The sequence below is a fragment of the Amycolatopsis sp. NPDC004079 genome (assembly GCF_040610415.1).
Lineage (GTDB): Bacteria > Actinomycetota > Actinomycetes > Mycobacteriales > Pseudonocardiaceae > Amycolatopsis > Amycolatopsis halotolerans.
The window spans coordinates 450,120-495,004 of record NZ_JBEXMH010000001.1 but is presented as its reverse complement, the minus strand read 5'-3'; the positions used below and the strand labels follow the sequence as shown (position 1 = coordinate 495,004).

Below are 44,885 nucleotides of genomic sequence, written 5' to 3'. Positions count from 1 at the left end.
CCCTGAAGGAATCAGAGTCCCTCAGGGTTCCCCTCACGGACCTTCGCGGCAACGCAAGCCACGTCCCGCACTACTGAGAAAACCCCACTGTGGCCGGGGAGCGCGGGCCTGGTCTTCACCCGGTGCGGGCGGGTTGTGCTTGCCCGCGTGCGTTTTTTGTCGGTGGTCCCTGCGACCATGTCCTTGACCGACCGAGGAGGGCACGATGACGGACCTTTTGACAGAACTGACTTGGCTGGAGACCTACGGCCCGCTGAACGACATCTTCTGCGTTTCCTTCCTGCGCGGGCTAGATCCGCCAGAGGTGTTACGACGCTTCGGAGCCGCCTCCGGCGAGCGGCTGGCTTTCGCCGACCTGAACAGCCTGGTGTCGGAATACGTGGAACAAACCCAAGGCGGCAGCGGCGGCGGGTATGTCGGCGTGGCGCCGTCCGGGGAGTGGAGCGTGGCGATCGAGCCATGGGGCTGGCAGGGGAATCTGCCGGAAGTGATTGGCGGACTGTCGAAGGGAAGCGAGGTCGTGGCGATCAACCGGCACGACTACGCCGAGGCCCACTTCGTACACGCGGTGGACGGCACGGTGCTCGGAGGCTTCCTCCCACGCCTGCCGAGCGAGCGGTACGGCAGCGACCCGGAGCGATTGACGCCATGGATGCGCGAGGCCGGACTGGATCCGGAACAGGACGAACGCCCGCCGAACCCGATCGCGGCGGCGTTCGCGGTGGCGGCCAGGATGACCGGGGTGACGTTCACCCCGGAGTTCCTTGAGCGGCCGTTGCTGGTGGGGGACATTCGGACCTAGCCGATGCGGCTCGGCGCAGTGGCCGGATGGCAGCCGGGAGCTGAGTCGGCGGCCGAGGCCGGGTGACGGCGACGATTGCGGTGGAAGGCCTTGCTTGTGTTTGCTCGAGCGCCGCTCTCAGAGGGTGAACTCGGCTCCGTCCAGCGGCAATTCCGCGCCAGCCCCCACCACCGCGACGTGCTCCGGGCCAGTCGGGTCGACGACGGGGTTCGTGTTGTTGAGATGGGTGTAAGCCCACCGCGTGGCGCCCGGTCGGTTGGTGATCATCGGCAGCGTAGCGGTGATCGGCACGTGGCCCATCGCCTGCTGGGCGGCTGGGTTGGCACCTTCCACAGCGGCCGTGAACTCGCTGCCGCTGTGGAAAGTGCCGTCCAGCAGGACGAGGCTCGCGCCGTCGGTGAACGCGTCGAAGCCCGGCGGCCAGGTGCGCAGGCACGGCGCGTAGACGAGCGTGCCGCCGGTGGTTGGGTCGTGGATGCGGTAAGCCACGACCCACGGGCCGGGGTGGGTGGAAGTGCGGGCGTATTTCGGTTGTTTGTCGCTGATGGGGAGGGAGGTGATCACCAAGCCGTCGAGGGTGGTTTCCGTGACAGGGTGCCAGTTCCAGGCGTGGTACTCGCTGATGATGGTGCGGGCCGGGAAGTGGTCGGTCAGCGCGTGCAAGGCCGCGGCGGGGGCGTGGACGGTGAGAGCTCCAGCCTCGCGGAGCATGAGCAGGCCGAGGGTGTGGTCCAGTTCGGCGTCGGTGAGCAGGACCGTGCGCAGCGGCGTCTCGCGCGGGCCCGGTCCGGCGCGCAGGGCTGGGGTCGCCAGGATCTGGGCGCGGATGTCGGGCGAGGCGTTGAGGAGGTGCCATGCGCGGCCGTCCGCGCTGAAGGCGACGCTGTCCTGCGTACGCGGGGGAGAATCGGAGGTGCAGTAAGAGCAGGCGCAGTTCCATTGTGGACACCCGCCGCCAGCAGCGGTGCCCAGGAGGATGACCTTCATCGGGCCGGGCCACGCATAATCAGGTCCGGAGTGGACGGTGCGGCGAGGATCAGGTCGACGGTGCCGCGGTTCGGCGAGCGGGAGCAGACGGGGTCGGTGTTGGCTGCGTCGCCGGTGAGGTGGAACGCTTGACAGCGGCAACCGCCGAAGTCGGTGGTGCGGCGGTCGCAGGTGCGGCACGGCTCGCTCATCCATTCTTCGCCGCGGTAGGCGTTGAAGGACTCCGAGCGGTACCAGATGTCGGCAAGGGCGGTGTCGCGGACGTTGTCGAGGGCGAGCGTGGTGATCGCGCTCGCGGCGGGGCAGGGGAGCACGGTGCCGTCGGGGGCGATCGTCAACTGCCGCGCGCCCCAGCCGTGCATGCACGGTTTCGGGAACGGCTCGTAGTAGTCGGCGACGACGTAGATGATTTCCATCGTGCCGCGCAGGCGCTCCACCGCTGAGCGGACTACGGGTTCGGCGGCGGCGAGTTGCGCGCGCGTGGGCATCAGAGCGTCGCGGTTGCGCAGCGCCCAGCCGTAGTACTGGGTGTTCGCCAGTTCGAGGCGGTCCGCGCCCAGTGACTCGGCCAGGGCGATGATTTCCGCCAGCTGGTCGTGGTTTTGCCGGTGCAGCACCACGTTGACGGTCAACGGCAGGCCCGACGCTTTCACCAGCTCGGCCGCGGCCAGCTTGAGGTGGAAGGCCTTCGCTCCGGCGAGCAGGTTCGCACGGTCGGGAGTGGCGGCTTGCGCGGAAAGCTGTACGTGCGCCAAGCCCCGTTCGACGAGGTCGTTCAGCCGTGGCTCGGTCAGGCCGAGGCCGGACGTAACCAGGTTGACGTAGCAGCCGAGACCGCTCGCATGCGTGACCAGCTGGGGAAGATCCGGGCGCGCCAGCGGTTCCCCGCCGGACAGATGAACCTGCAGCACGCCCAGCTCCCGGGCCTGCGACAGCGCGTCCGTCCAGTCCGCGGTGGACATTTCCGCGGCTCGGCTCACGAGCTCCAGGGGATTCGAACAGTAGGAGCAGTGCAGGGGACACCGGTGCGTCAGCTCCGCGAGCAACCCCAGCGGTGCGGTCACGTCCATTCGATCACCCGCCGTTGTCCGAACCGGGTCAGCACCGCGAGGACGTCACTCTCCTGGACGCCTTGGTAGCGGCTGTTCAAGAGACCGATGATGCCGGAGACCGGCGTGGCGCCGTCGCAGAGTTCGAGGACCGCGGTGGCGGTGGAGTTCGGCACGAGCACGCCTTCCGGGAACAACAGCACGTGCACCCCGCGCACGTGATCGAACGTCAGGCGCACGCCGACGCGCAGCTTCGGCACCGACGCGGCGGTGATGGTGTCCATCGGCTCACTCCTTGGCCGCGGCGCGTTCGATGGCGTCGAGCATCGACCACAGGACGTCGCACTTGAACGACAGCGCGGCCACGGCCTTCTCCTGCTGCTCGCGGGTGACGCAGTGGCGCACGACAATGTCCAAAGTGTCCTTGCCCTCGCCGGAAACCTTGTCGATCCGGTTCGTGAAATACGCCAGGTCCGCGCGGGAGATCCACGAGTAGTTCGCCAGGACGTCGGCCACCCGTTGCTGCATCAGGTGCCCGGCGAACATCTCGGTCAGGCCGGAGGCGACGGCTTCGACCCACGGTTTGGTGCGCGCGAAGGTCACGTAGGCGTCGACCGCGAACCGGACACCGGGGGAGACGTGCCGTTCGTCGAGAACCTCGGCGCGGTCGAGACCGACGGCGGCGCACAGCCGCAGCCAGCGTTCGGCTCCGCCCTCGCCTTCGACCGCGCCGTCGTGGTAAATGATCCGGTCGAGCCAGACGCGGCGGATTTCCGGGAGCGGGCAGTTGCTGATGATCGCGGCGTCTTTTCGCGGCAGCTGGCATTGGTAATACCAGCGATTCGCGGCCCACAGTTTCAGTTCGTGCTCGGCCAGTTCGCCGGCGTGCATCCGCTGGTGGAACGGGTGGCTGCCCCAGTACCGGTGGGCGAGCCCGCGCAGGGCTCCGGTGAATTCCGCCGGGCTCATCGGGTGCACAGTGGACATTCGCATACTCCGGGATTCACTGAGCGGTACGGTTTTCCGGACGGACGGGACCGCGAGCGAACCGGCCCCGTCCGGCGGGTCACTCCTCCCGGCGGGCCGCGTAGGCGGTGACCTCCATCGGCGTTTCGTACTCGACGAAGTCGGGCGCGGTCCACATTTCGGCGGTTTCGGGCATGAGGAAACTCGCTTTCCTTCGGTGGTGCACCGGTGAGCGGGGCAGGCGTCCCGCCGCGAACGCCGTCACCCTAAAAGCGCAAGGCGGCCGGTCGCCAGAGGCGCGGGCCGATTTCCGGCCGACTTTGTAAATATTCCTTCCGATGGCGCAGCGGCGGTCACTCTCGGGCGTCGGCGCCCCTTGTCCGCCCGACAGATTCCCCGCAGGCGCGCGACAACCTCCTGATGCCGCTTGACATCGGACCCGCGGGCAACCGAATAATAGGGTTCAAGCGCGGTTGACAACGTTGTCAGTGAGAGGCTTCGGGAGCGACGTGACCCAGGTGAATCGCAGGCGTTTCCTGTCCGGCGGAATGGCTGTCGCCGGCGGCGGTGTGCTCGGCGCGTTCGGACTGTCCGGTACCGCCGGCGCAGCTCCGGACGCCCGGTCGTCCCAAGCGAGCGGCGGTGAAATCGGCTCCGGATGGACCTTCGCCGCGGCGGACGGCACTGCCGCGGGCAGCGCGCTGTCCAGCGCCCAGAACATCGCCGGTCTGAAGCCAGCCGTAGTCCCCGGAACGCCGCTCACGAGCATGATCGCCAACGGCGAGTATCCCGACCCGCTGTACGGCCACATCGTGACCGACACTGTCCCGGACACCCTCAAGGACACCGCCTACTGGTACCGGGTCGCGTTCCGCGTGCCGAAACTCGTTCCCGGCCAGCGGTTCTGGCTGCAGTTCGAGGGAATCAACTACCTGGGAACGGTCTGGCTCAACGGCGTCAAGCTGGGCACGGTCGAAGGCGCGTTCAAGCGCGCAGTCTTCGAAGCCACCGACATCATCGCGAAGGCGACCGGGACGGCCTGGCTGGCGGTGCTGGTCGGAAAACTCGACTACACCGACCCGCCCGCGTTGCCGAGCTACACCAGCGGAGTGACACGAGGCGGCCGCAACGGCGGCCCGACCGGAATCACGCTGAAGAACGGCCCGACTTTCTTCTGCACCGCTGGCTGGGACTGGCTGCCCACCATCCCCGACCGAGACCTGGGAATCTGGCAACCGGTCACCTGGCGCACCACCGGCCCCGTCCGGCTGGCCGACGTACAAGTCACCTCCACGCTGTCGCAGGACTTGCACACGGCAGACGTCGCAGTCGAACTAGCCCTGGACAGCGCCGGCGCGAAGTCCGCAGTGGTGAAGGGATCGCTAGCCGGAAGAGAGTTCCGGCGAACGGTCAACGTTCCCGCAGGCGCGTCGTCGATCACGCTGACGTCGAAAGACCTCGCCTGCCTGCGGTTGAACCAACCGAAACTATGGTGGCCCAACGGCTACGGCGACCCGTACCGCTACCGGCTGGCCGTCAGCATCGAGTCCGGCGGCCAGGTCCACGACGAACGAACGGTGGACTTCGGAATCCGGCGGATCGAGTACACGACCCCCATGCGCTCGCCGTCCGGCGCGGTGGCCAACTGCCTGGCGATCACCGTGAACAACCAGCCGATCCTGGTGATGGGCGGAAACTGGGGACTGGACGAAGCACTCAAGCGAATCCCGCGGGAGCGGCTGCGGGCACAGGTGCGCCTGCACCGCGATGCCAACCTCAACCTGATCCGAAACTGGAACGGCCAGAGCAGCACCGAAGACTTCTTCGCCGCCTGTGACGAGTACGGCATCCTGGTCTGGCAGGACTTCTTCTGCTCGACCGAAGGCCCGCCCGCGGAAAATACGGCTCGCGACCTGGCGAACATCCGCGACTGCATCGTGCGGTTCCGCAACCACCCGTCAATCCTCCTCTGGTGCGGCGGCAACGAGGGCCCGCCCCCGCAACCGCTGATCGACGGCCTGGACGCGCTGGTCGCCGAACTGGACCCGCAACGCGTCGCGCTGACCAGCTCCGCGGGAGACACCGGCGCGAACCCGATCGACGGCTACCGATCCGGCGGCCCCTACCACTGGGTCCCGCCCGCCAAGCACTTTTCCCTCAACGACGGCACCCAATGGCCGCCGTTCCACAACGAGGTCGGCTCGTACTCGATCCCGACCCTGGAGTTCCTGCGGAAGATGCTGCCGGAGTCGTCGTGGGAGCACCCCGACGACTTCTGGGCAGACCGCGACGTGAACGGCAACGGGGGCAACGGCGGCGGCGCGGGCTATCTCCGCTTGACGGCCGAACGGTACGGAGAAGTGCGGAACCTGCCGGACTTGGCCCGCAAGTCGCAGCTGATGAACTACGAATGCATCAAGGCGATTTACGAGGCCCCCGTGGCGAATATGCGCAGCGCCGGACCTTACCCGCGCACCGGAGTCATCATGTGGATGACCAATCCCGCGCAACCGAGCTTCGTCTGGCAAATGTACAGCCACGATTTGGAGGCACATTCGTCGTATTACGCAGTCCAGCACGCCTGTCGGCGGATCAACGTGGTCCTGGACGCGAAATCTTTCGACGTCGTGGTAGCGAACCACGGCCGATCGGCGGTCCGGGGCCGGGCTGAGGTCACGCTCTACGGGCTGGACGGTGTGGAGGTCAGCCGCGACTCATTCGAAGCGGACGCAGGGACTTCTGATCGGACTGTGGTCGGGAGCATCGCGGCGCGGTTGAAGGATGTTCCGTCGGAGATTGTCTTTGTTCGGATGGTGCTCAAGGACTCTCGAGGCTCGGAGATTGTCCGAAACTTCTATTGGGCGGAGAACCCCGCGAGGGCGGCAGGATTCGCCGGACTGGACGAGATGCCCGCGGCGGCTGTCTCGGTGATCGCCGGGGTTTCAAGGGGACCGGACGGCGCCGAAGTGGCTGTCGATGTGCGCAACGTCGGGGAATCCATGGCGTTGATGGTGCATTTGCAGGTGTACGACGTTCGGACCGGCGAACGGGTTTTGCCGGCTACGTTCAGCGATAACTATCTGAATCTGGTCGCCGGAGAAGCGACAACCGTGAGAGTTGCGCTGGACAGTGAGCAGGCTCGGCAGCATCCGAAGCTCGGAGTGCGGATCGACGGATGGAAGATCGACCAGCGAGCGTCCCGATTGCGAGGACGCGGCGCGGCGGTGACGTTCAACAACCAGGCGTTGGACACCCATCCCGCAGTACCCACGTTCGGACGCTGAGCCGAAGCTTCACCCGCGCTCAGGAGCAGCAAGAATCGCCTCCAGCAACCCGGGAAACCGCCCCTCCACCTCGTCCGTGCGAACATGCACGATCCGCCGCCGCCCCTCGGTGACAGTCCGGGTCAACCCGGCCTCCCGAAGAACCCGGTAATGATGCGAGATCGTCGGATTGCTCAACCCCAGCCCGGCCTTCTCCACCAGCGTCGCACAGTCGACCGGCCCCCCGGCCTGATACATCGCCCGCAAAATGGTCCGCCTCCCGGGATCGGCGAGAGCACCGAGGATCACCGTCAAGTCGAACGACTCGACCACCGGCTCAGGCAACGTCCTCGACACGGGCGGGTCTCCTCCCACACTTTGACCGTCATCGAATCATAGTCTACGGTCCGTCAATGTGACGATTCGACAAGCATCGAACGGTGTGCGCCTGGTGATCCTGGCAGTGGGCACGTTCGTCCTGGGGGCAGACGGATTCGTACTCCCCGGCCTGCTCGCGGACATCTCCCGGGACCTGTCGGTGAGCGTGGCGACAGCAGGCCAGCTCACCACAGTCTTCGCGGTCTCCTACGCCATCGGCTCCCCAGTGATCGCGACGCTCGCGGGCCGAGCAGACCGCAGGCTGGTCATCGGAGCGGGAATGGCGGCGTTCCTCGTCGGCATGGTCCTGCAAGCAGCAGGCCCAACCTTCAGCACTGTCCTGGCAGGCCGAGTAATCGCAGCACTGGGAGCAGCCGCATTCCAAGCCAACGCCTTCGCGGTAGCAGGCGTGCTGGCCCCACCGGAACGACGAGCGAGAGCATTCGCAGTGATCGGCGCGGGCTCCAGCCTCGCCGCGGTCCTAGGAGTTCCGCTGGGCCTCCTGATCGGCCAGACCTGGGGCTGGCGCGGCACGCTCTGGACGATCGCGGCGCTGGCCGCGGTCGCGGCGGCACTGGCCGCACTATTCGTCCCCTCGATGACCCTGCCCGCCACAACGATGCGCGACCGGCTGGCGGTACTGGTCAATCCCCGAATCCTCACCCTGCTGGCAGTGAGCGCCCTGATCCTGGCCCCGTCCTTCCTGCTGCTGGCATACGCCTCCGCGGTAATAGGCATCAGCTCCCCGGGCAACGCGACCGCGATCCTGCTCGCCCTCCTGGCCAACGGAGCAGGCTTCTTCCTGGGCAACAGACTCGTCGGCCGGATCATCGATCGATTCGCTCCATTGCGAGTGATCGCGACAGGTCTGGGAGTCGCAGCAGCCGCCGCGGCATCGCTGTCGATAGTCGAGCGATGGTTCGCCCCAACCCTCGCCGTACTGTTCCTGCTCGGAATCCTGGGCTCGATCCTGTTCATCCCGCAGCAGACCCGGGTCTACGCGGCAGGCGGAGACGCGGCAGCAGTAGCACTGAGCCTCAACGGCTCCATGAACTACGCAGGAACCGCGATCGGCGCGGGGCTCGGCGGGCTGGTGCTGGCGAACGCCGGAGCAAGTTGGCTAGGTCCCGCAGCAGCACTCCTGGCCGCCCTGGTACTAGCGGTCACCCTGGCTACCGCCCCCGAGCGACAGGAGTCGAAGCTGACCGGCGCGGCACCGTGAACGTCCAGTGTGGACAGACCGAAGAACGGCGGGTTGCCGTGTCCGCGGTACTGGCGGATGATGGGCGGCCAGTCCCCGTCCCGCTCCACCGCAGCCCCGGAGGCACGCGATCGCCGGCAACGCCGCCGAACCCGGGCGCACGGTCCTCAGCCGCGCGTTCGCGGTGCTGGATTCCTTCCTGTCCGGCCGACCCGAGCAGACTCACGGCGAGATCACCCGGGCGACCGGGCTCGCGCCCGCCACGGTGCACCGCCTGCTGGCCGAGCTGACCGGCTGGGGTGCGCTGGAGCGCACCGGCCGAGGCCGGTACCGGATCGGGCTTCGGCTGTGGCAGCTCGGGGCGCAGGCTCCGGGCGGGCGCGAGCTGCGGGACGTCGCGCTGCCGTTCCTGCAGGACCTGCTCCAGGTGACCCACGAGGTCGTCCACCTGGTGGTCCTCGACGGGGACCGCGCGCTGTATCTGGAAAAGCTCGAGGCGCATCCGGACGTCGTCGTCACCTCGCGGGTCGGGTTGCGGCTGCCGTTGCACGCGGCGGGTCCGGGCAAGGTGCTGCTCGCGCACGCGCCGCCGGAATGCCTCGAAGGCGTGCTGACCACGGGGCTGGAGCGGCGGGCCAGCGGGACGATCACGGATCCGGCGCGGCTGCGCCAGGTGCTCGCGGAGGTGCGGCTGCAGGGATTCTGCATCTCCCGCAACGAAATGACCGAGGGCGCGTCGTCGGTCGCGGCTCCGGTGCGCGGGCCGGGCGACCAGGTCGTGGCGGCGATTTCCGTGGTGGTGCCGAGTTGCACGCCGAATCTGTCACCGCTCGTGCCGGTGGTCCGGATGGCGGCGCTGGGGGTCACGCGGGCATTGCAAGGCTGAGGAACTTTTCCGCTGAGTGGAAGAGGGGCTGGGCGTCCCGGAACCGAGCCGGGAGACTCCGGACCCACCCGCTCGCACTGCCCGAGGAGAAGTCCGTGAGCCCTGCCCCGACCGTTCGCGACGCCGCGTTCGACGTGCTGCGCCGGTTCGGCGCCACGACGGTGTTCGCCAATCCCGGGTCGACCGAGATCGCGCTGCTCACCGACCTGCCCGACGACCTCGAGTTCGTGCTGGCGCTGCACGAGGGTTCGGTGGTGGGGATGGCGACCGGCTGGGCGCTCGCGAACGACCGGCCCGCGGTCGCGATCCTGCATACCACCGCGGGGCTCGGGAACGCCGTCGGCGCGCTCGCGACGGCCCGGGTCAACCGCGCGCCGCTGGTCGTGCTTGTCGGGCAGCAGGATCGTCGGCACCTCGCGCTGGAGCCGTTCCTCACCGGCCACCGGCTCGACGACCTGGCCCGCCCCGCGCCGGTGTGGATCGCGGAACCGCCGCGCGCGCAGGACGTTCCGGGCGCGCTGGCCCGCGCCTGGCACGAGGCGCGCGAGCACCGCGGCCCGGCGCTGGTGATCGTGCCGATGGACGACTGGTCGGAGCCGGCGGCCGCGGACGAGCCGCTGCCCGCCCCGGCCAAGCTGATCCGCGCGAACGCCGCCGAGCCCGCCGTGCTGGCCGAGCTGGCGGAATTCCTCGGTACTGCAAGCAATCCGGTGCTCGTGGCGGGTGCCGGTGCGGACGACGCCGAGTCGTGGCGCGGGCTGACCGCGCTCGCCGAGAAGCTCGCCTGCCCGGTGTGGCAGGAGGCGTTCGGCGCCCGTGCCGGATTCCCGCAGGACCACCCGCAGTTCGCCGGGCATCTGCCGCCGGGCCGGGAAGAACTGCGGAAAGCGTTGTCCGGCCACGACGCGGTGCTCTCGGTCGGCGCGCCGGTTTTCCGGCAGTACCCCAGGGAACCGGGACAGCTGACCGAGCCGGACACGCGCATCGCGGTGGTCACCGACGATCCGAACGAAGCACACCGCAGCCCGGTCGACCTTGCCGTGCTGGCGCGGCCGTCGGCGGTGTGCGGGCCGTTGGCGGAGCTGATCCCGGTGCGGGAAGCGGGCACGGAAAAGATCGGCCGGACGGTCGAATTGCCTGGTGCGCCGGAGGACGGCGCGCCGCTGGCACCGGAGCACGTGTTCGGGCTGCTCGCGCGCCAGTTGCCCAAGGACACGGTGCTGGTCGAGGAATCTCCGTCGAGCCGCCCGTTGCTGCACGCGTACGTCCCGGCACGCGAACCGCTCGGATTCCTCAGCGCGGCGATGGGCGGCCTCGGATTCGGCATCCCGGCGGCGATCGGACTGCGGATGGGCGGGCTGAAGCGCCCGGTGGTGGCGGTGATCGGGGACGGCTCGTCGCTGTACTCGATCCAGGCGCTGTGGAGCGCCGCGCATTACGGCGCCGGGGTTCTCGTGATCGTGCTGTCCAACGGCGGTTACGCGATCATGGACAAACTCGCCGTGCGGCACGGAGAACGGACGGCCGGGGGCGGCAAGGCGCCGTGGCCCGGGTTCGACGAGGTCAGCGTGAGCGGGCTCGCGAAGTCGCTCGGCTGCCCGGCGCGGCGCGCGGAAACCTACGAGGAACTGGAGTCAGTGGTGAACGAGGTGCTGCCGACCCTGGCCGCGCGCACGGAGCCGCTGGTGCTGGAAGTGGCGGTGAAGGCATGACATTGCTCGGCAACGACTGGCAGGGCCGGATCTTCTCCGGCGGCTGGATCCCCGGCGCCGGCGGCGAATACGACGCGGTCGAGCCAGCTACCGGGGCGACGCTGGCCCGGGTCGGCGCGGCGGCTCCGGAGGACGTCGCCAAGGCAGCGGCGACCGCGAAGGAAGCACAGCGGGAGTGGGCCGCTCGGCCGTACGACCAGCGGGCGCGCGTGTTGCGCCGGGCGGCGCGGCTCTTCGAGGACCACGGCGACGAGATCGACGAATGGCTCATCCGGGAATCCGGTGCTACGCGAGGGTTCGCGCAGTTCCAGACCCGCGCGGTCGCGGCGGAGGAGTGCCACGAAGCCGCCGCGCTGGCCGCCCATCCGTACGGGGAACTCTTGCGTTCCAGCCAGCCTCGGCTGTCGATGGCGCGCCGCGTTCCGGCCGGCGTGGTCGGCGTGATCTCGCCGTTCAACGCGCCGATCATCCTGTCCGTCCGCGCGATCGCGCCCGCTTTGGCGCTCGGCAACGCGGTGCTGGCGAAGCCCGACCCGCGCACCGCGGTGTGCGGCGGCGTCGTGCTGGCCCGGATCTTCGAGGAAGCCGGTCTGCCGGAAGGTCTGTTCCACCTGCTGCCCGGCGGCGCGGACGTCGGTGCGGCGCTGGTCGAGGACCCGCTGGTGCGCGTGATCGCGTTCACCGGTTCGACGAACGCGGGCCGCCGGATCGCCGCCGCGGCGGGGGAGCGGCTCAAGCGCGTGCACCTCGAACTCGGCGGCAACTCGGCGCTGGTCGTGCTCGCGGACGCGGACGTCGAGCAGGCCGCGTCGGTCGGCGCGTTCGGTTCGTTCAACCACTCCGGGCAGATCTGCATGGCGACCGGACGGCACCTGGTCGCCGCGGAAATCGCCGACGACTACGCGGCCGCGCTCGCGGAGCACGCGGCCAAGCTGACCGTCGGAAACCCGGCGAACGGCGACGTCGCGCTCGGTCCGCTCATCGACGCGGGGCAGCGCGACCGCGTGCACTCGGTGGTCACCGGCAGCGCCGAGGCCGGGGCGAAGATCGCTACCGGCGGCACCTACGAGGACCTCTTCTACCGCCCGACTGTCCTCACCGACGTCCCGCTCGGCGCGCCCGCCTACGCCCAGGAGGTGTTCGGCCCGGTCGCCCCGGTCGTGCCGTTCTCCACAGTGGACGAAGCGGTCCGCCTGGCCGGCGGTACCGAATACGGGCTGTCGCTGGGCATCCTGACCCGGGACGCCGCGCGGGGGCTGGCGCTGGCCGAGCGGATCCCGTCCGGTCTGGTGCACATCAACGACCAGACGGTCAACGACGAGGCCCTCGCGCCGTTCGGCGGGGTGGGGGATTCGGGAACCGGCTCCCGGCACGGCGGCGCGCAGGCAAACCTGGAGGCGTTCACCGAAACCCAGTGGGTCACCGTGCGCGGCGACCTTCCGCAGTACCCGTTCTGATCGCAATATCCGCCCAGGTCCCCTCCGACGACGCAGGTGATGACATGACGGTCTCGACTGATCCCCGGGCGCGCCACGCCCGCTGGGTGGCCCCGCTGTGCTGGACGGCGGTGGCGCTCGAAGGGTTCGACCTGGTGGTGCTGGGCGTCGTGCTGCCCGCGCTGCTCAAGGACAAAGCGTGGGGGCTCGACCCCAACACGGCGTCGCTGATCTCCGCGGTCGGGCTGCTCGGCGTGGCGGTCGGCGCGTTTTCGATCGGCCCGCTCAGCGACCTGTTCGGCCGGCGCGGGATGATGCTGCTGACCGTGATCAGCTTCTCGGTCTTTACGCTGCTCTGCGCGTTCGCGAACGGGCCGTGGCTGTTCGGCGTGCTGCGGTTCCTGGCCGGGCTCGGGCTCGGCGGCGTGCTGCCGACCGCGCTGGCGCTGATCACCGAGTACGCGCGGATCGGCCGCGGCGGCAGCGCGACCACCGTGCTGATGACCGGCTACCACGTCGGCGCGGTGCTCACCGCGCTGCTGGGAATCCTGGTGCTGCAACGGTTCGGCTGGCAGTGGATGTTCGTCATCGGAGCCGCGCCCGCGCTGATCCTGGTGCCGCTCATGGTGAAGTTCCTGCCCGAGTCGAAGGCGCTGGAACGGGCGAAGGAGGCCCGGCGGAACCGCAACCCGCTCGGCGTCCTGTTCCGGCACGGCTACGGGCGCGCGACGATCGCGTTCTGGGTGACGTCGTTCATGGGGCTCCTGCTGGTGTACGGCCTGAACACGTGGCTGCCGCAGATCATGCGCGCGGCGGGCTACGAACTCGGCGCGGCGCTGGCGCTGCTGCTGGTGCTGAACGTCGGCGCGGTCCTCGGCCTGCTGGTCGGCGGCCGCGTGGCGGACAAGATCGGCTACCGCCGTTCCGCGATCGTCTGGTTCGCCGCGGCCGCGGTGTTCCTGGCGCTGCTGAGCATCAAACTGCCCGGGGCGAGCGTGTACGTCGGGGTGCTGCTGGCAGGGATCTTCACCTTCAGTTCGCAGGTGCTGGTCTACGTCTACATCGCCCGCGTGTACCCCGCCGAAGCCCGCGGCACCGGCCTCGGCGCGGCGAGCGGGATCGGCCGGTTCGGCGCGATGTCCGGGCCGCTGGTGACCGGGCTGCTGCTGTCGGCGGGGCTGGCGTATCCGTGGGGCTTCTACCTGTTCGCGGTGGTGGCGGTGATCGGCGCGCTCGCGATCGCGCTGGTGAACCGGGATCCGGCACCGGACGCTCCGGCGGACAGCCCGGTGCCGGACGCGGTTCCGGCCCCGGAGAGCTGAGTCATTCGGCGGTCGTCTGGGCGATCCGGTCGCTGTCGGTGTCGTAGTCGAACAGTTCCGCGTACCGGCCCCAGTCGATCGCCGTGTCCAGCTGGTGCCGGGCGTCGGCGGCGGAGAAGCCGCGGCGGAGGAGATCGAGGAAGAACTCCGCGCGCAGCGTGCCGTCCGAACTCGCGGTGAGCGCGTTGACGATCGTGCGCACCAGCGGTGCCCGGTCGCGGACCTGACCGGCGAAGATCTTCTTGCTGGTCTGGATGTCCGCGGTGGTGAAGGCGGTGCCGACCGGCGTCAGGTGCAGGTCTCCGCCCGCCACGAAGAGGAGGTCGAGCAGGGCGGCGGCGTCCACGAGCGGCAGCAGGTCGTCGACCTCGAAGCTCAGTTCGGCGGCGAGATCCGGCAGATCGGCGTGTCCGCCGCGGGCGTGCACGAGTTCGACCAGACCGGCGAGGCCGCCGACCGACGCCCGCGGCAACGGTCGTGCGGTGGGCGTCGCCTGCGCGGGTTCGACGGCTGCCGGGTCGCGGCCGGTGAGCAAGTCGTAGAGCCGGTCGACCAGCGCGGCGAACGCGGGGGATTTGCGGTCGCGCGGCCGGGCCAGGTCGACCTCCACTTCCGCGCGCAGGTTCCCGGGGTTCGAGCCGAGGACGAGCACGCGGTCGGCGAGCAGGACCGCCTCCTCGATGTTGTGCGTGACGATGCAGACCGCCTTGGTCGGGAAATCGTCGCGCTGCCACAGGCTCATCAGCTCGGTGCGCAGGTTCTCCGCGGTCAGTACGTCGAGCGCGGAGAACGGTTCGTCCATCAGCAGCACGTCCGGTTCGAGCACGAGCGCGCGGGCGAAGCCGACGCGCTGGCGCATTCCGCCGGAAAGTTCCTTGGGATAAGCGGATTCGAAACCGTCGAGGCCGATCAGGTCGATCGCCCGCAGCGCGCGGTCGCGGCGGGCTCTCGGCGGGATCCCGCGCGCGGCGAGGCCGAGTTCGACGTTGTCCTGCACAGTCAGCCACGGCATCAGCGCGAAGGTCTGGAACACCATCGCGGTGCCCGGATTGGCTCCGTCAAGCTCGTCGCCGCGATAGCGCACGGTGCCCCGGGTCGGGCCGATCAGCCCGGCGATCGTGCGCAGCAGCGTCGATTTCCCGGAGCCGGACCGGCCGAGCAGCGCGACGATCTCGCCCGCGCGCAGGTCGAGGGTGATGTCGTCGAGGACGCGCAGTTCGTCGCCCGCCGAACCGGGGAAGCTTTTGCTGACCTGCTCGACGGACACGAGGACTTCGGACATGAGGATGCCTTTCAGGAAAGGGAGAACCGACGCTCGGCGAGGCGGTACAGCCGCCGCCAGAAGAGCCGGTTGAGGCCGACGACGTACAGGCTCATCACCGCGACGCCGAGCAGGATCCGCCCGGAGTCGCCGGAGCCGGTCGCGTCGGCGATGTACGCGCCGAGACCGGTCGCGGTGAGCGTCACCCCGTTGTAGGACACGATTTCCGCGACGATGGAGGCGTTCCACGCGCCGCCCGCCGCGGTGATCCCGCCGGTGACATAGCTGGGGAAAATCGCGGGCAGCACGAGCCGGCGCCACCACAGCGCGCGCGGCAGCCGCAGGTTCGCGGCGGCCTCGCGCAGGTCGTGCGGGATGGCCGAGGCGCCCGCGATGACGTTGAAGAGGATGTACCACTGCGCGCCGAGGCTCATCAGCAGGATGCCGCCCCAGTCCAGGGAAATCCCGGTCGCCACGAGCACCGCGGTGATCAGCGGGAACAGGAAGTTCGCCGGGAACGACGCGAGCACCTGCACCACCGGCTGGGCGAGCCGCGACACGCGCGGGTTCATCCCGATCCACACGCCGATCGGCACCCACACGAGCGTCCCGACGACCACCAGGGTCACCACCCGCGCGAACGTGATCAGGCCGAGCAGGAGCACGTGGCCGATCTCGCCGTACCCGGTGGTCTCGCCGATGAACAGCACCGCGCGCACCGTGCCGTAGATGATCAGTCCGAAGACCACGACGCTGAACACGATGTCCGCGGCGCGTCGGCGAGCGGGGGAGAACCGCAGCGGGTACTCGGCGAGCCCGAAGACCGCCAGCGCGCGGTCCAGCGGGAACACCAGCTTGCCGAGCACCCGGCCGAGCAGCGTCGGGATCCGGGATCGGCGCAGCAGGTCGAGCACCAGGCTGCGGGGTGCTTCGGCGGCTTCGGAGTTCTCGATGCGGAACCGTTCCGACCACGCGGTGAGCGGTCGCCAGAACAGCACGTTCACGCCGACGACCAGGACCACCATCACGCCGACGGCCAGCAGCACCTTGCTGAGATCGCCCTCTGCGGAGGCGGTCGCGACGTACGCGCCGATGCCGGGCAGCGCGAACTTCTGGTTGTTCACGCTGAGCGCCTCGGACGCGGTGAGGAAGAACCAGCCGCCGCCGAAGCTCATCATCCCGTTCCAGACCAGCGGGATCATGCCGCTCGGCACGTCGACGCGCCAGAATCGTTGCCAGCGCGACAGCCGCAGCAGCCGCGACGCCTCGTCGAGGTCGCGCGGCTGCGACACCAGCGAGTGGTGGAACGCGAACGTCATGTTCCACGCCTGCGCGGTGAAGATCGCGAAAATCGACGCGCATTCCAGGCCGAGCTGCGAGCCGGGGAACAGCGCGATGAACCCGGTGATCGTCACCGACAGGAACCCGAGCACCGGCACCGACTGCAGGATGTCGAGCGCGGGCAGCAGGATCTTTTCGGTGCGCCGCAGCCGGGCCGCGGCAGTCGCGTAGACGAAGGTGAACCCGACCGACAACACGAGCGCGACGAACATCCGCAGCAGCGAACGTCCGGCGTAGTAAGGGAGTTCGGCCGGATCAGTGGACACTGTGGACGGTGCGGTCGCCGGAGTCCACGCAGTGGCGGCGCCGTGCGCGAGCCGCACGATCAGCCACAGCGCGGCGGCGGCGCCGAGGAACACCGCCACGTCGGCGATCGTGCGGCGGGGCCGGACGAGTGCGCCGCGGGTGGGGAAGGTACGCAGCATGGTCTAGTTCTCGCTGTCTTCCTCGGTGTAGGAGAGTTCGGCTTGCCAGCGCACGCTGGTCACCGACGGCTCCATGGACAGCCGGCTGACCGCCGACTCCATCTGCTTGTCGTCGCGTTGATCGGCGGACAGTTCGGCGCGCACCTGCACCTGCCCGGCGGTGTCGGTATTGGTGCTGGTGACCGATTGCAGCGCGAAATCCGTGCGTGCCAGCGCCTGCACGAGCAGCGCGCGCACGTGCGCTTCGGCATCGTCCTTGGTCACCGCCAGGAAGGTGTACGACGTCGGGGTTTCGCGGCCGGTCGCCGGACGGCGGTCGACCACCCGGCCGAGCGGGCGCAGCGCGATGTTCACCGCCATCACCACCGCGGTGCCCGCGCCCGCCGCCGTGTACAGCCCGGCTCCGGCCAGCGAGCCCACCGCGGCGGAACACCACAGCGTCGCCGCCGTGTTGAGCCCGCGCACGGTCAGTCCTTCGCGCAGAATCACGCCCGCGCCGAGAAAACCGATTCCGGAAACGATTTGCGCGGCGACCCGGGTGGGGTCGGCACTCGCTCCGCTGAATCCGTGCGCGGACAGCAGCACGAACAGCGTCGACCCGGCCGCGACCAGGGCGTTCGTCCGCAGCCCCGCCATCCGGGCGCGGTATTGGCGTTCAAATCCGATTACTGTGCCGAGGCCCACGCCGGCGCCAAGGCGCAGCAGCATCTCCGCAGTCGTCATCTGCGCTCCCACTGTTCGTTGCGAAAAGTTCAGAAAAGGGTTGGAAAGACTCCGAAAAGGACGGTTACCACCACGTACGTTGGCGTGCGTAGCCGCGTTTCGCTACTTGAGCGGCCAGCGCGTACCCGGCCAGGACGAGTACCAGCCACAGCAGGTAGCCGGCGGGCAGCGCCTGCATCCGCAGCGGTCCGGCGAGCGGCGACAGCGGCACCAGCAGGCCGACGAGCGCGGCGGCGGCCGTGGCCAGCACGACCGGGCGGCTGGCGCGCAGGGGAGTGCCGCGACCGCGCAGGACGAGCACGACCAGCAACTGCGACAGCAGGCCCTCGACGAACCAGCCGGTCTGGAACAGCAACGGGTCCGCTCCCGCGCCGAAGACGTTCCACAGCACCGCGAACGTCGCGAGGTCGAACAGTGACGACAACGGGCCGAAGACCAGCATGAAACCGGTCAGCCCGCGGGCGTCCCAGCGGCGCGGCTTGCTGAGATAGTCGTCGTCCACCCGGTCCCACGCGAGTGCGAGCTGAGCCAGGTCGTAGAGCAGGTTCGACACCACGAGCTGGATCGGCAGGATGGGCAGGAACGGCAGGAAGGCGCTGGCCGCGAGCACCGACAGCACGTTGCCGAAGTTCGACGCGGCGGTGATGTTGACGTACTTCAGCGTGTTGCCGAGCGTCCTCCGTCCTTCGGCCACGCCGCGGGCGAGCACGCCGAGGTCGCGTTCCAGCAGCACCAAGTCGGCGGCGTCCTTGGCCGCGTCGGTGGCGGTGTCCGGTGCGATCCCGACGTCGGCGGTGCGCAGCGCGGCGACGTCGTTGACGCCGTCGCCGACAAAGCCGACCGCGCGGCCGTTCTCCCGCAACGCGGTGACGACGCGGGCTTTGTGCGCAGGCGTGAGCTTCGCGAAAACAGCGGTGTCCTTGACGATCTCGCGCAATTCAGCGTCGTCTGCCGCTTCGACTTGGCGGCCGAGCACGACCTCGCCCACCGGGATGCCCGCCGAATCCGCGACGCGCGCGGCGACATGGCGGTTGTCCCCGGTCAGCACTTTCAGCGCGACGCCTTGCTCGCCAAGGGTTTTCACCGCGTTCACGACCCCGTCGCGGACCGGGTCGACGAATCCCACGAAACCGACGAGGATCATTTCGTTCTCGTCAGTTTCGTCGAACCCGTCGAGCCGGGCGTCGACTTCCCTTGCCGCGACCGCGAGCACCCGCATGCCGTGTTCGGCGTACGCGCGCACCAATTCGTCCGCGCCGATCCGGGCGGCGTCGTCGAATTCGGTGACCACCCCGTCGCGGCGTGCGTAGCCGCAGCGCGGAAGGATCTCGTCCGGGTCGCCCTTGCTGATCAGCAGGTGCTCGCTGCCGCGCCGGACCACGACGCTGGCCCGGCGGCGCGCGTGGTCGAAACCGATCTCGGCGACGCCGGTGAACAGCGCGTCGGTGACCAGGTCGTCCTCGCCGTCGAACAGGGTCTCGATCGCCTCGTCCAGCCGGTCGTGCCGGTCGGTCTGGAACCGCACCGCCAGCCCGGCGTACTCGGCCGCTTCGCCGTCCGGGCTGCCGGAGTAGTCGACGCTGTGCGCGTACGCGATCCGGTCCTCGGTGAGCGTGCCGGTCTTGTCGACGCACAACACGTCCATCGCGGCGAGGTCCTGAATAGCGTTGAGCCGCTTGACAATCACCTGCCGCCGGGACAGCGCCGCCGCGCCTCGGGCGAGGTTCGTCGTGACGATGACCGGCAGCATCTCCGGGGTGAGACCGACCGCGACGGCGACCGCGAACATCCCGGCCTGCGCCCAGTCGCCGGTGACCGTGCCGTTGACCACCAGCACGATCGGCACCATCACGAGCATGAACCGCACGAGCGTCCAGCCGACGCGGCGCACCCCGGCGTCGAAGCTGGATTCCGCGCGCGGTTCGGCGGATTGCCGGGCCAGCGCGCCGAAGTAGGTGTCGCTGCCGGTCGCCGCTACGACCGCGGTGGCCGTTCCGCCGACCACCGACGTACCGGCGAACCCAAGCGCGGGAGTCTCGACGAGTTCGTGCTCCTCGTGCTTGCCCGGCTGGGGTGCCCGCTTCGCGACCGGCAATGCCTCGCCAGACAGCGCCGACTGGTCGACCACAAAGTCCTTAGCAGCAACAATGCGGACGTCCGCCGGGATCACGTCACCAGGCCCGAGCAGCACGACGTCGCCAGGCACGAGGTCTGCCGTGGGCACCTCGCGCTCGCTGCCAGGGAATTCCGCCGCCGCACGCCGACGCACGGTGACGGTGGTGGTGATCTGGTCGCGAACCGCGCTGATCGCGCGCTCGGACCGCGCGTGCTGCCAGTAGCGGAGACCGATGCTGAGCACGACCATCACGCTGACGGTCACCGCGCCGCGAATGTCGCCGACACCGGCGAACACCAGACCCAGCGCGGTCAGCAACGCGACGAACGGGCTGCGCGCGGCGGCCCAGACGCGGACGGGCGCCCGGATCGTGCCGTCGATGCGATTGTCGCCGAAGCGCCGCAACCGCTCGGCTGCTTCGTTCTCGGTGAGGCCTTTCGGCGAGCTGTCGAGATTCCGGAAAAGAGTGAGCACCGGCGCGTCGCCGTGGGCGCGCAGGGCGGGAAAGCGGGTCATGGTCGTCCCCCTCGAGGTCAGCTGGACGTCAGCGGACCGCGCGGGTTCTTCCGGACCTAGCTGGCTGCCGGGGTTCCCGCACGGTCGTGCCGACTACTTCCTTCGCCGGTCACCCGGCTCACCTCCTCCGCAAGACTCATCGACCGGCGCCAGCGCGCCGACCGGGGACCAGTAGAGCGCAGATCACGAAAACAGTCAAACACTTGTGCAACTGATGGGGGCTAAGTCACGCTGAGGGCCCGCCCGAGAGGATGTCCGTCGTGTCCACCCCATCCCAGCCCCCGCTAGAACCTCTCCCCGCCGACCTGCTGCAAGACGCGGCCGCGACGTTCGGCCTGCTGTCCGCGACCGTGCGGCTGCACCTGCTCTGGCTGCTGTCGCACGGGGAACGCGACGTCGGCACCCTCGCCGAGGAGACCGGCCAGACCGTGCCGACCGCCAGCCACCACCTGGGCAAACTGAAGCTCGCCGGCCTGGTCCGCGCCCGCCGCGAGGGGAAACGGCAGGTGTACGTGCTCGACGACCCGCACGTGCGGCACATCGTCCAGCTGGCCGTGCAGCACCACCAGGAGCTGTCGGGCGACGTTCGGCGGAGCAAAGGCGCTTGACCTTTCCCCGACGTAGAGTCGGGCCATGGCCGAGCTGAACTTCTACTTCGATCCGGTGTGCCCGTTCGCGTGGATGACCAGCAAGTGGGTCCGCCAGGTCGCCAGCCAGCGCTCGTACTCGGTGGACTGGCGGTTCATCTCGCTGCGCCTGCTGAACGCGCACCTGGACTACGCGACGCACTTCCCGCCGGAGTACGACGCTTCGCACACGGCGGGCTTGCGCCTGCTCCGCCTGGCGGCGGCGGTGCGCGCCTCGCATGGCCGGGAGGCTGTTGGTCCGCTTTACGAGGCGCTGGGGGAGCAGAACTTCGAGAGCGGTCTGGTTGAGGACACTGCCGAGGCTCGGGCTGCTCATGGCACGCTTTCGGCGGCTTCTGCTGCCTTGTCGCGCGTTGGTCTCGATGTGTCTCTTGCTTCCGCGGTCGACGATTCCCGGTGGGACGCTGAGATCCAGCGCGAGACGGATGAAGCACTTTCGTTGACCGGCAAGGATGTCGGGACGCCGATCCTGCACTTCCAGCCGCCTGAAGGGGTCGCCTTCTTCGGCCCGGTGATCAGCCGGCTGCCGTCCGACGCGGAGGCGGTGGAGCTGTGGGACCACGTGGTCGGGTTGGCGAGGTTCGCCGGTTTCGCCGAGCTGAAGCGGAGTTTGCGGGAGATGCCGCAACTGCCGTCGTTCGGGGTGGCGGCGGGGGAGACCGGGAAGGAACAGGATTGGCACGGCGGGAGCCGACGCCTGAAGAAGTAAGCGGCGGTACGGTCGAGCGATGGACCCGGATCGGCCGCCTGAGGCCACCAAGTGGACGATCCATGGCGAACGCCTTGTCGACGACACCGGCGCTTGCGGCTGAGCGTCGCCTCGGTCGAACCGGTGGGTGTGGGAGCTGCCCGGAGGATACGTCGACCCGGACGAGAACCCCGCGATCACGGCGGCGCGCGAGGTCGAGGAAGAGACAGGATGGCGACCGCGCACCAGCGAGCCGCTGGCTTCGCTTCAGCCGAACGTCGGCGTAGCAGACAACGAAAACCTGCTGTTCCTGTCGCGGGGCGTCGACCTCAACGAAGCGGAGCGCGTTGGATGCCGTTGTCGTCTGTGCGTGAGCGGATCGCGAGGGGCGAAATCCTCGGTGCGTCCTCGCTGGTCGGTCTGCTCCATGTGATCGCGTTTCCCCCGGCTGCGCGCTGAAGCGGCGGACTGCTGCTTGGCCGATTCTCCCGTCGGGCGCTCCCAGCGTCCGGTCGTGATATCTGTGGTTTGCGTTACTCCACTAGCGTTATTTCACTCCCCGAAGTCGTGAACCTGCAAGACTGGGACTTGACGACAACTCCGGGAGTGTCCATGTCGCGCGACAGCTATCGGACAGTTCGTACACCGGACGGCCTCCGCCTGGCCAGCACCCTCACCGAGCCGGACGGCCGCCAGCCGCGCCGCGCGGTGTTGCTCGTGCAAGGGGCGAGCGTCACCCGTGAGGAAGGCGGCTTCTTCACTCGCCTTGCCGAGGGCCTGGCCGAAGTCGACATAGCTTCCCTGAGAATCGATCTTCCCGGCCACGGCGAGAGTGAAGGCCGCCAAGAGGATCTCTCGCTTTTCGCCCTGCTCAACGTGATTCGCGGCAGCATCGAGCACTTGTCCGGCGCCGTCCCGGGCGTGCGGACGTCGCTCGCGGCGGCGAGTTTCTCCGGCGGTGTCGCGGCGTGCTACGCGGCCGAGCGACCGGACGACGTCGAGCGGCTCGTTCTGTTCAACCCCCTGCTCGATTACCGCGGACGGTTCATCGAGGAGAAATCCGCGTGGTCGGCGGACGGCTACCTCAACGACAAGGAAGCCGCCGATCTCAAAGAACAGGGCTACCTCGGGCACGGGCCTGGGTTCCGGCTCGGGCGGGCCGTGCTCAACGAGGCTTTTTGGTTCGAGGCAAGGCAAAACCTGCCCCGCATCACCGCGCCGACGCTGATCGTGCACGGCACCAAGGACACTTTCGTTCCCGTCGAGTCGTCGCGCGCGGCCGACCGGGAGCTGACCTGCGAGCACCGGCTGATCCAGCTCGAAGGCGCCCAGCACGGCTTCGCGGTGCACGACGATCCGAAGTACGCCGATCCGCGAACGCAAGCCTGGCAACGGCAAGTGATCCGCGACGTACAGGAATGGCTTCGCTAAGCGGTCAGCTGTTGAGTGCCTCGCGCAATTCCCGTACATCGGGACGGTTATGCCACGGCTTGAGCACTCCGACGACCCGCCGGAGTTCTTCTCTCGTGCGGCGGGAGTTCGTTTCCGCCGCACGATGAGCGGAGGCGAGGCCGGTTTTGGCGGCTTGGTCCGGTTCGCCGGAAAGGGCGAGCGAGTTCGCCATGAGGGACAGGAAGAACCCGTAGTCGCGACGGGAGAATTGGGTTTCCTTCAACGTCTTCTCGTACAGTTCTACCGACCGCCGCGGCTCGCCCGCTTCGGTGTAGCAGATGGCGGTTTGCATATTCAGGAGAGTCGCGTTGAAGTGCGCGCCCAGCGGCGATTCGATCGGCCCGGCGTCGCCGAGCAGTTTCCAGGCGACGTCGAGTTTCCGGTTTACCTGGTCGGCCGACGCGCCGAGCATCGCCTCCGCGCGGGCTTCCTGCTGGGCGGCCTCGGCCTGGAGCCGCTGCGGTAGTGACCAGGGGCCTTTGCGCACCGCCCGGGTGAGGATGAGCATCCGCCGCGGGTCGCGTTCGTCGTAGGCGACCTGGGCTTTTTTGAGCAGAATGTAGCCCTGCATCGTGTTGTCGCCCGCCGCCTGCGCCCATTCCATCGCGCGGTCGTGCCAGTACAGCGAGTCTTGCATCTGCCGCCGGTCGCGGTAAAGCCATCCGGCGAACTCCGCGCCTTCGGAACCGATTTGCAGAAGGTCCCGCTGATCCTCGGCGGTCGCGTCGCGGGCGATGCGGTCGATGATGTCGAGCACGCCGAGCGTCATCGGAAGCGTTTTGGCCGGACCGCGTTCGCCGTCCTCGTATTTGTACTGGTCGAGCTGTCTGCGGAAATAGTGCGTGACGGTTTTGTCCATGTACCGCCGGGGATTCTCCAGCGCTCGCGCGACGTGCTCGGCGCTGCCTATTCCCAGCGCGGGCAAAGCCGCGACCGGCAGGCCGTTCTTGAGCAGTGAGCGGCGACTGAGCGGGCTCATGACGTCCCATTCTGTGGTCGGAACCGCCGGCGGGGCCGCGTCGCCGAGGGCGGGCACGAGCCGGCCGAGGACGCTGGCCCCGACCGTGGCCCGGTCCAGCGGCAGCGCGACCGGCCGCCCGTCCACGATGACGGGGAGCAGCACGCTCGGCGGCCCCCGGAGGTCCGCGGGCGTGCCTTCCCGGAGCAGCTCCTCCAGCCGGGCGGGGCTGATGCGCAGAAGCCGGGCGAGCCGGTCGCGCCGGTGCGGACGGGGCTCGGACCGGCCGGATTCCCATGCCCGGATGCTCTTTTCGTCCGCGGGGAGCAGCGCGGCGAGCTTTTCTTGCGTCAGGTTCGCCGCTTTGCGCGCCCGGACAAGACCTTCTCGCCGTTCGCCCATGGGCGACACTCCTTCGCCACGAACCGGGGTCGTCAGATTACCGCAGGTCACTGTGTGCGGGGCAAGGCAAGTCGCTCGGTTGCCGCCCGCTTTTCTCCCGGTTTGCTGGCTGGTCCAGGCCACTGGACCGCTCCATGGTGGTGGGGCACGCGAAGACACTTCCGAAGCCGAGAGGTGCATCGCATGAAGGCAGCAGAGACGCTCGGCGAGGCGACCCGCACAGGTCATCCGGCAGTGGTCATCGTGTGTTGTGTGCTCCTGCTGCTGGTACTGCTCTCGATGTGGCTGTGGCGGGCGCGCCGCCCGATCCCGCCGCCGCGCGGACGGCTGACGGTCCGCGACATCAAGGCCCGGCTGGACTACGAGGTCCAGGCCGGGATCGAGGAAGCCCGCCTGGCCGAGTTCCGCCGGACGGCCGAGGCGATGGCCGCCGAACGCGCCGAGGAGGACACCGAGGTCATCCCGAAAGTCGAGGACACCGTCGTCTTCCCGGAGGTCGAGAAACCGCGAAAAGGGGAGAAACCCGATAAAGCTCGGTGCGGTTAGGAGCGTCCCGCCCATCGCTCACCGCACCGTTATGCCTGCCCCAGCCTGGCGCGGCACGCCACCTCCCCTGGGCTGGGGCAGGCCTCATCAACTGTATAACGACCTATACGGTCGCGCGGGAGAACGCGGCGATCTCCATCCCCGCCAACCGCTCGGCACTCACCACCACTTCATACGCCTGGAGCAAACCGCCCCGAACCTCGATCTTGAGCACTCCCGCCAGCCTCCCGGCCGGAGCGAGCACCAGTCCCACATCCCCGTCGATCAACGCGAGTTCGGCCAGCCGCGCGTTCCCCGCGAACAGCTTCGTCCCTCGCGCGACCTCATCCGCCCCGCGCAGTACCGCAGCGGCACCCGGCGGAAGCATCGCCGGATCGGTATGCCGGACAACATCCGGAGCCAGCACAGTCAGCAGTGTCGCCATGTCCCCGCCCCGAGCCGCGGACAGGAACGCCGTCACCACTTCCCTGTGCTCGGCCAGCTCCGCCGCGGGCACCGCCGGTTCCCCGCGCACCCGCAACCGCGCGCGGCTGGCGAGTTTCTTCGCGGTAGCGGGCGTCCGGTCGAGGATCGGCCCGACCGCGTCGAACGGCACCGCGAACAGGTCGTGCAGCACGAAGGCCACCCGTTCGGGCGGGGCCAGCCGGTCCAGGACCACCAGCAGCGCGCGCCCGACCTCCCCGGCCAGGAGGATCTCGTCCTCGGGAACAGTGCCGCCGGCGGCATCGGGCACGGACGGGACCGGCGTTTCCCGGCGGGCGCGCAGCGCGTCGAGGCACAGTCGCGACACGACGGTGGTCAGCCACCCGCCGAGGTTGTCGACGCCGGACGACCGGTCCAAGCGCAGCCACGACTCCTGCACGACGTCCTCGGCCTCGGCCGCGTTGCCCAGCATGCGGTAGGCCAGCGCGTGCAGCCGCGGGCGCTCGTTTTCGAAGCGTCGCGCCAGTGCGTCGTCCATCGGTCACCTTTTCCCGTCTCGATCCGTCATGGGAGTGCCGGCCCGAGGACCAAGGACGAGGAGAGGAACCGGATGACCGTCATGCTAGCGCCCCTGCTGCACGTCGATTCGAGCGCCGACCGCGAGGCGTCGGTGAGCAGGCAGCTGGGCACGCTGTTCGCCGACGAGTGGCGCAGAGGCGGCGGAACCGTGCGCCACCGCGACGTTTCCGCTGATCCAGTGCCGCCGCTGAGGGAGGCGTACGCGCGGCTCGGCCGCCGAGTGGAACGCAAAGGCGTGCTGTCGCTGGAAGACATCGCGACACTGATCGCGGACGACGACGAACAGCGCGAATGGGACCTGACCCTGCCGCTGGTCAACGAGGTGCGCGAGGCCCGCGTGGTGCTGCTCGGCGTGCCGATGTACAACTTCGGCGTCCCCGCGACGCTCAAGGCGTGGATCGACCGGATCAGCTTCCCGGGCGTGTTCGCCGACCCGGAGACCGGCCGGAAACTGCTGGCGGACAAGGACTTCGTGGTCGTCAACGCGCGAGGCGGCGGGTACGGCCCGGGCGCGCCGCGCGAGAAGTTCGAGTTCCAGGAGTCGTATCTGCGCGCTTACCTCGGCGACAAAGGCGTCGAGCGGCTGACGTTCGTGGCCCAGGAGTTCACCCGCGTCGGCGACGTCCCGGCGCTGGACGGGCTCGAAGACCTGGCCGCCGCGTCGCGCGCGGCGGCCAGGTCCAGGGTCGTGGAAACCGCCCGGCGGCTCATCCGGTGAGGTCGGAGCACTTCCGCGCGTCCGGATCCTTCGCCCCGCCCGGCGACCACCGCACGTTCGCGAACGACGCCGAGAACGCGCCGTCGGTGTAGACGAGGAACGGCGTGTCGACGCTCTCGAAGTCCAGCCCGCTCGCGAAGCAGGACAACGGGATCTTCACCGTCGACTTCTGCCCGGCAGGCAGATCGCCGAACAGCTTCGTCGCGTTGACCTCGGACGAGCACGGGTAGACGCAGTGCAGGCTGACCACCGTCCGGTTGACCGGCGGCGAATGCACGATCACGTCGAACTCGAGCGCGCCGTCGGCATTGAGGTACCCGCGCAGATCGTCGGTGCCGCCGGGATGCTGTGAGTACAGCTGCGCCGCGCCGGTGCCGGTCCACGTCGCTTTCAGGCCGTCGCCCTGGACGTTGACGTCGGCCGGCACCACGTTGATCTCCGGGTGCGACGCGGTGCCGTCGGGACCGATCTCGGTGCCGCCCCAGTTCGCCGCCGAACCGATGAAACTCTTGTACGGCGCGACATCCGTGCGGTCGTGGATCGGCAGGTCCTCGGTCGCGGTGCCGCCGCCTCCGGTCGACCCGCAGCGGGCCGGGCCCTCGGTTTCGTCGAGCTTGCCGACGGTGGTCCGCTGGTGCGAGGTGAGGCCGTAGCCGAGCGCGAACAGCGGGTCGTAGCCGGGACTCCACGGGTTGAGCGGCGTCTGGCACGCGCTCTTCGGCCACGAATAGGACAGCTTGCCGTGGTATCCGCCGCGATCCTTGCCGTGCACCAGCATGTCCGCGACCCCGCCGCCCTCAGTGCCCGGCAGCCACGCGGCGACGAACGCGTCGGAACGGTTGAGTTCCTTGTTGACGTACAGCGGACGCCCGCTGACATAAACAGTCACCACCGGAGTGCCCTTGCCGCTGACTTTGTCCAGCAGCGCAAGGTCTTCCGGATACAGCTTCGCCGCTTCAAGGCTCTTCCGCTGCAGATCGCCGACGCCTTCCGCGTACGGAGTCTCGCCGACGACAGCGATGACAGCGTCGTAACCCTTCGGATCGACGGTGCCAGTGGGATCGAAGGTGACGTTGGCGAGATCCTCCTTGAGCCCGGCGAGGATCGAAGTGGCGCCGGGGAAGTCCGCGTTGGTGTTCCCGGTGCCCTGCCAGGTCAGGGTCCAGCCGCCGGTCTGGTTCTGAATGCTGTCGGCGCTCTTTCCGACCACGAGCACCTTCGCGTTGCGCGCCAACGGAAGCACGTTGCCGTTGTTCTTCAGCAGTGTCTGCGACTTGCGCACCGCTTCGCGAGCAAGCGCCTTGTCCGTGAGTGCGTCCGACGAGCCGGCGTACCAGCGCTGCGACGGCTTGCGCTCTTCGAACAGCCCGGCGCGCAACTTCACTCGCAGGATCCGGGTGACCGCGTCGTCGATGCGCGACATCGGGATCTCGCCGCCGCGCACCTGCGCGACCGTGTTCGCGATGAAGGCCTTCCAGTCGTTCGGCACCATCACGACGTCGAGGCCGGCGTTGATCGCGCGCGGGCAGCTGGCGTTGGTGCAGCCGTCCACCTGGCCGATGCCGTTCCAGTCCGACACGACCAGGCCGTCGAAGCCCATCTTGCCCTTGAGGATCTGGTTGAGGACCTTGTCGCTGCCGTGGATCTTGCCCTCGTTGATGCCGAGGTCGGGGTTGGTCCAGCTGTTGAACGACGCCATGACCGTCTGCGCGCCCGCGGCGAGCGCGCCGTAGTAGCCCTGGCCGTGGAGGTTGATCATGTCCGCTTCAGAGGAAGCGTTGACACCCTGGTCCTGGCCGTTGGTGGTGCCGCCGTCGCCGATGAAGTGCTTGGCGGTGCCGATGACGCCGTTCGGCCCGATCCGCAGCCGCGCACCGGCCTGCAGGCCGTTCATGGCCTCGTATCCGTAGGCGCGCGTGATGCGCGGATCCTCCGAGAAGCCTTCGTAAGTACGGCCCCAGCGGTCGTCCTGGACGACGGCGAGGGTCGGCGCGAACGCCCAGTCCTGGCCGGTCGAGCGGATCTGCCGCGCGGTGGAGTTCTCGACGTCGCGCACCAGGCACGGGTCGTGCGCCGCACCGAGCGCGATGTTCTGCGGGAAAACGGTGGAGCCGTACACATTGTTGTTTCCGTGCACGGCATCTATGCCCCAAATTACCGGAATCTTTGTCCTCGTGGCCTTCGCCGCGTCCCAATAGGAATCGGCGAGCTTGAGCCAGTCCTGCTGGCTGGCGTGTTTGTTCCCACCGGGCCACGAGCCGCCGCCGTTGAGAACGGACCCGATGGAGTACTGGGTCACCTCGGCCGGCGTGATCGCGGCGATCTCGGGCTGGGTCATCTGGCCGACTTTTTCCTCCAGCGACATGCCGGAGACGATCTGCTTGATCCGCCATTCGTCGACCGGGTTCCGCGGCATCGCGCTGCGCACCTTCGGCCAGTCGGCCAGCTCGGGCAGCGAGTTTTCGATGCGGGCACAGCCGTTCCGGTCCAGCGCGGGCGGGCCGAGGTCCGGCTGGCGCGGGGGAGCGGCGTGCGCGGCCTGGGCGGGGACGAGCCCGCCGAGGAGGACGAGCGCGGCGAGGGCGACCCGGTTCCGGGCGCGCGGGGAGCGAGGAGGTCTGGCCATCGACAGTCCGTTCTGCGGAGGGCGGCCCGGAGCGGGCCCGGTGATCCTGACCGGGCAAACCGGACTCCGTCAATCCGCCGACCGCAGTGGTTCAGTCCATTGACCGGACAGGAAACGGGACATTCGCGGGGCGCGGCGGCCCGTCGCCGGACGGGGATAGATTGATCGCGAAGGCACTGGATTCAAGGGAGGACAAAGCGGATGCGCAAGGAAAAGCCAGACGTTCCGGCCGCCGACGGGACCGCGGACGCGTACCTGGCCGTGCCGGACGGCGGGCCGCATCCCGGGGTGCTGCTCTTCCCGGACGCGTTCGGGCTGCGGCCGCGGATCGAGGAGATGGCCGACCGCATCGCCGAGGCGGGCTACGCCGTGCTGGCGCCGAACCTGCTCTACCGCGGCGGCCGGACGCCGCTGGTGGACCTCGCCGCGCTGGAAGACCCGGAGCGGCGCGGCGAGGTCTTCGGCAAGCTGATGCCGCTGATCGAGGCCCTGGACACCGAGGCGATCACCCGCGACGCGGAGAAGTACCTCGACTGGTTCGCCGCGCAGGACGGCGTCGACGAGGGGCCGGTCGTGATCACCGGCTACTGCATGGGCGGCACGAACGCGCTGCGCGTGATCGAGGCGTTCCCCGACCGGGTCAAGGCGATCGCGTCGTTCCACGGCGGGCGTCTCGCGACCGACCAGCCGAACAGCCCGCACCTGCGGGTCGGGTCGATCACCGGCGAGGTGTACTTCGGGCACGCCGACCAGGACCCGTCGGCCACCGCCGAGCAGATCAAGACGCTGGAGCACGCCCTCGACGAGGCGGGCGTGACTTACCGGTCGGAGGTCTATGAGGGCGCGTCGCACGGCTTCACGATGTCGGACACGGCGGCGTACCACGCCGACGGCGAGAAGCGGCACTGGGAGAACCTGTTCGCGCTCCTGGAGCGAGTCCGCTGACCTGCCAGTGATCGACACCGCGCAACAGGCGGCCTGCTGTCCGTGAAGGGCTCCTTGCGGGAATCTGATTCCCGCAAGGAGCCCTTCACGGCACGCGGCCGGGCCCTGCGCGCGGAATCGGCGGCGGCCGTTTACGCTGGCCGCATGGCCGAAGGTGCGCTGTGCCGCGAACCGGTGGAGCTGACCGGGCGCGAGCGCTCGGTCCTGCGGAGCGTCGCGGTCCGCGGGACGGAGCCCGAGCTGTTCTGCGAGCTGGAGGCCGGGCACGGCCACGAGCACGCGACCCAGGTCGGCGGACGCGGCGAGGAGCCGCTGATGTGGCTGCGCTGGTGGCCCGGCCGCCGCGTGCTGGAGACCCGCGCGCTGTGCGGCGCGGAGTCCGACGAGGGCGTGTTCTGCCGGGTGCCCGGCGGGCACGAAGGCAGCCACAGCTACGAGCTGGCCGAGCCCGAGGAGGCCTGGCCGCTGGCCGACGCGGGCCTGTCCGTCGGCCGCCGGTAAAGTCGCTCGACATGCGCGAAGGCTTCCAGGACGACCTGAAACAGCTCGACGGGCGTCTGGCGGCGATGGCCGAGGCGGCCGCCGAGGCGATGCGCCGGGCCACCCGGGCACTGCTGACCACGGACCTGCCGCTCGCCGAACAGGTGCTCAGCGGCGACGCCGACCTCGACGACGAGCGTGCCGCCTGCGAGGACGAGGCGTATTCGCTGCTCGCCCTGCAGGCCCCGGTGGCGGGCGACCTGCGCGCCGTGCTGGCCGCGGTGTACTGCGCGGAGAAGCTCGAGCGGATGGGCGACCTCGCCGCGCACGTCGCGGGCACCGCCCGGCGCGGCCACCCGGACCCGACCGTGCCCGCCGACCTGGAGCCGGTGTTCGCCGAACTCGGCGAGGTCACCTCGGCGATGGCCGAGCGCCTCGCCGACCTCGTGCACGGCGAGGCCCGCGGCGGCTACGCCGAACTGAGCCGCGCCGACGAGCGCGTGGACGCGCTGCACGCCCAGGTGATGGCGACGGTCACCGCGCCGGACTGGACGCAGGACCAGCGGATCGCGGTCGCGCTGAGCCTGCTCACACGTTTCTACGAGCGTTTCGCCGACCAGGCGGTGTCGGTCGCGAAGCGCCTGGAGTTCGCCGCGACGGGCGATCTCCCGGGCTGACCTCCGGCGGCGGACCGGCCGGGGCCTGGTTCGACGGCCGCGGCGGCGAACCGGCGCCGGGGGATTGCGGCGGACCAGCTGGACGGGGCTGTTGCGAGCGCGCCGGACGGGCAGGCGGCTGCGCGGGCGGACGGCCCGGATTCTGCGGCGGCGCGTCGGCCGGACGGGGCTGCGGTTCCGCGGTGCGCATCGGCTGCGAATCCTGCCGCGGGCGTGCCGGACGGGGTTGCGGCTCGGCGGTACGGATCGGTTGCGAGTTCTGCCGCCGAGGCGGCGGACCCCCTGTGGCGCGGCCTTCCGGCTGCGGATTCCGCGGACGGACCGGGCGGCCGCTGGCGTCCCGAGGCGCTGAATCGGCGCGCGGCCCACGCGGGGGCAGAGAACCGGCGGGCGCGTCCTCAGGACGAACCGGGGCGGCATTGACGTCCCTGCTGTCCGGACGTCCACCGCGAGGTCCCCGGGCCTTCTTCTCCTCAGCCGGAGGAAGCACCGTCGTCGCCTGCGCACCTTCCGGCGCGACACCCAAGAGCCCGAACGGCACCTTCCCGGCGAAGCGCCGCACGAGCCCGGCCGCCGGAGCCAGCGCGTACCGCTGCAGCAGCAACGCCATCCCGGCCCCGAGCGCGAGCCCGATCAGCACGTCGTGCGGATAGTGCGCCCCGACGAAAACCCGCGAGAAGCCCATCGTCGCCGCGAAGGCCGCGAGCCACGGCGCGCCCTTGCGCCACGCGAACGCCCCGCCGAGCGCGACGGCGGCCGCGATGGTCGAGTGGTTGCTGGGGAACGACCAGTCGCCCGGCGGCGGGCAGACGCCGACGATCGCCTCCGGCGGAAGTCCCCGGCACGGCCGCTGCTCGTGCACGAAGGCTTTCACGATCTCGCTGAGCACGTACGCCACCACCGTGGCCGCCGGGACCAGCAGCGCCGCCGCCATCCGCTCGGGCGAGCCGGTCGGGCGCGCCCGCCACCAGAGCCAGGCGAAGAACGGGGCCACGAGGACCAGGCCGTAGGACGTGTACGCCAGCACGAGAGACTGCACCCAGCCCGGCATCGCCTGGGCGAAATGGGTGATCGCGTCGTACGTCTCGCTGCTGGAAGCTCCGGCCGTGGTCGCCATACAACCCCTCTCCGGTCCGCCGGTTCGCCTGGCGGCCATCTCGCGTTCACCCGAAGGTCACGAGCGTACCGAGCGGCGGAGAAGAGTTCGCGACGCCCCGTGAGTCCGCGGGGACTCTCCGGGACGGATCAGGAGTCGGTGGTGTGCTTGCAGGTCACCGGCTTGCCGGGAGCGGGGGCGCTCGCCTTGGCGAGTTCTTTCTTCTTGTCCAGCAGGATCCGGCAGTGCAGGGTCGCGGCGGTCGACGGCGTCGCGGTGACCGAGGCGTCCTGTCCGGCGCTGACCACGACGTCCTGTTTCCACGGCAGCCCGAGCGGGCCGGCGAGCTGGTGCGGCGCGACCTTGTCCTCGTAGCGGTTGCCCGATTCGCCGTAGGTGACGCCGGTGGCCGTGGTCTGCTGGTCGGAGGTGACCTCGTAGGTGATCGCCCACGACTTGCCGGTCGGGTTGGAGCACGCGGCGAGGCCCGCGAGCGCGACGGCCGCGAAGGTAGCGGAGAGTGCCTTCTTGATCACGCTCGGACTGTACCGGAGGCTTTCTTCGGCAGCCCGGCGAGGAACGTCCGCGCGGCCGGTTCCTCGCGCGCGGCCTGGGCGAGGATGCCGAACTGCAGCATGGTGACCACGAGCGACGTCCCGCCCGCGGACACCAGCGGCAGGGTCACGCCGGTCACCGGCAGCGCGCCCGCGACGTAGCCGATGTTGATCAGCGCCTGCGCCACCAGCAGCAAGGTCGTCGTCCCGGCGACGAGCCGCACCCACGGATCGGTGACCCGGGACGCGGTGCGCAGGCCGATCACCGCGAGGTAGCCGAACAGTCCGAGTACCAGGAGACAGCCGGCGAAGCCGAGTTCCTCGCCGACGAGCGCGAAGACGAAGTCGTTCTGGACGTCCGGCAGATAGCTCCACTTCGCCGCGCCCCGGCCGAGGCCGACGCCGAACCAGCCGCCGTCGGCGAGGGCGTATTGCGCCTGCTGCGCCTGGTAGCCGCTGCCGCTCGAATCGGGGTTCGGCGAGAGAAAAGAAAGGATGCGCGCGAGCCGATAACTGGCGAAAAGGGCGAGTACGACGATTCCGACGACGCCGCCGGCGAGAATGGCGGCGAACAAGCGTTTCGGCGCGCCGGCGAACCACAGCAAACCCAGGGTGATCAACGCGAGCGTGACCGTGCCGCTGAGATTCGGCTGGGCCAGCAGCAGTGCGCACAACGCGAGCGTCACCGGGATCAGCGGCACCAGCAGATGCCGCCAATGGTGCAGCACCCGCTGTTTCGACACCAGCAGGTGCGCGCCCCAGAACACCAGCGCGACCTTCGCGATTTCCACTGGCTGCAGGGTGATCGGCCCGGCGGCGAGCCAGCGTTGCGCGCCGCCGTGGTCGGAACCGAGCGGGGTCAGCACGAGAAGCAGCAGCACGACCGCGGCGGCGAGCGCGGGGGTGGCTGCCTTGCGCATCCGGGAAAACGGGATGCGCAGGCCGAGCACGAAGGCGACCGCGCCGAGCGCGACGAAGGTCAGATGGCGGAAAAAGGCTTGGTACACCCCGGTTCCCGCGGTCGGGTTGGCCGCGGCGGCCGAGGACGACAGCGCCATCACCGCGCCGAGCAGCGTCAGCAGCGCCCAAATCGCGGTGACGATCCGGAACGACGCGAGCGGATGCGCGAAGAACTGTCCGATTGCGTGCCGTGCGGGTTTGCTGTCCCGTTCGGTTGGCGACTCCACAGCGGAAGAGTGTGTGCCGTTTTCCCGTCGCGGTGGCTGACCGACTCGCCTGTGTGCGGAAAATTACCGTTCGGATTCCTGATTGGCCTGGTCGACGTCGGCCATGTGTTCTTCGGCCCACGTGCGCAACACCGCGAGCGCGGATTCCAGCGACGCGCCGAGCGGGGTGAGCCGGTAATGCACCCGAGGCGGCACGGTGGCTTCGACGCGCCGCGAGACGAGACCGTCGCGGACGAGGCTCTGCAGGGTCACCGAGAGCATTTTCTGCGATACCCCGGGGATGCGGCGGCGCAGGTCGGCGAACCGCACCTCGTCCGGCGCGGCCTCGGCGAGGATCTTGACCGTCATCGACGTCCACTTCGTCCCGATCCGGTCGAGCAGCCGCCGCGTCGGGCAGGCCGGGTCGAACAGATCGCCGCGGGCGGAGGGGGTCACCTCGGGCTCACCACCTGTCGGGAAAGTGCCGTCTTGGCGGCACATCGGGAGTTACCTACCGTGTGCTGGTCACCAATAGTAACCACAGGAGGTCCGATGAACGCGGTGCGGCAGGTCGAGGCGAACGGGGTCCGGCTGAACGTCGCCGTCTCCGGGAGCGGTCCGGCGGTGGTGCTGCTGCACGGGTTCCCGCACACCTGGCAGCTGTGGAGCGAGGTCATCCCGACGCTCGCCGAGCGGTACCGAGTAATCGCGCCGGACCTTCGCGGTCTGGGCGCGAGCAGTCGTCCGGAGAGCGGTTTCGACGCTGGAGCCGTCGCCGACGATGTCGCGGCCCTGATCGACGCGCTGGGGGAGCCGGACGCCGAAGTGGTGGCGATCGACCTGGCGGTGGCGGGCGCGTTGCTGCTGGCGCTTCGGCAGCCGGAGCGCGTGCGCCGCTTGGTCCTGATGGAGTCGCTGCCCTGGGGTTTCCCGGCCAGCCCGCCGTGGTGGTTCGGCTTCCACGCGGTGCCGGGACTCGCCGAGACTGTCCTTAATGGACACGAGGCGGAGTACGTCGGCTGGTTCCTCGACCAGGGCACGCTCGGTCGCGGCGTTCCGGCGGAGCTCCAGACCGCCTTCGCCGAGGCGTACACCGGGACCGACGCGCTCCGCTGCGCTTTCGAGTACTACCGGGCGTTGCCGGAAAGCGCCCGCCAGCTGACCCAAGCGGCGGCGGCGCGGCTGACCGTCCCGACGCTGGCGATCGGCGCGAATCCCGTCGGCGACGCGCTGGAGCAGCAGTTGCGCCCGATCGCCGACGACCTCACCGGGCACGTGCTGCCGGACTGCGGACACCTGATTCCGCTGGACCGTCCGCGCGAATTCCTCGATCTCCTGCTGCCGTTCCTGTCCCGGGAGATACTGGCCGGGTGTCGTTGACGTCCGAGCTGGCCGACCCGCGAGGGACGCTCGCGCGCTGGTGCGCCCGCGTCTTCACCGGCACAGCCGCGGCCGCGCGCCGGATCGAGGAGGCGACGAACGGCGTGCGCCCGATCCGCCCGGCGCTCGCGCGCCCGCCGCGCCAGCACTGGGCCGAGATCGGCGGCGCGTTCGGCCAGCGGATCGCGGACCTCGTGCAGCCCGCGCCGCCGTACTACGCGCTGCTCGGGATGGTGCGCGCGCAGTGGGGCAGCGGTCCGTGGGCGCACGCGCAGGCCGCCGCGTATCCGACGCACGACGAGCTCCCACCGGAGTACCGGGCGCGGGCGCTCGGCATCCGTCCGGCGGCAACGACCTGGCTCGACCTCGGCGACGGAATGCCGCACGGCGAAGCGCTTCCGGGCGCCGAGGAGCTGTGGGGAGAACTGCTGGAACGCGCTCGCCGCTATCAGGCGCAGCACGCCCCGCCCGGCGTGCTCGGCGGACCGGGCGCGGAGGCGGGTCTGGCGCGGACGAACTGGGTGCTGTCGGCGTGCGAGGACATCTACCGATCCGGCAAGATCGATCCCCGGCTCGCCCGAGTCGTCGACGGCGGCGGCACCATCGCGAACCTGCGCGCCCTGCCCGCCGACGCGGCGGTGACCGAGCTGGCGGAACTCGCGAAACGCTTACACGACAACGGTGCGCTGTGGGAACTGCGCCGCCTCGCCGGTGCGCCGCCCGAGGGCTACCCGCTCGGCATCGCCGGGCCGACCATCGTGCCCGGCTGGGCGGACGGCGACCTCCTGCTCGGGAAGCTCGACCCCGAAGCGGGGATCGCCGAGGGCACGCTGCTGGACGTGAAGACGGTGCTGACCGTCGGCGACCCGGACCGCGCCGGGCGCTGGCTGTGGCAGATCCTGCTGTACGCCTGGCTGGACGTCGCCGACCTGTACCGGATCCGCGAGGTCGGACTGCTGCTCGGACGGCACGGAAAGCTGGTCCGCTGGCCGGTCGGCGAACTGGCCGCGGAGCTGCTCGGCGGGGACGGCCTGGTCGATCACCGCCGGGACGAGTTCAGGGACATGGCGCGGGGGCTGCTCGACTCGGCCGGGCTGAGCTTGGCCGACGGCTGACCCGTGGGCCGCTTTGTCGCGCCGCGACCAGCGAAGCAGACCGCGCCGAGCACGATCACGCACCCGGCGAGTTGCAGTGCGCCGGGTCGTTCGCTGAGCAGCAGGAACCCGAAGGCGACCGCGCCGACCGGTTGCAGCAGCATCATCGTCGCGCCGGTCGAGGCCGCCAGCCGAGGCAGCGCACCGGCGATCAGCAGCCACCCGATGACCTGGCCGACCAGGGCCAGCGCGGCGAACCAGCCGAGCGAGGGGAGGCTGGGCGTGAGGTCGAGGCGGCCGAACGGCAGTCCGAGCGCGACTGACACGAAGCCCGCCGACACGGTGGCCAGCGACAGCGAGCGGACCTGCGTCGCGGGGCTGCTGCTGAGCCGGAGCAACAGCAGGTACCCCGAGTAGCCCGCGCCCGCGGCGAGCGCGAAAACCATGCCCAGCACCGGGTTCGAGCCGCTCATCGACGAGCCGAACACGCCGCCCGCGAGCACGATGCCGACGATCAGCGTCGGCGCGACGAACTTGAACCGCGGGTCCGGGCGCTCCTTGAGGAAGAGGAACGCCAGCAGCGGCACGATCACGACCTGCACCGAAAGCAGCATGGTCGCGACCCCGGCGCCGACGCGCGGGATCGCCTCGCCCCACAGGACGAAGTCGAGTCCCAGGCCGAGCCCGGCCAGCAGCGGCAGCACGATCTTCGCGCGCACGCGGGTCCGCCGCGCCTCGCTGAACGCCAGTACCGCGAGCAGCGGCAACGCGAGGGCGCAGCGCCAGAACGCGCTGGTCGCCCCGCTGGCCCCGGAAACCTTGATGAGCACCGAGGTCAGCGCGATGCAGAGGCAGCCGGCCGCGGCCAGCAGCCGAGGGTCGGCGCGGCCGGTGAGGGCGGCGATCGGACCGGCGGTCGGCAGCGCGGCGGGTTCGGTGGTCATGCCTTCTATCGTGGGGCCGCTAACTATCAAGGACAAGTGAATGTTCCTGCGTAAAAGCCGGTAGCATCACTACCGTGTTCAGTGTGGATCGGATGCGCGCCCTGCACGCGGTCGCGCAGCACGGCTCAGTCGCCCGCGCGGCGGCGGCGCTGCACGTCACGCCGTCCGGGGTGTCGCAGCAGCTGGCGAAACTGGAGCGGGAGGCGGGCCTGGCGCTGTTGGAGCCGCGCGGCCGGACCGTGCGGCTCACTCGCGCCGGGCAGGTGCTGGTCGGACACGCCGAACGCGTGCTGGCGCAACTGGCCGAAGCGCGCACGGATCTCGAACGGTTGCGGGAGGACGTCTTCGGGCCGTTGCGGATCGGGTCGATCGCGACGTGCGTCCACGCCCTGCTGCCGCCCGCGCTCGCCGCGCTCACCGAGCAACATCCGCGGCTGAACGTGACGCTGGGCGAGGGCGAAGCCGAACAGACGTTGCCGAAGGTGCTCGCCGGCGACCTCGACGTCGCGGTGTTCGAAAGCTGGGCGGACCGGCCCACCGTGGTGCCGGCGGGGATCACGCAGGTCACGCTGTTCTCCGACGTCGCCGATCTGGCGCTGCCCGCCGGGCACCGGCTCGCGCACCGGCGCACGGTCGATCTCTCCGAGGTGGACGACGTGTCGTGGATCAGCTGGACCGGCCGTTCCGGCTGCTACGAATGGCTCGTGCACGTGCTCCGTTCGCAGGACCTGGAGCCGCGGATCAGTTGCACCATCGGGAGTTACGTGACGCAGCTGGCGCTCGTCGCGGGCAACGTCGGCGCCGCGCTCGTCCCGCGGCTGGCGCGCGGCCCGGTGCCCGACGGCGTCCGGATGCTCGCGACCCGTCCGGTGCTGAACCGCACGATCATCGCCGCGTGCCGTTCCGGCGAAGAGGCGCACGGCGGGGTCCGGGCGGCGCTGGAGGCGCTCAGCGAGGCGTCGGCGACTTATGTGAATCACTGAATCTTGTTGCGCGGCTGCCTTTTCCGGCCGGTTCGGCCCTAGAGTCGGAATCGACGAGCAGGGGAGCCGCCCATGACTGCCGAGGATGCCGCCCGCGCCCTGCGGGCTAGATTGCCTGCCGAGCAAGTACACGCTTCTGGTCCACAGTACGCATCGGCGGCGACGGTGTGGAACGCCGCGGTCGTCGCGCGGCCGGACGTGGTCGTGGAATGCCGGAGCACCGCCGATGTCCAAGTCTCGGTGCGTGTCGCGCGCGAATTGGGCCTGTCGTTGTCCGTGCGCAGCGGCGGCCACGACTGGGCCGGACGCGCGGTGGCGGACGGCGGGATCACGCTCGATCTGCGTCCGTTGAACCGGGTCGCGGTCGACGCCGGGCGGCGAGCCGCGGTGGTCGGCGGCGGTGCGCGGGCCAACGATGTGCTTGCCGCGGCTGAGGTTCACGGCTTGACGGCGGCCGTCGGCACAATCGGCACGGTCGGCTTCGCCGGGCTCTCACTCGGCGGCGGATACGGTCCTTTCCTTGGCAAATACGGGCTGGCCGCGGACAACCTGCTCGGTGCCGAAATCGTCCTCGCTGACGGCGAAGTCGTGCTCGCCAACGCTTCGCGGCTGCCTGATCTGTGGTGGGCGCTGCGGGGCGGCGGCGGGAACTTCGGCGTGGTGACGTCGCTCGGAGTGCGGCTGCACGCGGCACCGCACATCACGACCGGCCCGGTCTGGTACCCGGCGAGCGACGCGGCTCGGGTTTTCGCCGCGGTCACGGAAATCCAGGCCGATGCGCCGGACGAACTCACCGTGCAGACCGGCGTCCTCGCCGGTGCCGACGGTTCGCTGTGCGTGCTGGTCTGGCCGACATGGTGCGGCAATGCAGATCCCGACGGCTTTTTGGCCCGGCTCGGACCGCCGCTCGCCTCGCAAATCGCTCCGGTCTCGTCGTATGCGGCAGAGATCGCTCGCCGGGACGAGATGTTCCCCGGCGGCCGATCGGTCACCATCCGCACGCGGTCGCTGTCGGCGTTCACTCCGGAGATCGTCTCGGTACTGGTGAAGCAGGCGGAAGCCCGGACGTCGCCGTTGTCCGGACTGTCGATCCACCACTTCCACGGCGTCGCCTCCCGGATCCCGGCGGCGGCCACGCCGTTCCCGCTGCGCGAGGACCATCTGATGGTCGAGGTGCTCGGACTGGGGGAGGGCAACGACGACCGGGCGTGGGCGGATGCCACGTCGGCCGCGTTGGCCCCCTACGCCTTGCCGGGCGCGTACGCGAACCTGCTGGGGCCGGATGTGTCGTCGGCCGAGCCCTTCGGTAGCCACACCGCCCGGCTGCGAGACATCAAACACCGCTACGACCCGGACGGAGTTTTCCGCGCCATCCCGCTCGCGTGACCCTTTTTACCGCGCCGCTAGGCTCGTTGCCGTGTTCGAATATCACGGGTGGATCAGCCTTCACTCGACCGCTGAGGCAGTCGACGACGAACCGCCCCTTCGCCTCGGCGAAATCCAGGCCCTGGTCGACGACTTGGCCGGCTGCGCGCTGATCGATCTCCAGCCGATGAACGGCTCGTACTGCATCCACCTCGGCGGGCATCCGAATCACCGAGGGCAGCAGGGTGCCGAGGTGATCGAGTTGTTCGCGAAGGTCGGGCGGCTCGCTCCGGGGTCGTACGGACTGCTGTACGTCCACGACGACGAACATCCGGAGCACCATTCGGGCTTCCGGGTCTTCCGGCTGGTGCGCGGCGAGGTCACCGAGCACGCGGATCACCTTCTGTCGCCGGTGATCCCCACCTTGGAGGACGAGGAAACTGGTTGATCGCGAGTTCCACTGTCTGATATGGACGGACACCGCGGCGAAACCCGAGGCGCGACAAGCCAAAGGATTCCGCTGCTCGCGATCGCTCGGCGGCAGGAGCATTGCCGACCAGGACGAGATACGCGACCGCCCACGCGCCGTGCGAGGTAGGGTGCGGGGCGATGACTGCGGACGCGAGCCCGCCAGCGATCGCGCACCCGATGCCGAGTGCGGCGAACGGCCCCGCGGCGGCGGCTCGTGGAGTCATATATCCAAACTAATCTAGGGAAAAAGATCAGCTCGGCCCGGTCGGCGCGGCGGCTTGGGAGCGGAAAATTCCCCGCTGTGACGGGATTCGCCCGGCGCACCGCAGAATACGGCCCGGCTGTTACGTTCGCGGACGTGACAACAAAAGTGATGCGGGCAGTGGTGCACGAAGGCGCGGCGGGAGTCGGCGGGGTGCGGGTCGCGGAGGTTCCGGTGCCGCAACCCGGGCCGGGTGAAGTGCTCGTCCGGCTGGAGGCAGCCGGGCTGAACCACCGGGATCTGTTCATCGTGGACAGTCGCACTCCGGCCGATCCTTGGGCCGTGCTGGGCTCGGACGGTGCCGGAGTGATCGTGGCGACGGGTGCGGACACGAGCGTCGAGATCGGCACCGAGGTCGTCATCAACCCGTCCCTCGGCTGGGCTGAGCCGGACGTCGTGCCAGAAATCCCCGCCATCCTCGGGGTGCCGACGAACGGCACGCTGGCCGAGTACGTCGTCGTCCCGGCGGGCAATGTCCTGCCGAAGCCCGCGCACCTGAGCTGGACCGAAGCCGCCGCGCTCCCGCTGGCGGCGCTCACCGCGTACCGGGCGCTGTTCACTCGCGGCGGGCTGACCGCCGGGGAACACGTGCTGCTGCCCGGCATCGGCAGCGGGGTCGCGACCTTCGCCCTCGCCATGGCGAAAGCCGTGGGCGCGACGGTCAGCGTCACCTCGCGCAGCCCCGAAAAACTCGCCAGGGCAACGGAACTGGGCGCCGACCGCGCGATCGGCAGCGGCGGCGACTGGGCCGCCGAACTCGGCGAGCCGGTGGACCTGGTCGTCGACAGCATCGGCTCGGCGACGTTCGATTCCTGTCTCTCGGTACTTCGCTCCGGCGGCCGGATGGTGACGCTCGGCGCGACCACCGGCCCGGACGTCGAGTTGTCGCTGCGCAACCTCTTCTTCCGGCAGATCAGCCTGCTGGGCACGTCGATGGGGAGCGCGCGGGAGTTCTCTCAGGTCGTCGCGCTGGTCACGGAACACCGGCTGCGGCCGGCGGTGCACCGCGTCCACGAACTGGCGGACGGGCCGCGCGCGCTGGGCGGACTGGCTTCCGGGGAGCAGTTCGGCAAGCTGGTCGTCACGATCGGGTGACCGGCCGGTGATTTTCTGTCGGTGGCTCGTGGTGAACTGAGGGCACGAACCAAGGGAGGGGAACACCTGATGAGCAAGCGCTGGAATCCCGGGACGGTCGCGGCGCCGATAGGCCGCTACAGCCACCTCGCGCAGATTCCCGCCGACCACGAGCTGGTCGTCGTGGCCGGGCAGATCGGCGCACGGCCGGACGGCACGCTCGCCGGTCCGGACGCGGAAGCGCAGACGCGCGAGGTGCTGGCGAACATCGAACGCGTGCTCGCCGCGGCGGGAGCCGGGCCGGAGCATCTGGTCAAGGTCTTCAGCATGGTCGCGGGCACCGAACACCTGCCCGGCTTCCGCGCGGCGACCGGCGACGTGTTCAGCCGGTGGTTCCCGGAAAGCGACTGGCCGACGCAGTCGCTGATCGTCGTGGCGGCGCTCGCCAAACCGGAGCTGTTCGTGGAAATCGAGGCGATGGCGGCGGTGCCCCGATGAGCGTGTGCACGGCATTCCCTTTCCCTGAACGACAGGAAACCCGATGACCATCACACTCGGATCGCTGCGGATCGACCCGGTAGCCGAACTGGACCACTGGCCGTTCGCCCCGGCGGACCTGTTCCCGGCAGTCACGCCGGAACACCTGGGGGAGCACCGCGGCGACCTCGACCTGTCGATCACCACGTACCTGGTGCGCACGCCGGACCAGACCGTGCTCCTCGACGCCGGGAACGGCAACGCCAAGGAACGCCCGGTCCTGCTGGCGCACCACCAGTTCGACGCGCCGTACCTGGAGCGCATGGCCGCCGTCGGCGTCGTGCCGGAGGACGTCGACGTCGTGGTGGCGACCCACCTGCACCCCGACCACTGCGGCGGCTTCACTCAGCTGGTCGACGGTTCGTGGGATCCGACGTTCCCGCGCGCCCGGTACCTGATCCCGAGCGAGGAATACGCCTGGCTCCAGCAGGTACACGCGTCGGCGCCGGACGGCGGCGTCGCGGGTGACCTGGCCCGGACGTTCGAAGACAGCGTGCTCCCGGTCGTCGAGGCCGGTCTGGTCGAGTTGATCGACCTGCCGTACGAGGTGACCGGCGGCATCACCCTGCGCGCGATGCCCGGCCACACCACCGCGCACCTGATCGCGGAACTCAACGGCGGCGGTCAGCACGCCTTGGTGAGCGGGGATGTGCTGCACCACCCGTTCCAGTTCGCGAACCTGACGCTCGCCCAGGGCGGCGACGCGGATCCCGCCGCCGCCGCGGAATCCCGGCGGACCCTGTGCGAACTGGCCGTCGAACGGGATGCGCTCCTCCTGCCCGCGCACTTCCCCGTCGGCCGAATCACCCAGGACGGCGACGGTTTCCGCTACCGCCCAGCTACGCCAGGAGGTGCCTGACCCATCCCTTGTGCCGGGGCCGGTTTGGATTTTCGCGAGGCCGGTGTCGATTCGGTGGCGCCCCGTTCGACGCATGGGCATGACTGACTGCGAACCGACCTCAACCCGCAACCTCGACCGCTACGGAAACGCTCCGCTGCCGTGGAGCCGCGCCCGTGCCGTCCTGGCCGCCGACACCCCGACCGCCGACCTGACGTTCTTCGTGGCGACCGTCCGCCCGGACGGACGTCCACACTCGGCAGGCGTGGGCGCAGTCTGGGTGGACGACGCCCTGTACTTCGTCGGCGGACCAGGCACGCGCCGCTCCCGGAACCTCGAGGCGAACCCGGCATGCAGCATTTCGGTACGACTGCGCGGCCTGGACCTGGTGCTGGAAGGCGACGCACACCGAGTCACCGACGTCGACACCGTGGCACGCCTAGCCGAGGTCTACCGCTCCGGCGGCTGGCCAGCTGAGGCGACCGGGGACGCGCTGACGGCACCGTTCAGCGCACCGAGCGCAGGCCCGCCGCCGTGGCACCTGTACCGGCTCACCTTGCGCCGCGCGGTGGGAGTCGCGTCGGAGGAACCGCACGGGGCGACGTGCTGGGAGTTCGCCAGGGGCTGAGCCTGGCGGTTCGCCTTGGTGTGGGTCGCCGTGGTGGAGCCGCATGCGGGGAGTTGGCCGGGGTTCGGCGCGATGGTCTGGTTCTGCCGTGGGCGGCCATGGGAAGCGCCTGCCCGGGAGTTGGCTCGGGGATCGAGAGTGGTCGTGCGGTCCGGTTCTGCTGTGGGCGGCCATGGTGGAAGGGCCTCCCCGGAGTGGGCCCGAGGATTGAAGGTGGTCGTCCGGTTTGGCGCGGGCCACCGTGGTGGAGCTGCCTGCGGGGAGCTCGCCGGGGTTTGGGCGCGGTGGTCTGGTCCTGCTGTGGGCAGTCATGGTGGAAGCGCCTGCTCGGAGTTGGGCCGGGGATCGAGGGTGGTCGTGCGGTTTGGCGCGGGTTGCCGTGGCGGAACCGCAGACTGGGAGTCCGCCGGGGGTCAGGCCCGGCGGCCGGGTTCTGCCGTGGCGTAATCCGGCCGCGGCGGGTGGGAGTTCGCGAGCCGCTGAGTGCGGTCTGCTGCCGAGATGCGGTCAGGGCGGAATCGGAAGCGCGTCCCGCCGGCCGAGCGGTTGGCCCGGCTCGCTGAGCGCACCGCCCCGCGATCTTGCTCCGTCGGGTTCGCGCCACGGGAGCGGCCGTTCGCGAGCGGGGCACTCGGCCAGCAACAGCAGAGCCGCGCGCCCCCGGAAACCGCCGGAAATCAAGCCCGTCCGTCCGGCCCTTCCCACTCCAGCAGCAGTTCCCGCAGGTCGTCGTTCATCCGGTCCTGTTCCGCGTGCGACAAGACGCCCAGCAACCGAGCCTCGGTCTGCGTTTTCATCCCGAACACCTCGAGGGCCCGCGCCAACCCCTCCTCGGTCAGGCTCACCAGGATCTGCCGCCGATCACCGGGGTCGATATCCCGCCGAACCCAGCCCTTGCGTTCCAGCCCGGCCACGCGTTTGGTCACTCCGCCGGACGTCAGGCGCATGCTGTCCAGCAACTGCCCAGC

44 protein-coding genes (1 of these 44 only partly in view) are annotated in these 44,885 nt (G+C 69.8%); 25 read left to right on the top strand and 19 right to left on the bottom strand.

Translation table 11 applies throughout. The annotated features are described in order from the left end of the window. Window positions 1-205 precede the first annotated feature (205 nt). A complete protein-coding gene (locus tag ABZX37_RS02165; protein ID WP_354735133.1) occupies window positions 206-802 on the top strand; it encodes a DUF6461 domain-containing protein in 597 nt (198 codons plus the stop codon). 117 nt (window positions 803-919) lie between these two features. On the opposite strand, the gene pqqB is transcribed toward ABZX37_RS02165, so the two are convergent. The 5 genes from pqqB to pqqA all read right to left on the bottom strand — a co-directional run bounded on the left by pqqB (window position 920) and on the right by pqqA (window position 4,000). Next, the gene (gene pqqB, locus ABZX37_RS02160; protein WP_354735132.1) at window positions 920-1,789 is read right to left on the bottom strand and encodes a pyrroloquinoline quinone biosynthesis protein PqqB; all 870 of its coding nucleotides are present in this window, start codon (window positions 1,787-1,789) and stop codon (window positions 920-922) included. Continuing rightward, window positions 1,786-2,859: a pyrroloquinoline quinone biosynthesis protein PqqE gene (gene pqqE, locus ABZX37_RS02155; protein WP_354735131.1), complete on the bottom strand. Its 1,074-nt coding sequence runs from the start codon at window positions 2,857-2,859 to the stop codon at window positions 1,786-1,788. Before pqqE ends, pqqB begins: the two co-directional genes overlap by 4 nt. Further along, a complete protein-coding gene (gene pqqD / locus ABZX37_RS02150) occupies window positions 2,850-3,122 on the bottom strand; it encodes a pyrroloquinoline quinone biosynthesis peptide chaperone PqqD (RefSeq protein ID WP_354735130.1) in 273 nt (90 codons plus the stop codon). Before pqqD ends, pqqE begins: the two co-directional genes overlap by 10 nt. Before the next feature lie 4 nt (window positions 3,123-3,126). Then, window positions 3,127-3,825 carry a pyrroloquinoline-quinone synthase PqqC gene (gene pqqC, locus ABZX37_RS02145; RefSeq protein ID WP_354735129.1) on the bottom strand — a complete coding sequence of 233 codons (699 nt, stop codon included), beginning with the start codon at window positions 3,823-3,825 and terminating at the stop codon, window positions 3,127-3,129. 79 nt (window positions 3,826-3,904) lie between these two features. Beyond that, the gene (gene pqqA / locus ABZX37_RS02140; protein ID WP_116204359.1) at window positions 3,905-4,000 is read right to left on the bottom strand and encodes a pyrroloquinoline quinone precursor peptide PqqA; all 96 of its coding nucleotides are present in this window, start codon (window positions 3,998-4,000) and stop codon (window positions 3,905-3,907) included. Window positions 4,001-4,313: 313 nt separating this feature from the next. Here pqqA and ABZX37_RS02135 point away from each other — a divergent pair, with 313 nt between their 5' ends. Then, window positions 4,314-7,088: a glycoside hydrolase family 2 TIM barrel-domain containing protein gene (locus ABZX37_RS02135; RefSeq protein WP_354735128.1), complete on the top strand. Its 2,775-nt coding sequence runs from the start codon at window positions 4,314-4,316 to the stop codon at window positions 7,086-7,088. 9 nt (window positions 7,089-7,097) lie between these two features. Here ABZX37_RS02135 and ABZX37_RS02130 read toward each other — a convergent pair whose 3' ends face one another. Continuing rightward, the gene (locus ABZX37_RS02130) at window positions 7,098-7,424 is read right to left on the bottom strand and encodes a helix-turn-helix domain-containing protein (RefSeq protein WP_354735127.1); all 327 of its coding nucleotides are present in this window, start codon (window positions 7,422-7,424) and stop codon (window positions 7,098-7,100) included. 94 nt (window positions 7,425-7,518) lie between these two features. Here ABZX37_RS02130 and ABZX37_RS02125 point away from each other — a divergent pair, with 94 nt between their 5' ends. From ABZX37_RS02125 to ABZX37_RS02105, 5 genes are all read left to right on the top strand, one after another. Beyond that, window positions 7,519-8,667 (top strand): MFS transporter, encoded by a 1,149-nt coding sequence (locus ABZX37_RS02125; RefSeq protein ID WP_354735126.1) that lies wholly within the window; start codon window positions 7,519-7,521, stop codon window positions 8,665-8,667. 163 nt (window positions 8,668-8,830) lie between these two features. Then, window positions 8,831-9,532, top strand: coding sequence for an IclR family transcriptional regulator (locus ABZX37_RS02120; RefSeq protein WP_354735125.1), 702 nt, complete (start codon window positions 8,831-8,833; stop codon window positions 9,530-9,532). Window positions 9,533-9,627: 95 nt separating this feature from the next. Continuing rightward, window positions 9,628-11,244 carry a thiamine pyrophosphate-dependent enzyme gene (locus ABZX37_RS02115; RefSeq protein WP_354735124.1) on the top strand — a complete coding sequence of 539 codons (1,617 nt, stop codon included), beginning with the start codon at window positions 9,628-9,630 and terminating at the stop codon, window positions 11,242-11,244. After that, window positions 11,241-12,701 (top strand): aldehyde dehydrogenase family protein, encoded by a 1,461-nt coding sequence (locus ABZX37_RS02110; protein WP_354735123.1) that lies wholly within the window; start codon window positions 11,241-11,243, stop codon window positions 12,699-12,701. Before ABZX37_RS02115 ends, ABZX37_RS02110 begins: the two co-directional genes overlap by 4 nt. 44 nt (window positions 12,702-12,745) lie before the next feature. Further along, entirely contained in the window at window positions 12,746-14,002 is a 1,257-nt protein-coding gene (locus ABZX37_RS02105) for an aromatic acid/H+ symport family MFS transporter (RefSeq protein WP_354735122.1), read from the top strand. Window position 14,003: 1 nt separating this feature from the next. On the opposite strand, the gene ABZX37_RS02100 is transcribed toward ABZX37_RS02105, so the two are convergent. From ABZX37_RS02100 to mgtA, 4 genes are all read right to left on the bottom strand, one after another. Beyond that, a complete protein-coding gene (locus ABZX37_RS02100) occupies window positions 14,004-15,284 on the bottom strand; it encodes a nitrate/sulfonate/bicarbonate ABC transporter ATP-binding protein (protein ID WP_354735121.1) in 1,281 nt (426 codons plus the stop codon). Window positions 15,285-15,295: 11 nt separating this feature from the next. Next, entirely contained in the window at window positions 15,296-17,029 is a 1,734-nt protein-coding gene (locus tag ABZX37_RS02095; protein WP_354735120.1) for an ABC transporter permease subunit, read from the bottom strand. A gap of 3 nt (window positions 17,030-17,032) precedes the next feature. After that, complete coding sequence (locus tag ABZX37_RS02090) at window positions 17,033-17,752, bottom strand: MgtC/SapB family protein (protein WP_354735119.1); 720 nt, start codon at window positions 17,750-17,752, stop codon at window positions 17,033-17,035. Window positions 17,753-17,816: 64 nt separating this feature from the next. Then, window positions 17,817-20,384 (bottom strand): magnesium-translocating P-type ATPase, encoded by a 2,568-nt coding sequence (gene mgtA, locus ABZX37_RS02085; protein WP_354735118.1) that lies wholly within the window; start codon window positions 20,382-20,384, stop codon window positions 17,817-17,819. Between the two features lie 251 nt (window positions 20,385-20,635). Here mgtA and ABZX37_RS02080 point away from each other — a divergent pair, with 251 nt between their 5' ends. The 4 genes from ABZX37_RS02080 to ABZX37_RS02065 all read left to right on the top strand — a co-directional run bounded on the left by ABZX37_RS02080 (window position 20,636) and on the right by ABZX37_RS02065 (window position 23,150). Beyond that, a complete protein-coding gene (locus tag ABZX37_RS02080) occupies window positions 20,636-20,992 on the top strand; it encodes a metalloregulator ArsR/SmtB family transcription factor (RefSeq protein WP_344276592.1) in 357 nt (118 codons plus the stop codon). A 25-nt stretch (window positions 20,993-21,017) separates the two neighbouring features. After that, entirely contained in the window at window positions 21,018-21,740 is a 723-nt protein-coding gene (locus ABZX37_RS02075; protein ID WP_354735117.1) for a hypothetical protein, read from the top strand. 127 nt (window positions 21,741-21,867) lie between these two features. Further along, complete coding sequence (locus ABZX37_RS02070; RefSeq protein ID WP_354735116.1) at window positions 21,868-22,152, top strand: NUDIX domain-containing protein; 285 nt, start codon at window positions 21,868-21,870, stop codon at window positions 22,150-22,152. Between the two features lie 179 nt (window positions 22,153-22,331). Then, window positions 22,332-23,150, top strand: a complete 819-nt coding sequence (locus ABZX37_RS02065) for an alpha/beta fold hydrolase (RefSeq protein WP_354735115.1) — start codon at window positions 22,332-22,334, stop codon at window positions 23,148-23,150. Window positions 23,151-23,154: 4 nt separating this feature from the next. Here the strand turns inward: ABZX37_RS02065 and ABZX37_RS02060 are convergent, their stop codons facing one another. Next, the gene (locus tag ABZX37_RS02060; protein WP_354735114.1) at window positions 23,155-24,531 is read right to left on the bottom strand and encodes a helix-turn-helix transcriptional regulator; all 1,377 of its coding nucleotides are present in this window, start codon (window positions 24,529-24,531) and stop codon (window positions 23,155-23,157) included. A 183-nt stretch (window positions 24,532-24,714) separates the two neighbouring features. Between ABZX37_RS02060 and ABZX37_RS02055 the strand changes: the two genes are divergently transcribed. Then, complete coding sequence (locus tag ABZX37_RS02055) at window positions 24,715-25,077, top strand: hypothetical protein (protein ID WP_354735113.1); 363 nt, start codon at window positions 24,715-24,717, stop codon at window positions 25,075-25,077. A 103-nt stretch (window positions 25,078-25,180) separates the two neighbouring features. Here the strand turns inward: ABZX37_RS02055 and ABZX37_RS02050 are convergent, their stop codons facing one another. After that, complete coding sequence (locus tag ABZX37_RS02050; RefSeq protein ID WP_354735112.1) at window positions 25,181-26,038, bottom strand: sigma-70 family RNA polymerase sigma factor; 858 nt, start codon at window positions 26,036-26,038, stop codon at window positions 25,181-25,183. A gap of 72 nt (window positions 26,039-26,110) precedes the next feature. On the opposite strand from ABZX37_RS02050, the gene ABZX37_RS02045 reads away from it, so the two are divergent. Beyond that, window positions 26,111-26,797, top strand: coding sequence for an NAD(P)H-dependent oxidoreductase (locus tag ABZX37_RS02045; protein WP_354735111.1), 687 nt, complete (start codon window positions 26,111-26,113; stop codon window positions 26,795-26,797). Here ABZX37_RS02045 and ABZX37_RS02040 read toward each other — a convergent pair. Further along, a complete protein-coding gene (locus tag ABZX37_RS02040; RefSeq protein WP_354735110.1) occupies window positions 26,787-29,423 on the bottom strand; it encodes an exo 1,3/1,4-beta-D-glucan glucohydrolase in 2,637 nt (878 codons plus the stop codon). The genes ABZX37_RS02045 and ABZX37_RS02040 overlap by 11 nt on opposite strands. A gap of 201 nt (window positions 29,424-29,624) precedes the next feature. Between ABZX37_RS02040 and ABZX37_RS02035 the strand changes: the two genes are divergently transcribed. From ABZX37_RS02035 to ABZX37_RS02025, 3 genes are all read left to right on the top strand, one after another. Next, window positions 29,625-30,368: a dienelactone hydrolase family protein gene (locus ABZX37_RS02035; RefSeq protein ID WP_354735109.1), complete on the top strand. Its 744-nt coding sequence runs from the start codon at window positions 29,625-29,627 to the stop codon at window positions 30,366-30,368. 144 nt (window positions 30,369-30,512) lie between these two features. Further along, on the top strand, window positions 30,513-30,869 hold the full coding sequence (locus ABZX37_RS02030) for a hypothetical protein (protein WP_354735108.1): 357 nt from the start codon (window positions 30,513-30,515) through the stop codon (window positions 30,867-30,869). An 11-nt stretch (window positions 30,870-30,880) separates the two neighbouring features. Further along, the gene (locus ABZX37_RS02025) at window positions 30,881-31,525 is read left to right on the top strand and encodes a phosphate uptake regulator PhoU (protein WP_354735107.1); all 645 of its coding nucleotides are present in this window, start codon (window positions 30,881-30,883) and stop codon (window positions 31,523-31,525) included. Here the strand turns inward: ABZX37_RS02025 and ABZX37_RS02020 are convergent. The 4 genes from ABZX37_RS02020 to ABZX37_RS02005 all read right to left on the bottom strand — a co-directional run bounded on the left by ABZX37_RS02020 (window position 31,437) and on the right by ABZX37_RS02005 (window position 34,797). Continuing rightward, on the bottom strand, window positions 31,437-32,642 hold the full coding sequence (locus tag ABZX37_RS02020; RefSeq protein WP_354735106.1) for a phosphatase PAP2 family protein: 1,206 nt from the start codon (window positions 32,640-32,642) through the stop codon (window positions 31,437-31,439). The two genes, ABZX37_RS02025 and ABZX37_RS02020, sit on opposite strands and share 89 nt — an antisense overlap. 128 nt (window positions 32,643-32,770) lie before the next feature. Continuing rightward, window positions 32,771-33,157, bottom strand: coding sequence for a hypothetical protein (locus tag ABZX37_RS02015; protein WP_354735105.1), 387 nt, complete (start codon window positions 33,155-33,157; stop codon window positions 32,771-32,773). Next, on the bottom strand, window positions 33,154-34,362 hold the full coding sequence (ftsW, locus tag ABZX37_RS02010; RefSeq protein WP_354735104.1) for a putative lipid II flippase FtsW: 1,209 nt from the start codon (window positions 34,360-34,362) through the stop codon (window positions 33,154-33,156). The genes ABZX37_RS02015 and ftsW overlap by 4 nt, the downstream gene beginning before the upstream one ends. 63 nt (window positions 34,363-34,425) lie before the next feature. Then, window positions 34,426-34,797 carry a helix-turn-helix domain-containing protein gene (locus ABZX37_RS02005; protein WP_354735103.1) on the bottom strand — a complete coding sequence of 124 codons (372 nt, stop codon included), beginning with the start codon at window positions 34,795-34,797 and terminating at the stop codon, window positions 34,426-34,428. Window positions 34,798-34,893: 96 nt separating this feature from the next. On the opposite strand from ABZX37_RS02005, the gene ABZX37_RS02000 reads away from it, so the two are divergent. Together ABZX37_RS02000 and ABZX37_RS01995 are read left to right on the top strand one after the other, a co-directional pair. Then, window positions 34,894-35,721 (top strand): alpha/beta hydrolase, encoded by an 828-nt coding sequence (locus tag ABZX37_RS02000; RefSeq protein ID WP_354735102.1) that lies wholly within the window; start codon window positions 34,894-34,896, stop codon window positions 35,719-35,721. Then, window positions 35,712-36,836 (top strand): hypothetical protein, encoded by a 1,125-nt coding sequence (locus ABZX37_RS01995; RefSeq protein WP_354735101.1) that lies wholly within the window; start codon window positions 35,712-35,714, stop codon window positions 36,834-36,836. Before ABZX37_RS02000 ends, ABZX37_RS01995 begins: the two co-directional genes overlap by 10 nt. On the opposite strand, the gene ABZX37_RS01990 is transcribed toward ABZX37_RS01995, so the two are convergent. Next, the gene (locus tag ABZX37_RS01990) at window positions 36,761-37,759 is read right to left on the bottom strand and encodes a DMT family transporter (RefSeq protein WP_354735100.1); all 999 of its coding nucleotides are present in this window, start codon (window positions 37,757-37,759) and stop codon (window positions 36,761-36,763) included. The genes ABZX37_RS01995 and ABZX37_RS01990 overlap by 76 nt on opposite strands. Window positions 37,760-37,833: 74 nt before the next feature. On the opposite strand from ABZX37_RS01990, the gene ABZX37_RS01985 reads away from it, so the two are divergent. From ABZX37_RS01985 to ABZX37_RS01955, 7 genes are all read left to right on the top strand, one after another. Beyond that, window positions 37,834-38,742, top strand: coding sequence for a LysR family transcriptional regulator (locus ABZX37_RS01985; RefSeq protein WP_354735099.1), 909 nt, complete (start codon window positions 37,834-37,836; stop codon window positions 38,740-38,742). A 72-nt stretch (window positions 38,743-38,814) separates the two neighbouring features. Next, on the top strand, window positions 38,815-40,128 hold the full coding sequence (locus tag ABZX37_RS01980; protein WP_354735098.1) for an FAD-binding oxidoreductase: 1,314 nt from the start codon (window positions 38,815-38,817) through the stop codon (window positions 40,126-40,128). Between the two features lie 31 nt (window positions 40,129-40,159). Further along, entirely contained in the window at window positions 40,160-40,555 is a 396-nt protein-coding gene (locus ABZX37_RS01975; protein ID WP_354735097.1) for an Imm7 family immunity protein, read from the top strand. A gap of 381 nt (window positions 40,556-40,936) precedes the next feature. Beyond that, window positions 40,937-41,935 carry a zinc-binding dehydrogenase gene (locus ABZX37_RS01970; RefSeq protein ID WP_354735096.1) on the top strand — a complete coding sequence of 333 codons (999 nt, stop codon included), beginning with the start codon at window positions 40,937-40,939 and terminating at the stop codon, window positions 41,933-41,935. 69 nt (window positions 41,936-42,004) lie between these two features. After that, entirely contained in the window at window positions 42,005-42,412 is a 408-nt protein-coding gene (locus ABZX37_RS01965; protein WP_354735095.1) for a RidA family protein, read from the top strand. 43 nt (window positions 42,413-42,455) lie between these two features. Further along, complete coding sequence (locus ABZX37_RS01960) at window positions 42,456-43,310, top strand: MBL fold metallo-hydrolase (protein WP_354735094.1); 855 nt, start codon at window positions 42,456-42,458, stop codon at window positions 43,308-43,310. Between the two features lie 79 nt (window positions 43,311-43,389). Continuing rightward, window positions 43,390-43,917, top strand: a complete 528-nt coding sequence (locus tag ABZX37_RS01955; protein ID WP_354735093.1) for a pyridoxamine 5'-phosphate oxidase family protein — start codon at window positions 43,390-43,392, stop codon at window positions 43,915-43,917. A gap of 677 nt (window positions 43,918-44,594) precedes the next feature. Here the strand turns inward: ABZX37_RS01955 and ABZX37_RS01950 are convergent. After that, a protein-coding gene (locus ABZX37_RS01950) for a MarR family transcriptional regulator (RefSeq protein ID WP_354735092.1) crosses the window boundary here: on the bottom strand, window positions 44,595-44,885 show its 3' portion. It continues 219 nt past the right edge of the window; 291 of the gene's 510 nt are visible here — the last part of the coding sequence; its start codon lies off the right edge, out of view — the gene reads right to left on this strand; the stop codon is at window positions 44,595-44,597.

Bases quoted from the DNA above. Each gene is read 5' to 3' on its own strand.
- ABZX37_RS02000 (WP_354735102.1), top strand. From the start codon at position 34,894: ATGAACGCGGTGCGGCAGGTCGAGGCGAACGGGGTCCGGCTGAACGTC.
- ABZX37_RS02110 (WP_354735123.1), top strand. From the start codon at position 11,241: ATGACATTGCTCGGCAACGACTGGCAGGGCCGGATCTTCTCCGGCGGC.
- ABZX37_RS02045 (WP_354735111.1), top strand. From the start codon at position 26,111: ATGACCGTCATGCTAGCGCCCCTGCTGCACGTCGATTCGAGCGCCGAC.
- ABZX37_RS01965 (WP_354735095.1), top strand. From the start codon at position 42,005: ATGAGCAAGCGCTGGAATCCCGGGACGGTCGCGGCGCCGATAGGCCGC.
- ABZX37_RS02040 (WP_354735110.1), bottom strand. From the start codon at position 29,423: ATGGCCAGACCTCCTCGCTCCCCGCGCGCCCGGAACCGGGTCGCCCTC.
- ABZX37_RS02075 (WP_354735117.1), top strand. From the start codon at position 21,018: ATGGCCGAGCTGAACTTCTACTTCGATCCGGTGTGCCCGTTCGCGTGG.
- pqqE (WP_354735131.1), bottom strand. From the start codon at position 2,859: ATGGACGTGACCGCACCGCTGGGGTTGCTCGCGGAGCTGACGCACCGG.
- ABZX37_RS02105 (WP_354735122.1), top strand. From the start codon at position 12,746: ATGACGGTCTCGACTGATCCCCGGGCGCGCCACGCCCGCTGGGTGGCC.
- pqqB (WP_354735132.1), bottom strand. From the start codon at position 1,789: ATGAAGGTCATCCTCCTGGGCACCGCTGCTGGCGGCGGGTGTCCACAA.
- ABZX37_RS02050 (WP_354735112.1), bottom strand. From the start codon at position 26,038: ATGGACGACGCACTGGCGCGACGCTTCGAAAACGAGCGCCCGCGGCTG.
- ABZX37_RS01955 (WP_354735093.1), top strand. From the start codon at position 43,390: ATGACTGACTGCGAACCGACCTCAACCCGCAACCTCGACCGCTACGGA.
- ABZX37_RS02090 (WP_354735119.1), bottom strand. From the start codon at position 17,752: ATGACGACTGCGGAGATGCTGCTGCGCCTTGGCGCCGGCGTGGGCCTC.
- ABZX37_RS02055 (WP_354735113.1), top strand. From the start codon at position 24,715: ATGAAGGCAGCAGAGACGCTCGGCGAGGCGACCCGCACAGGTCATCCG.
- pqqC (WP_354735129.1), bottom strand. From the start codon at position 3,825: ATGTCCACTGTGCACCCGATGAGCCCGGCGGAATTCACCGGAGCCCTG.
- ABZX37_RS02035 (WP_354735109.1), top strand. From the start codon at position 29,625: ATGCGCAAGGAAAAGCCAGACGTTCCGGCCGCCGACGGGACCGCGGAC.
- ABZX37_RS02080 (WP_344276592.1), top strand. From the start codon at position 20,636: ATGTCCGTCGTGTCCACCCCATCCCAGCCCCCGCTAGAACCTCTCCCC.
- ABZX37_RS02095 (WP_354735120.1), bottom strand. From the start codon at position 17,029: ATGCTGCGTACCTTCCCCACCCGCGGCGCACTCGTCCGGCCCCGCCGC.
- ABZX37_RS01990 (WP_354735100.1), bottom strand. From the start codon at position 37,759: ATGACCACCGAACCCGCCGCGCTGCCGACCGCCGGTCCGATCGCCGCC.
- ABZX37_RS02060 (WP_354735114.1), bottom strand. From the start codon at position 24,531: ATGGGCGAACGGCGAGAAGGTCTTGTCCGGGCGCGCAAAGCGGCGAAC.
- ABZX37_RS02065 (WP_354735115.1), top strand. From the start codon at position 22,332: ATGTCGCGCGACAGCTATCGGACAGTTCGTACACCGGACGGCCTCCGC.
- ABZX37_RS02020 (WP_354735106.1), bottom strand. From the start codon at position 32,642: ATGGCGACCACGGCCGGAGCTTCCAGCAGCGAGACGTACGACGCGATC.
- pqqA (WP_116204359.1), bottom strand. From the start codon at position 4,000: ATGCCCGAAACCGCCGAAATGTGGACCGCGCCCGACTTCGTCGAGTAC.
- ABZX37_RS01960 (WP_354735094.1), top strand. From the start codon at position 42,456: ATGACCATCACACTCGGATCGCTGCGGATCGACCCGGTAGCCGAACTG.
- ABZX37_RS02030 (WP_354735108.1), top strand. From the start codon at position 30,513: ATGGCCGAAGGTGCGCTGTGCCGCGAACCGGTGGAGCTGACCGGGCGC.
- ABZX37_RS02100 (WP_354735121.1), bottom strand. From the start codon at position 15,284: ATGTCCGAAGTCCTCGTGTCCGTCGAGCAGGTCAGCAAAAGCTTCCCC.
- ABZX37_RS02025 (WP_354735107.1), top strand. From the start codon at position 30,881: ATGCGCGAAGGCTTCCAGGACGACCTGAAACAGCTCGACGGGCGTCTG.
- ABZX37_RS01980 (WP_354735098.1), top strand. From the start codon at position 38,815: ATGACTGCCGAGGATGCCGCCCGCGCCCTGCGGGCTAGATTGCCTGCC.
- pqqD (WP_354735130.1), bottom strand. From the start codon at position 3,122: ATGGACACCATCACCGCCGCGTCGGTGCCGAAGCTGCGCGTCGGCGTG.
- mgtA (WP_354735118.1), bottom strand. From the start codon at position 20,384: ATGACCCGCTTTCCCGCCCTGCGCGCCCACGGCGACGCGCCGGTGCTC.
- ABZX37_RS02165 (WP_354735133.1), top strand. From the start codon at position 206: ATGACGGACCTTTTGACAGAACTGACTTGGCTGGAGACCTACGGCCCG.